General features: G+C 48.0%; 62 protein-coding genes (2 of these 62 only partly in view). 39 read left to right on the top strand and 23 right to left on the bottom strand.

The annotated features are described in order from the left end of the window. The 7 genes from KNP88_RS00620 to KNP88_RS00590 form a co-directional block, all read right to left on the bottom strand. A protein-coding gene (locus tag KNP88_RS00620; RefSeq protein WP_088837234.1) for a phosphoglycerate dehydrogenase crosses the window boundary here: on the bottom strand, positions 1-86 show its beginning. 1072 nt of this gene lie to the left of the window's left edge; the window shows 86 of its 1158 coding nt (coding positions 1-86); its start codon is at positions 84-86; the stop codon falls past the left edge of the window. Next, positions 87-1151, bottom strand: coding sequence for a 3-phosphoserine/phosphohydroxythreonine transaminase (serC, locus tag KNP88_RS00615; protein WP_214891900.1), 1065 nt, complete (start codon positions 1149-1151; stop codon positions 87-89). Between the two features lie 356 nt (positions 1152-1507). Then, on the bottom strand, positions 1508-1891 hold the full coding sequence (locus tag KNP88_RS00610) for a nuclear transport factor 2 family protein (RefSeq protein WP_088837232.1): 384 nt from the start codon (positions 1889-1891) through the stop codon (positions 1508-1510). Between the two features lie 88 nt (positions 1892-1979). Next, the gene (locus KNP88_RS00605) at positions 1980-2180 is read right to left on the bottom strand and encodes a cold-shock protein (RefSeq protein ID WP_012370557.1); all 201 of its coding nucleotides are present in this window, start codon (positions 2178-2180) and stop codon (positions 1980-1982) included. Between the two features lie 200 nt (positions 2181-2380). Beyond that, positions 2381-2581 (bottom strand): cold-shock protein, encoded by a 201-nt coding sequence (locus tag KNP88_RS00600; protein ID WP_029330387.1) that lies wholly within the window; start codon positions 2579-2581, stop codon positions 2381-2383. 200 nt (positions 2582-2781) lie between these two features. After that, a complete protein-coding gene (locus KNP88_RS00595) occupies positions 2782-2982 on the bottom strand; it encodes a cold-shock protein (protein ID WP_029330387.1) in 201 nt (66 codons plus the stop codon). A 261-nt stretch (positions 2983-3243) separates the two neighbouring features. Then, positions 3244-3498: an RNA polymerase sigma factor gene (locus KNP88_RS00590; RefSeq protein WP_214891898.1), complete on the bottom strand. Its 255-nt coding sequence runs from the start codon at positions 3496-3498 to the stop codon at positions 3244-3246. A 156-nt stretch (positions 3499-3654) separates the two neighbouring features. Here KNP88_RS00590 and KNP88_RS00585 point away from each other — a divergent pair, with 156 nt between their 5' ends. The 4 genes from KNP88_RS00585 (at position 3655) to egtD (ending at position 8342) form a co-directional block, all read left to right on the top strand. Next, positions 3655-4194, top strand: a complete 540-nt coding sequence (locus KNP88_RS00585; protein WP_214891896.1) for a GNAT family N-acetyltransferase — start codon at positions 3655-3657, stop codon at positions 4192-4194. An 801-nt stretch (positions 4195-4995) separates the two neighbouring features. Beyond that, the gene (guaC, locus tag KNP88_RS00580; protein ID WP_214891894.1) at positions 4996-5979 is read left to right on the top strand and encodes a GMP reductase; all 984 of its coding nucleotides are present in this window, start codon (positions 4996-4998) and stop codon (positions 5977-5979) included. 130 nt (positions 5980-6109) lie between these two features. After that, the gene (gene egtB / locus KNP88_RS00575) at positions 6110-7378 is read left to right on the top strand and encodes an ergothioneine biosynthesis protein EgtB (protein ID WP_214891892.1); all 1269 of its coding nucleotides are present in this window, start codon (positions 6110-6112) and stop codon (positions 7376-7378) included. A 1-nt stretch (position 7379) separates the two neighbouring features. Beyond that, positions 7380-8342: an L-histidine N(alpha)-methyltransferase gene (egtD, locus tag KNP88_RS00570; protein ID WP_088837227.1), complete on the top strand. Its 963-nt coding sequence runs from the start codon at positions 7380-7382 to the stop codon at positions 8340-8342. A gap of 182 nt (positions 8343-8524) precedes the next feature. On the opposite strand, the gene KNP88_RS00565 is transcribed toward egtD, so the two are convergent. Together KNP88_RS00565 and KNP88_RS00560 are read right to left on the bottom strand one after the other, a co-directional pair. Beyond that, complete coding sequence (locus tag KNP88_RS00565) at positions 8525-8863, bottom strand: hypothetical protein (protein ID WP_214891890.1); 339 nt, start codon at positions 8861-8863, stop codon at positions 8525-8527. Between the two features lie 25 nt (positions 8864-8888). Then, complete coding sequence (locus KNP88_RS00560; RefSeq protein ID WP_214891888.1) at positions 8889-9998, bottom strand: NAD(P)/FAD-dependent oxidoreductase; 1110 nt, start codon at positions 9996-9998, stop codon at positions 8889-8891. Between the two features lie 272 nt (positions 9999-10270). Here KNP88_RS00560 and KNP88_RS00555 point away from each other — a divergent pair, with 272 nt between their 5' ends. Beyond that, the gene (locus tag KNP88_RS00555; protein WP_214765048.1) at positions 10271-10819 is read left to right on the top strand and encodes a hypothetical protein; all 549 of its coding nucleotides are present in this window, start codon (positions 10271-10273) and stop codon (positions 10817-10819) included. A gap of 110 nt (positions 10820-10929) precedes the next feature. Then, positions 10930-11886: a magnesium/cobalt transporter CorA gene (gene corA, locus KNP88_RS00550; protein WP_214765045.1), complete on the top strand. Its 957-nt coding sequence runs from the start codon at positions 10930-10932 to the stop codon at positions 11884-11886. Between the two features lie 151 nt (positions 11887-12037). Here corA and KNP88_RS00545 read toward each other — a convergent pair whose 3' ends face one another. Beyond that, positions 12038-15631: a dynamin family protein gene (locus tag KNP88_RS00545; RefSeq protein ID WP_214891885.1), complete on the bottom strand. Its 3594-nt coding sequence runs from the start codon at positions 15629-15631 to the stop codon at positions 12038-12040. A gap of 130 nt (positions 15632-15761) precedes the next feature. After that, entirely contained in the window at positions 15762-17210 is a 1449-nt protein-coding gene (locus tag KNP88_RS00540) for an NAD(P)H-binding protein (protein WP_214891883.1), read from the bottom strand. Between the two features lie 185 nt (positions 17211-17395). On the opposite strand from KNP88_RS00540, the gene KNP88_RS00535 reads away from it, so the two are divergent. From KNP88_RS00535 to KNP88_RS00510, 6 genes are all read left to right on the top strand, one after another. After that, entirely contained in the window at positions 17396-17776 is a 381-nt protein-coding gene (locus KNP88_RS00535; protein ID WP_088837221.1) for a hypothetical protein, read from the top strand. A 237-nt stretch (positions 17777-18013) separates the two neighbouring features. Beyond that, the gene (locus KNP88_RS00530; protein ID WP_214891882.1) at positions 18014-19381 is read left to right on the top strand and encodes a phenylacetate--CoA ligase family protein; all 1368 of its coding nucleotides are present in this window, start codon (positions 18014-18016) and stop codon (positions 19379-19381) included. A gap of 146 nt (positions 19382-19527) precedes the next feature. Next, a complete protein-coding gene (locus KNP88_RS00525; RefSeq protein WP_214771133.1) occupies positions 19528-19992 on the top strand; it encodes an SDR family NAD(P)-dependent oxidoreductase in 465 nt (154 codons plus the stop codon). A gap of 431 nt (positions 19993-20423) precedes the next feature. Further along, positions 20424-20663 carry a YcxB family protein gene (locus KNP88_RS15780; protein WP_353048765.1) on the top strand — a complete coding sequence of 80 codons (240 nt, stop codon included), beginning with the start codon at positions 20424-20426 and terminating at the stop codon, positions 20661-20663. Positions 20664-21296: 633 nt separating this feature from the next. Then, positions 21297-22085, top strand: coding sequence for a DUF5694 domain-containing protein (locus tag KNP88_RS00515; protein ID WP_214891878.1), 789 nt, complete (start codon positions 21297-21299; stop codon positions 22083-22085). Then, on the top strand, positions 22051-22671 hold the full coding sequence (locus tag KNP88_RS00510) for a VOC family protein (protein ID WP_251137094.1): 621 nt from the start codon (positions 22051-22053) through the stop codon (positions 22669-22671). Before KNP88_RS00515 ends, KNP88_RS00510 begins: the two co-directional genes overlap by 35 nt. Here the strand turns inward: KNP88_RS00510 and KNP88_RS00505 are convergent. Beyond that, positions 22642-23442, bottom strand: a complete 801-nt coding sequence (locus KNP88_RS00505; RefSeq protein ID WP_251137093.1) for a zinc-dependent alcohol dehydrogenase — start codon at positions 23440-23442, stop codon at positions 22642-22644. The genes KNP88_RS00510 and KNP88_RS00505 overlap by 30 nt on opposite strands. A 303-nt stretch (positions 23443-23745) precedes the next feature. Here KNP88_RS00505 and KNP88_RS00500 point away from each other — a divergent pair, with 303 nt between their 5' ends. From KNP88_RS00500 to KNP88_RS00475, 6 genes are all read left to right on the top strand, one after another. Further along, complete coding sequence (locus KNP88_RS00500; protein ID WP_353048764.1) at positions 23746-24381, top strand: hypothetical protein; 636 nt, start codon at positions 23746-23748, stop codon at positions 24379-24381. 371 nt (positions 24382-24752) lie between these two features. Further along, positions 24753-25148 carry an RDD family protein gene (locus KNP88_RS00495; protein ID WP_088837214.1) on the top strand — a complete coding sequence of 132 codons (396 nt, stop codon included), beginning with the start codon at positions 24753-24755 and terminating at the stop codon, positions 25146-25148. Positions 25149-25278: 130 nt separating this feature from the next. Then, positions 25279-25740, top strand: a complete 462-nt coding sequence (locus KNP88_RS00490) for a GNAT family N-acetyltransferase (protein WP_214891875.1) — start codon at positions 25279-25281, stop codon at positions 25738-25740. Positions 25741-25863: 123 nt separating this feature from the next. Further along, positions 25864-26568: an ABC transporter ATP-binding protein gene (locus tag KNP88_RS00485; RefSeq protein WP_214811938.1), complete on the top strand. Its 705-nt coding sequence runs from the start codon at positions 25864-25866 to the stop codon at positions 26566-26568. Beyond that, positions 26565-27329 carry an ABC transporter permease gene (locus KNP88_RS00480; RefSeq protein ID WP_214891874.1) on the top strand — a complete coding sequence of 255 codons (765 nt, stop codon included), beginning with the start codon at positions 26565-26567 and terminating at the stop codon, positions 27327-27329. The genes KNP88_RS00485 and KNP88_RS00480 overlap by 4 nt, the downstream gene beginning before the upstream one ends. A gap of 135 nt (positions 27330-27464) precedes the next feature. After that, on the top strand, positions 27465-27791 hold the full coding sequence (locus tag KNP88_RS00475; RefSeq protein WP_157898485.1) for an SMI1/KNR4 family protein: 327 nt from the start codon (positions 27465-27467) through the stop codon (positions 27789-27791). 97 nt (positions 27792-27888) lie between these two features. Here KNP88_RS00475 and KNP88_RS00470 read toward each other — a convergent pair whose 3' ends face one another. Continuing rightward, entirely contained in the window at positions 27889-28641 is a 753-nt protein-coding gene (locus KNP88_RS00470; RefSeq protein ID WP_214891872.1) for an SDR family oxidoreductase, read from the bottom strand. 130 nt (positions 28642-28771) lie between these two features. Between KNP88_RS00470 and KNP88_RS00465 the strand changes: the two genes are divergently transcribed. Next, positions 28772-29476 carry a tubby C-terminal domain-like protein gene (locus KNP88_RS00465; RefSeq protein ID WP_214891870.1) on the top strand — a complete coding sequence of 235 codons (705 nt, stop codon included), beginning with the start codon at positions 28772-28774 and terminating at the stop codon, positions 29474-29476. A 246-nt stretch (positions 29477-29722) separates the two neighbouring features. Here the strand turns inward: KNP88_RS00465 and KNP88_RS00460 are convergent, their stop codons facing one another. Next, on the bottom strand, positions 29723-30469 hold the full coding sequence (locus KNP88_RS00460) for an SAM-dependent methyltransferase (RefSeq protein WP_214891868.1): 747 nt from the start codon (positions 30467-30469) through the stop codon (positions 29723-29725). A gap of 180 nt (positions 30470-30649) precedes the next feature. Then, positions 30650-31270, bottom strand: coding sequence for a serine/threonine protein kinase (locus KNP88_RS00455; RefSeq protein ID WP_214891866.1), 621 nt, complete (start codon positions 31268-31270; stop codon positions 30650-30652). 154 nt (positions 31271-31424) lie between these two features. Between KNP88_RS00455 and KNP88_RS00450 the strand changes: the two genes are divergently transcribed. The 5 genes from KNP88_RS00450 to KNP88_RS00430 all read left to right on the top strand — a co-directional run bounded on the left by KNP88_RS00450 (position 31425) and on the right by KNP88_RS00430 (position 35656). Then, positions 31425-32903 carry a carboxypeptidase M32 gene (locus KNP88_RS00450; RefSeq protein ID WP_214891864.1) on the top strand — a complete coding sequence of 493 codons (1479 nt, stop codon included), beginning with the start codon at positions 31425-31427 and terminating at the stop codon, positions 32901-32903. Next, a complete protein-coding gene (locus KNP88_RS00445; RefSeq protein ID WP_251137092.1) occupies positions 32903-33628 on the top strand; it encodes a glycerophosphodiester phosphodiesterase in 726 nt (241 codons plus the stop codon). Before KNP88_RS00450 ends, KNP88_RS00445 begins: the two co-directional genes overlap by 1 nt. 12 nt (positions 33629-33640) lie before the next feature. Then, the gene (locus KNP88_RS00440; protein WP_088837203.1) at positions 33641-34117 is read left to right on the top strand and encodes a hypothetical protein; all 477 of its coding nucleotides are present in this window, start codon (positions 33641-33643) and stop codon (positions 34115-34117) included. Further along, positions 34107-34673 (top strand): guanylate kinase, encoded by a 567-nt coding sequence (locus KNP88_RS00435; protein WP_088837202.1) that lies wholly within the window; start codon positions 34107-34109, stop codon positions 34671-34673. Before KNP88_RS00440 ends, KNP88_RS00435 begins: the two co-directional genes overlap by 11 nt. 77 nt (positions 34674-34750) lie before the next feature. Continuing rightward, positions 34751-35656, top strand: a complete 906-nt coding sequence (locus tag KNP88_RS00430; protein WP_214891860.1) for an aminoglycoside phosphotransferase family protein — start codon at positions 34751-34753, stop codon at positions 35654-35656. Between the two features lie 111 nt (positions 35657-35767). Here the strand turns inward: KNP88_RS00430 and KNP88_RS00425 are convergent, their stop codons facing one another. The 4 genes from KNP88_RS00425 to KNP88_RS00410 form a co-directional block, all read right to left on the bottom strand. Continuing rightward, positions 35768-36127 carry a ribonuclease FAU-1 family protein gene (locus KNP88_RS00425; protein ID WP_214891858.1) on the bottom strand — a complete coding sequence of 120 codons (360 nt, stop codon included), beginning with the start codon at positions 36125-36127 and terminating at the stop codon, positions 35768-35770. Positions 36128-36404: 277 nt separating this feature from the next. Next, complete coding sequence (locus KNP88_RS00420) at positions 36405-36896, bottom strand: tetratricopeptide repeat protein (protein WP_214891856.1); 492 nt, start codon at positions 36894-36896, stop codon at positions 36405-36407. Positions 36897-36964: 68 nt separating this feature from the next. Then, positions 36965-37408, bottom strand: coding sequence for a MarR family winged helix-turn-helix transcriptional regulator (locus tag KNP88_RS00415; protein WP_088837198.1), 444 nt, complete (start codon positions 37406-37408; stop codon positions 36965-36967). 67 nt (positions 37409-37475) lie between these two features. Then, the gene (locus KNP88_RS00410) at positions 37476-38564 is read right to left on the bottom strand and encodes a GTP pyrophosphokinase (protein ID WP_235195154.1); all 1089 of its coding nucleotides are present in this window, start codon (positions 38562-38564) and stop codon (positions 37476-37478) included. Between the two features lie 130 nt (positions 38565-38694). Between KNP88_RS00410 and KNP88_RS00405 the strand changes: the two genes are divergently transcribed. Next, on the top strand, positions 38695-39831 hold the full coding sequence (locus KNP88_RS00405; RefSeq protein ID WP_214891854.1) for a Six-bladed beta-propeller, TolB-like protein: 1137 nt from the start codon (positions 38695-38697) through the stop codon (positions 39829-39831). A 195-nt stretch (positions 39832-40026) separates the two neighbouring features. On the opposite strand, the gene KNP88_RS00400 is transcribed toward KNP88_RS00405, so the two are convergent. Next, on the bottom strand, positions 40027-40449 hold the full coding sequence (locus KNP88_RS00400; protein ID WP_029330285.1) for an organic hydroperoxide resistance protein: 423 nt from the start codon (positions 40447-40449) through the stop codon (positions 40027-40029). Positions 40450-40552: 103 nt separating this feature from the next. Between KNP88_RS00400 and KNP88_RS00395 the strand changes: the two genes are divergently transcribed. Next, the gene (locus KNP88_RS00395) at positions 40553-40990 is read left to right on the top strand and encodes a MarR family winged helix-turn-helix transcriptional regulator (RefSeq protein ID WP_353048600.1); all 438 of its coding nucleotides are present in this window, start codon (positions 40553-40555) and stop codon (positions 40988-40990) included. Between the two features lie 20 nt (positions 40991-41010). Here the strand turns inward: KNP88_RS00395 and KNP88_RS00390 are convergent, their stop codons facing one another. Continuing rightward, positions 41011-41466, bottom strand: a complete 456-nt coding sequence (locus tag KNP88_RS00390) for a hypothetical protein (RefSeq protein WP_029330281.1) — start codon at positions 41464-41466, stop codon at positions 41011-41013. 135 nt (positions 41467-41601) lie between these two features. Between KNP88_RS00390 and KNP88_RS00385 the strand changes: the two genes are divergently transcribed. The 4 genes from KNP88_RS00385 (at position 41602) to KNP88_RS00370 (ending at position 45447) form a co-directional block, all read left to right on the top strand. After that, positions 41602-42105: a PH domain-containing protein gene (locus KNP88_RS00385; RefSeq protein ID WP_088837195.1), complete on the top strand. Its 504-nt coding sequence runs from the start codon at positions 41602-41604 to the stop codon at positions 42103-42105. After that, a complete protein-coding gene (locus KNP88_RS00380) occupies positions 42102-43553 on the top strand; it encodes a PH domain-containing protein (protein ID WP_214891852.1) in 1452 nt (483 codons plus the stop codon). Before KNP88_RS00385 ends, KNP88_RS00380 begins: the two co-directional genes overlap by 4 nt. Before the next feature lie 33 nt (positions 43554-43586). After that, the gene (locus KNP88_RS00375; protein ID WP_214891850.1) at positions 43587-44528 is read left to right on the top strand and encodes an alpha/beta hydrolase; all 942 of its coding nucleotides are present in this window, start codon (positions 43587-43589) and stop codon (positions 44526-44528) included. A 133-nt stretch (positions 44529-44661) separates the two neighbouring features. Continuing rightward, complete coding sequence (locus KNP88_RS00370) at positions 44662-45447, top strand: PP2C family serine/threonine-protein phosphatase (RefSeq protein ID WP_214891847.1); 786 nt, start codon at positions 44662-44664, stop codon at positions 45445-45447. A gap of 286 nt (positions 45448-45733) precedes the next feature. Here KNP88_RS00370 and KNP88_RS00365 read toward each other — a convergent pair whose 3' ends face one another. Then, positions 45734-45877, bottom strand: coding sequence for a hypothetical protein (locus tag KNP88_RS00365; RefSeq protein WP_214766150.1), 144 nt, complete (start codon positions 45875-45877; stop codon positions 45734-45736). Positions 45878-46043: 166 nt separating this feature from the next. Between KNP88_RS00365 and KNP88_RS00360 the strand changes: the two genes are divergently transcribed. Continuing rightward, positions 46044-46637: a hypothetical protein gene (locus tag KNP88_RS00360; RefSeq protein ID WP_214766148.1), complete on the top strand. Its 594-nt coding sequence runs from the start codon at positions 46044-46046 to the stop codon at positions 46635-46637. 27 nt (positions 46638-46664) lie between these two features. Beyond that, entirely contained in the window at positions 46665-47858 is a 1194-nt protein-coding gene (locus KNP88_RS00355) for a hypothetical protein (RefSeq protein ID WP_214891845.1), read from the top strand. A 169-nt stretch (positions 47859-48027) separates the two neighbouring features. Here the strand turns inward: KNP88_RS00355 and KNP88_RS00350 are convergent, their stop codons facing one another. Then, positions 48028-49497 (bottom strand): potassium/proton antiporter, encoded by a 1470-nt coding sequence (locus tag KNP88_RS00350; protein WP_239456722.1) that lies wholly within the window; start codon positions 49495-49497, stop codon positions 48028-48030. A 176-nt stretch (positions 49498-49673) separates the two neighbouring features. Between KNP88_RS00350 and KNP88_RS00345 the strand changes: the two genes are divergently transcribed. The 7 genes from KNP88_RS00345 to efeB all read left to right on the top strand — a co-directional run. After that, on the top strand, positions 49674-50546 hold the full coding sequence (locus KNP88_RS00345) for an SDR family NAD(P)-dependent oxidoreductase (RefSeq protein WP_214891843.1): 873 nt from the start codon (positions 49674-49676) through the stop codon (positions 50544-50546). Between the two features lie 233 nt (positions 50547-50779). After that, positions 50780-51265 carry a GNAT family N-acetyltransferase gene (locus tag KNP88_RS00340; RefSeq protein WP_029330260.1) on the top strand — a complete coding sequence of 162 codons (486 nt, stop codon included), beginning with the start codon at positions 50780-50782 and terminating at the stop codon, positions 51263-51265. A gap of 73 nt (positions 51266-51338) precedes the next feature. Beyond that, positions 51339-52388, top strand: coding sequence for an oxidoreductase (locus KNP88_RS00335; protein WP_214891841.1), 1050 nt, complete (start codon positions 51339-51341; stop codon positions 52386-52388). A gap of 461 nt (positions 52389-52849) precedes the next feature. Then, complete coding sequence (locus tag KNP88_RS00330; protein WP_214891839.1) at positions 52850-53935, top strand: SH3 domain-containing protein; 1086 nt, start codon at positions 52850-52852, stop codon at positions 53933-53935. Between the two features lie 159 nt (positions 53936-54094). After that, a complete protein-coding gene (locus KNP88_RS00325; RefSeq protein WP_214891837.1) occupies positions 54095-55774 on the top strand; it encodes a DUF2339 domain-containing protein in 1680 nt (559 codons plus the stop codon). Positions 55775-55909: 135 nt separating this feature from the next. After that, entirely contained in the window at positions 55910-56743 is an 834-nt protein-coding gene (efeO, locus tag KNP88_RS00320; RefSeq protein ID WP_214891835.1) for an iron uptake system protein EfeO, read from the top strand. Positions 56744-56745: 2 nt separating this feature from the next. Further along, positions 56746-57671: the 5' portion of an iron uptake transporter deferrochelatase/peroxidase subunit gene (gene efeB, locus KNP88_RS00315; protein WP_088837182.1), read on the top strand. Its footprint extends 316 nt past the window's final position; 926 of the gene's 1242 nt are visible here — the first part of the coding sequence; it begins with the start codon at positions 56746-56748; the stop codon falls past the right edge of the window.

Genomic DNA, 57671 nt, shown 5'->3' with positions numbered 1-57671 from the left:
TCTACTTGGCGATGGACGTGGTAATCGTCCGTAAAGCGACTCAGTCCTTTTTCAGACAAATCATTCCACAACTGGATTTGGTACATTTAACGTTCCCCCTGTTCAAATTTACGTAAGACGGATAGTAAAGCTTCGACACCAGCGGTCGGCATCGCGTTATAAAGGCTAGCCCGCATACCGCCGACAGAACGATGTCCTTGTAGGTTCACTAAGCCGTGTCGTTCGGCGTATGCGATAAAGGCATCGTCTAAGGCTTGTTGTCCTGTCGAAAACGGGATGTTCATCAAACTTCGATCTGCGTGAGCGACTTGATTCGAAAACAGGTTGGAGTGGTCGAGCGCATCATAAAGCGAGGCGGCTTGAGCACGGTTGCGTGCCGTGATTGTCTGTAATCCGCCCTCTTGTTTTATCCATTCGAGAACGAGTTTCGTTAAATAAATACTATACGTAGGTGGTGTATTGTAGAGTGAATGGTGTTTCGCATGAACGTCATAACGTAAGTATGAACCGAGAGCAGAAGGTGTCTGCTCGACTAAACTTTTTTTGATGATGACAAGTGTCATACCGGCAGCACCGAGGTTTTTTTGGGCGCCTGCATAGATGACGTCGAACGCGCTGACATCAATCGGTTCTGATAAAATTGATGAAGAAAAATCAGCGACGAGCGGGACGTTGACACGTGGAGCTTCCTGAAAAGTCGTCCCTTCAAGCGTGTTGTTCCATGTCACGTGTAGATAATCGGCATCCGAAGTAAAAGGACCGGCCGGAATCGACCGATAGTGATCGTCTCGGGAAGAGGCGATGATGCGTGTCGATGCATAAGGAGCAGCATCGGCAATCGCCTTTTGCGACCAGCCGCCCGTATCGATGAAGTCGACACGATGAGTCGTCGCAAGGTTCAGTGGCAACATAGAGAATTGGAGCGTTGCGCCACCCTGTAAGAACAAGACATCATAGTCTGACGGCACTTCAAGCAGTTCGCGGACGAGCGACGTTGCATCGTCTAAGATTGCTTCGAATAGGGCGGAGCGATGACTGAGCTCGAGGACAGACTGATGGGACCCTCGATAATTCAATAATTCCGATTGTGCTTTACGTAAGACAGGTTCAGGTAAAACGGCTGGACCTGCGGAAAAGTTAAAAACAGTCATCCAATTCCTTCTTTCTCGTTAATTTTCAGAAAATACATGCAACTTCAGTGTAACGGAATGAAAACGGATTTTCAAATTGCTTTCAGATAGATTTCAAGTACCGAATTCGAATAAACAAAGAGGCTGACTCAAAAGTCGCTCCAAAACCAATTGTAGTGACGGACGGTTCCGGTTTCACACGGCTATACAGAATAAAACGGAAGAGCTCGCACCGTCAGATACAAATAGGCCCGTTTCCCTGTCCATAGTGAGCAGGGAAACGGGCTTTTGTCTCACCCGAGAAAAGTGAGAGAGCCATTCCTTGTTAAGGCCGTTGATCGTCATCGCAGTAAATGAGAGGAGTGAATCCATGTCATTTAATTTTGATCAAGCGACGTCGCTTGCGAAAAATGCCACTTCCAGCCTGTGTCCGTCAGTTGATAAAGGGAGACGATACGAAAACGTCCTACATAAGACGTCGTCCCGTATTGAAACTGGTCTTCTGTCAATGTTTGTACCAAGGCAGTCGTCTCAAAAAGCTCGACAGTCATCGATTCATCTATAGAAGAAACCCATTTTATCAAATCAACGTCAACATAGTGGTCTAAATAAGTTTCTGCGTCGAATTGTCGTCCAAGTCCATCGATGAACGAGAAACTAGGAGTTAAAAGTTCGTTCATCGCTTCTCGGTTTCCAGCCATCAAATGGTCGTGTCTTGCTTGTAAGACATGTTGCAGTTGTTCTTGTGTTGAGAGTTGCATGGAAGTTCTCCTTTCCTTTCTATACGTATGAAGTTTATCATGAATGAAATTAAAAAAAAGACCTTGCATCAGCAAGGTCTTAAAAAAATTAAAGTTTAGTAACGTTAGTTGCTTGTGGTCCGCGTTGGCCTTCTTCAACTTCGAAAGAAACCTCTTGACCTTCGTCAAGTGATTTGAAGCCATCAGTTTGGATAGCTGAGAAGTGAACGAAAACGTCGTCGCCGCTTTCACGTTCGATGAAGCCAAAACCTTTTTCTGCGTTAAACCATTTTACTTTACCTTGTTCCATGTGTGTTGCCTCCTGCGTGTGACTGAGTCACACTGATTATTACTACCGTGATCAATTTCATCGAGTTAAAAGTGTAACCTTCTTATCTCCACCGAACAACAATAATTACTTAATAATATACCATGGATCGATTGAAAAAGAAAGGGGAGATAAAAAAGAATTAAAAAAGAGGATTTGCATCAGCAAATCCTCTAAGGAAATTAAAGTTTAGTAACGTTAGTTGCTTGCGGTCCGCGTTGACCTTCTTCAACTTCGAAAGAAACCTCTTGACCTTCGTCAAGTGATTTGAAGCCATCAGTTTGGATAGCTGAGAAGTGAACGAAAACGTCGTCGCCGCTTTCACGTTCGATAAAGCCAAAACCTTTTTCTGCGTTAAACCATTTTACTGTACCTTGTTCCATGTGTGTTGCCTCCTGCGTGCGACTGAGTCACACTGATTATTACTACCGTGATCAATTTCATCGAGTTAAAGCGTAAACTTTGTATCTCCACCGAACAACAATAATTACTTAATAATATACCATGCTCATCGGAAGAAAGAAAGGGTAATTTCAAAAAAAATAAAAAAAGAGGATTTGCATCAGCAAATCCTCTAAGGAAATTAAAGTTTAGTAACGTTAGTTGCTTGCGGTCCGCGTTGGCCTTCTTCAACTTCGAAAGAAACCTCTTGACCTTCGTCAAGTGATTTGAAGCCATCAGTTTGGATAGCTGAGAAGTGAACGAAAACGTCGTCGCCGCTTTCGCGTTCGATGAAGCCAAAACCTTTTTCTGCGTTAAACCATTTTACTGTACCTTGTTCCATGTGTGTTGCCTCCTGCGTGCGACTGAGTCACACTGTTTATTACTACCGTGATCAATTTCATCGAGTTAAAGCGTAAACTTTGTATCTCCACCGAACAACAATAATTACTTAATAATATAGCATGCCTTCGAAAAAAAAGGAAGGAATAAACAGAAATATCATTAACTTTTGTTAAAAAACTTGAAATGACTTCAGATGTACTTAAATTTTAAAGGGTTCGGCGTCGACCTAACGAATAAAAGTGGCAAGGTCTGTTTGTAGTCAATGGACAGGCTGATGAGGGTGTCGGACGTGCTTAATTGCTGCCATGACATAACCGTGAATGGAAGCATGCCGGCGTGGCTCTGTCCAAACGGCTTTAAAAATATGTGTCAACGTCCGTTGAATCCGTGTTTCATCCGTTGTCACGCGTCTAAGTAGAAGGTAAAGAGAAGTTTCATACCGATCGTAAAGTAACTCGAGGGCATGACTATTTCTTAATTCGATTTGTTCGAATAGTTCTTGGTCTGTCTTCATGCTCTCCTCCTTAATGTCATGTAGTTAAATGATTGTCATTGAATTGTCATCTGTTCTGCTTAGGTTGTTTTCCCCAAGACATAATAATCAAACGTTTTAACTGTTTAATTTCAAGATATTTATAGGGCGTGTTACTTAAAAAGGAGCTGTTTAAGGATGAGTCGTGTTTTTATTAGACCTTATATAGAAGAAGATGCATTAGAATTGCTGGAACTGAACGTACGAAACCGGGGGCACTTTGAATTTTGGATGCCACTTAAGCCGAAAGAAGATCAATATTCACTTGGAGCCCACCAAGAACGGATTCGTCAAACATTACAAAAGATGCAAGATGATCGTTACTATGCGTTTGGTGTTTTCATGAAGGAGAACAATACATTAATCGGCGAAGTATCTGCTTCGTTCATTGAACGGTTTCCGGCTGAAACATGTATGATCGGCTATCAACTTGATCGAAATTACAATGGTCAAGGATTGATGGCTGAAGCGGTCAGTCAAGCAGTTGCACTGCTCTTTGACAAGTATGCATTTCATCGGTTACGAGCGGAAGTGATGCCTGAGAACATTGGATCGATCCGTGTTCTCGAAAAAGTAGGCTTTCGAAGAGAGGGACTTGCTAGGAAAAGTCTATATATAAATGGAAACTGGGAAGACTTCACGATGTTCGCACTATTAAAAGAAGAATTTTTAGAGTGAGCAGAAAATGATTGTTGTCGATGTCGACGTATTATAGTGCATGGTGCAAAAAACTAAAACGCCATTACTTTTTAGTCTTTTGTCGTCGCGATCATCCGCGGGTACAATCGAATAAAGTGAACCTTCTGTGTATGCAGTCATTCGCACATTATATGAAGAAACTGGATTATTCATTCGACTAACACGCCTGATTGGCTGTTTTAATGGTGAATCGCTTGAATGGACGTACTTTCATCTTGAAGAACGACTATCATTCGCCAGACTGTGGACAACGAGCAGGGTCTTGCCTGCCTCTGAACGTGCGTTAAAAACGCACTTTGCCCCGTAGGAGTCAACGAAACATGACGCTTTTCAGGTAATACCGTGACAGAAATCCAGTCATGCAGACAGTTTAGAGCGCAATCCGTCTCAAACCGCTTTAGACCGCGAAAAGCAATCGGTTGCCGCTTTGAAGACGAGGCGAGACAGGGAAGCGCGAACGGATTGCCTCTCGTTATAGCCTGTTCACGCTTCATAAGAGTTTGTCTACACGCTCATTCGCACTGCATGATCTAAAATCGATTTTCATCCGAAAGTCAAAATTAAGATATTTTGACTGTTGAAAAGACTGATTAGAGCAATTGAAGCATAAAAATGAGTGGAAAAACGAACGATAAATCATTTTTAAGATAAAAATATTTGTTTTTAGGTGATAAATTACTCTAAATCCTTTGACATGACATTCTGCATTCGATATAGTGTTCAAGTACGAACGATTATAAACAATAGTTTAAAAAATATTCGTTATTTGGAGTGTTGAAAATGGATGTAGTATTTGATTATGAAGATATTCAATTGATTCCCGCAAAGTCAATCGTTGGCAGTCGATCTGAGTGTGATACGACGGTCGAGTTTGGTGGAAGACGATTCAAACTACCGGTCGTCCCGGCGAACATGCAAACCATCATCGATGAATCGATTGCGACGTACTTAGCCGAAAATGGTTACTTCTATATTATGCATCGCTTTGAACCAGAAAAACGACGGATGTTCGTTGAGACGATGCAAGCGAAAAACTTAATCGCGTCGATTAGTGTCGGCGTCAAGATCGAAGAGTACGCGTTCATCGAAGAACTCGCACAGGCAGGGCTCGTACCGGAGTATATTACGATTGACATCGCGCATGGTCATTCAGACGCAGTCATTCAAATGATTCAGCACATTAAACGATTTTTACCGAACAGTTTCGTCATCGCTGGAAATGTCGGAACGCCGGAAGCTGTCCGTGAACTTGAGAATGCAGGTGCGGATGCGACGAAAGTCGGAATCGGACCCGGGAAAGTCTGCATCACGAAGATTAAAACAGGATTCGGCACAGGCGGTTGGCAACTGGCAGCACTTCGCTGGTGCGCTAAAGCTGCGAGCAAGCCGATCATCGCGGATGGAGGAATTCGGACACACGGTGATATTGCGAAATCCGTCCGTTTTGGTGCGACGATGGTCATGATCGGTTCATTGTTTGCCGGGCATGAAGAATCGCCTGGTGAGACGCATGAAGTCGATGGTGTCCGCGTCAAAGAATACTTTGGTTCGGCATCAGAGTTCCAAAAAGGTGAAAAAAAGAACGTTGAGGGGAAAAAGATGTTTGTTGAGCATAAAGGGAGCTTAGCCGATACATTGACGGAGATGGAGCAAGATTTGCAATCGTCGATCTCGTACGCCGGAGGAAATAAACTGCAAGCGATTCGGACGGTCGACTATGTCGTCGTCAAGAACTCAATCTTTAATGGGGATAAAGTATTTTAAGGCAATTAAAAGTAGAAAAAGCAGACGGTCTCGACGACGTCTGCTTTTTTTGCATACTTCCTATAAAACTAGGGTAATAGTTAAATGGTTATTTTTTCAGAAAATTCCATCAAAAGGGGTGTCATAGCATATGAACACAGAAACGACAACGTACTTAATCGAAAAGTTTACGCGAGTTCGTGATAAGACAATTGAATTGATTGATCTACTTGAACCGGAAGATTTCGTAATCCAAGCAAGTGCTGATGTAAGTCCGGCGAAATGGCATATCGCGCATACGACATGGTTTTTCGAACGGATGATTTTACAGGAATACGATGCAGCGTATCAAGTGTTTAATCCACAGTTCAATTATCTGTTCAATTCGTATTACAACTCAATCGGTCCGTATCAACCGCGCCATCAACGAGGTGTCTTGTCGCGGCCGACTGTAAGTGAAATCATCGCCTACCGCTCGTACGTCGATGCGGCAATCGATACATTCTTGAGACAAGATCGCGACGCGGCGAGTCAAAATAAAATTGAAGGTTTGATTGAGATGGGGTTACAACATGAACAGCAACATCAGGAACTTATTTTGATGGATATGAAATTTAACTTGTTCGTCAATCCCTTGTTACCGGCCTATCAAAATAAAGCGGTCGTGCCGACTGCTGAAACCAATGTCAGTCCTACTTACAAAACATTCGATGGAGGATTGATTGAAATCGGTCATGATGGGACCGGCTTTGCGTTTGACAACGAAAGTCCTGTCCATAAAGTATGGTTGAATCCATTTGAACTGGCAACTGCGCCCGTGACGAACGGGGAATACTTAGCTTTCATCGAAGCTGGAGGTTATGAGACGTCTGAATATTGGCTTTCTGACGGGTACCAAGTCATCAAGCAACTCGGCTGGAAAGCACCGCTCTACTGGATGAAAGATGAGTCGGGGGACTGGTCTGTCTTCACATTAAATGGTGTCGAACCACTCGCACTCGACGAACCGGTTTGTCACGTCAGTTTTTATGAGGCGGATGCTTATAGTCGCTGGAAAGGAAAACGTCTCCCGACGGAAGCGGAGTGGGAGCATGCGGCAAAAACGGTCGCAAGACAAGGGAACATGATGGGACGAGGAACGTATCATCCGGCATCGGTTGTACTGGCCGACCACGAATTGACAGGAATGTTTGGTGACGTTTGGGAATGGACGGCCAGTGCCTATTCATCATACCCGGGCAGTCGACCGCTTGAAGGAGCACTAGGTGAATACAATGCAAAGTTCATGTCTAACCAGATGGTGTTACGGGGTGGCGCGTGTGTGACGCCGGACGATCACATCCGTGAGACGTACCGTAATTTCTTCCCGCCGGATAAACGGTGGCAATTCAGTGGGTTCCGTTTGGCAGGTGACCTGTAAGATGAGTCAGCAGGTAAAAAGCTTTGATTTATATACGACGCAGCAAAATATGTTAGAAGAAGTCATAGCTGGTTTATCGAAACCGGCTAAAACGCTTCACGCCAAGTATTTTTACGATCAAACGGGGTCGGAACTGTTCGAGCAGATTACGCAACAACCGGAATATTATCCGACGCGCACTGAACTCGAGATTTTGACGACGCACCAAACGACGATTGCAGATAAAATTGGTCCTGTCCATACATTGATTGAGTATGGGAGTGGCAGTAGTCGGAAAATCAAAAGTCTGCTCAGTTCGCTGCACGGGTTGGAAGAATATGTCCCAATCGATATCTCGAAGGACTATTTACTACAGTCGGCGGCGGAGTTGTCAAAAGATTATCCGAATCTCTCGATTAAAGCAGTTTGTGGCGACTATTCGACACCGATCACACTACCGGTTGACCGCGCACTGAAAAAAGTTATCTTCTTCCCGGGATCGACGATTGGTAACTTTGATCCGGCGGAGGCGATGGAGTTCTTGCGCCATTCATCTCATTTACTCGAAGTGGGAGACGGCTTTTTAATCGGTGTCGATACAAAAAAAAATCCGGACATTCTTCATCGGGCGTATAACGACATGGCCGGCGTCACGGAAGCGTTCAACTTAAACATCCTGACCCACATCAATCGTGTATTAGATGGAACATTTGATCAAACAAGGTTTGAGCATGTAGCATTTTATAATGAGGCGCAAGGTCGAATCGAGATGCACATCCGCAGTCGGATTGACCAGATCGTACAAATCAACGGTCAGCCGTTTACGTTCCAGGAAGGTGAAACGATTCATACAGAAAATTCGTACAAATATAGCATCGAAGAATTTCAGCAGTTGGCAGGTAAAAGTGGCTTTCGGGCCGTCACTTACTGGACGGACGCCAATCATCACTTCAGCGTCCATTACCTTGAGAAGACGAACGGCTAACGCGATCATGACGATGGAAGAAGGGCTGACACACCGCTAACTGATGACAAAATAGAAGGGATTACCATCTTAAAGTTGATGGGCAATCCCTTCTATTTGCGTGTAGATAAAGTTGCATTGGATTTTCCGCTTGAAACTGTTTAACCGAAAAGACGCGGCATGCAGAACTATCAGGCGAAATCTCAGCTGACGCGACTTCCGTCCGGAATTGGATGTTCCGGACATACGAGGACGGGCATCAGTCGATCGAGCGGACCGAGTTCAAGGATACGACCTGTGAAACCGGCACGTACGCCCTCGACGTTCAGGATCGCGATGGCTTGTTTCCCTAAAATTTCTTCATAGTCGAACCGGGTTTCGACCCAGTCGAGTAAAAAAGAGTGATCGTGTCCATCGAAGTCGACCGTCACGTTGAGAAGGTGTGTTTCATTCTCGTCACGGATGAGAGAACGAATCGTCCCGACACGGATATCTAACGTGGTAAAGGTTTCGACGGGTACAAATGGTTTAATCGGATCCATGGGTCATCTCCTATCGTCAAACAAATTAGTTGTGATAAGTCGGAACGTAATCACTTAACGGAATCTCGAGCGGTTGATTTAACGCCAGTTCTGCGAGCTCGCGTCCGAGATAAGGGCCGATCGTCAATCCGGATGCACCGAGGCCGTTCGCGATGAAAACGTTCGGGTGAGCATCGAGTGAGGCGATGACCGGTAACGAATTACTCGTGTAGGGACGTAGACCAACCCGCATTTCATGGATGTTCGTTTCTTCGAGTCGTGGTGCGACAGGGAGGGCACGCGTTAAGAGCGCATGCATCCCTTTGACGGTCGGTTGTAAGTTGTAATCAAGTTGTTTTTCATGGGTCGAACCTAAAGCAAGGCGACCATCTTCCGTCGACACGAGATAGAGTCCACGTTGCCCCATGATGACGGGCCAATGTTTCGTTTTCATTTCCTCTAAATCAAGATGAAGGATTTGTCCTTTTTCCGTCCGGATATCGAGTTCGAGCTTGAGCGGACGTAACAATTCATTAATCCAGACCCCAGCCGTCAAAATCACGTGCTTCGCGTAATGCGGTTGTCCATCGATTGAAATACCTTTCACTTGTCCTGTTTCGATGAGTAATTCAGCATCCGCATCAATAACGGTCGCCCCGTAATGGATTGCCGCCCGCTCGAGTGCGCCACGCAAGGCACGACCATCGACGCGAGCCCCGCCGGAGACGAACAACGCGTCTTCGACAGTATCGATCAATGGAAATAGAGATTTGACCTGAGAAGCGTCGAGTCGTTCGATGCGTCCGATGCCTGGGGCTTCCGGGAATCGATTTTCAGCAATCGTATTCATCTTCTCGATTTTTGATGATTCATGTAGCGCGATCGTGCCCACTTTTCGGTACCCGGTCGCGGTTTCGCCAAGCGCTTCCAGTTCTTCGATTAACGTATCGTAATAGTGAGCGCCATTATTTGCTAAGCGGTACCAGGCTTTGTTGCGACGTTGTGTCATCCAGGGGCAGATGATGCCGGCTGCTGCATCGGTTGCGCGTCCGCTTTCTTTTCGGTCAATCAAAAGCACGGTCGCCCCTTGTTTTGATAGGTGATAGGCTGTCGATGCACCGAGAATACCGGCGCCGACGATGATGTGTGTGTACATGTCAATTCAACTCTTTTCTAATGACGGTCTTTCTTTAGTCTAAAGAAAAAAGAGCAAAGCGACAAATCTAAATTCAAATGTGTCATTGAAGTGTGGGGAATGATGGGAAATCGAATCTTTTTTTCGGAATATTTCGTATACTTTACATACGGACGCGTATAATTGCAAAATAGACGATTAGAAACCGTCCAATCAGGAAAGATACCCTTATAGGCATCATGTCCCGACATCAATGGCTTAGCACTCAGTCACTTTTGAAGGAGGGGAAGGCAATGAACATTAGTCAAACCATCGTACGCAAACGCTACACGGACCACACTTTGTTTTATTCCGCCATCCTGATCTGGAAGTTGCTCTTCTTCTTACCCTTATTGATGTTCATGAATAGTGGCTCCGACAATGTGTTCCAACTTTATTTCGTACCGTACTTGACCGTGATCGTTTTGTTTCGGGTCATGACATATTACGCGACGTATAAAGCTTCCTTCATGGAGATGACGGAGATGGGGCTGTCTGTTTTCCTCATCATCGCCGATCTTTATATCATCGCGCTCTTCCAAATCCCGCTTCCATTCGGAATGATCATCATGTTATTGTCGATTCTCCACTTTAGCGCCGCATTTAGCCGTTTTCGTTGGTTTCGGCGCCGTATGTGGTTGAACCGCCATCTTGAAATTCTCAATTACTTGACGGATCATGGTGAAACGCCGATCAAGATCGCTGTCGTCTCGGAAGATGAGATGCTCGTGACAACGAAAAGTGGGAAAGAATTCACATATCGCCAAGTCTATTGGAGTGGCTTTTATTTTGAACGCGGGTGAACGATTAAGGACTGTGTTGCTAATTGGCGCAAGTCCTTTTTTTGATGATGGCTATTTAAGATCGGTTTTGCCATACTAAAGTGAGAAAATAGCAAGGAAGGTGTTCATTGGTGATTCGTGCCCTCATTGTCACACAGGACAATCAAGTTTTTATCGATAGCAATCTCGAGCGACTGGACCGTTCGGACATTAAGTGGTATTTCGTTGATTTCGACCAACCGACAGAACAGGAGAAACAGTTACTCGTTTCCTCGTTTACCTTTCATCCGCTCGCAATAGAAGATTGTTTTCAATACTTACAGCGACCGAAACTCGAATATTATGACGGATACAGCTTTTTTGTATTGCATGCGGTTGAAGAACCTTCGTTAAAAGGGAAAGAAATCAATCTATTTGCGAGTGAACAATACGTCATTTCGTATCATGAGCAGGCGTCACGAGAAGTAGACTTCGTGTTTCGGGCATTTCAAAAATTGACAGGGCATGAAGAACATCTAACGGTCGAAGTTGTCCATAAAATCATGGATAAAATCGTCGACGGGTATTTCCCGATCGTTCATAATCTGGAAGACCGCATTTTTTCACTCGAAGGTCGATATGAACAAGCAGGCAATGACAAACAAATCATGGAAGATATCTTTGACATCCGCTCAGACTTACTTGAACTCGCACGGACGGTCTTACCGATGCGGGATTTACTGTACCGGGTCATCGAATCGAAACGACTGGCGATTCATCCGAACAAACAAGCATTTTTCCGTGACATCTACGACCATTTGCTGAAGTTAAACGACATGATTGAATACAATCGGGCGATGACGTCAGAATTCCGGGAAAACTTCATATCTTTGAACTCCTACCGCATGAATAACATCATGAAGACGTTGACGATCTTTACGACGATTTTCATGCCGTTGACGTTCATCGCCGGCATCTACGGGATGAACTTTCAATATATGCCCGAGCTGACGGTCCGCTATGGTTACTTCATTACGCTTGGCGTGATGGCGCTCGTCGCAATCGGGATGACGGTTTATTTTATCCGAAATCACTGGTTTGAAGAGTAGGCGTGGGAAATCGTCGTTCCTTTCCCACCGGTCACACAAAAAAAACGCCGATGTTTCCGTTTTACACACGGGGACAGCGGCGTTTTCCATTGTATAATCTTCTCATTCATGACGGATACCTGAACAAATCTTAAAGCGTCAGCCCACTGTTTTAGTGAACCGATTGCTCAAATACGTCATGCAGTTTCGCTTGGGCAGCCTTGAATGAGTCCAGTGGATGCGCATCCGTCAAAGTCGAACGTTCCGTCTCAATTTGGCTCAATAATGTCTCTGTCCATTCGGCATAGAGTGTCGCGAAGACCTCGTCGAGATGTTGCTCCGTTAGATGACGAAGGCGCGACTCTTCGCCTTCGAGATAACTAACGGCATCCGGTTTCGTCAACGCGACCAGCGCGTCTTTTAAGTGCTCCTTCTCGTTCCGTTCGAAGAAAGCCTTTGCGTTCCGGAAGTAGCTTTTGACGGAACGGTATTTCGTGTCATCTTGGAACGGACCGCTGAACGTCATCGGAGGTAGCGTTGGCGGATCGAGTGGTGATAGTTGGAACGACGGGTTCAGTTTCGCAGCATACATCGCCTCTTCGTCAAGACGCTTTGCGATGGCACGTTGGATCCAGCTATCGATCCGGAAATGGGTGACACGTAATTCTTGTTCAAAATCATACCGCAAAAATCCGAGTAATTCGATGAGTGCTTGTTGCAAAGCGACTGCTTTCGTCGCGTTCGCAAACCGGACCGGATGATAGGCTTCCTTGAAAAAGTCTGGGAAGCGGTAATAGATGCGTTGGTTGACGTGATGTAACAATTCATGAATCTCAGCAAATAGCTCATGGTGAACGAGTTCGACCCGACCGTTCGAGAAGTGTGCCGTGATTTCTTGTTCGAGCGCATCGAGTTCCGTCAATCGGGCATCTTTTCTGGCGATGTTCCGTTCTGTCTGATCAATCAATTGATTGAGGCGGTGGATTGTCTTGTCCGTCTCTTCCGTCAAGGATTGAAGCGCGAGCCCTTTCAAATCATGGTTCAAGAAGTGATGGAAGGCTTGTTCGAACGAATCGATGCCGGATTGTTCATCAATCCCTTGTTGTTTCTCGGCAAGGGCGTTGAGGCTCGAGACGCCGAACAGACGTGGTGCACGGATGCCGAACCGTTTTAGTTCCGTGCCGACATAGTGTAGGACATCTTGCTGTTCCGCTGTCGAAGTTGCGAGATCAATCGCATTGACGACGAAAAACATTTTGTCGAGCTCGAATGCATCCTTAACCCGGCCGAGTTGAATCAAAAATTCACGATCGGCTCGGGCGAAGGCGTGATTGTAGTAGGTGACGAACAGGATCGCATCCGCATTTTTAATGTATTCAAATGCGACGTCCGTATGCCGGGCATTGATGGAATCGGCACCCGGTGTATCGACGAGCGTGATTCCGAGACGTGTCAACGGGCTGTCGAAATACAGGTCGATTACATCGACGAAACAACTGAGGTGTTCCTGCGCGACATACTCCTCGAATGCCGATTGATCGACGGTCTGTTCTGTACCGATGAAAGGTTCGACCGTCGGATATCCTTTTAGGAACGCGCGTAAGAAAGAGGCATCTTTCAAGTCGCTTGTCGTCCGTTCGCGCAACCATGTGACGACGGCAGTGACTGACGGCATCGTTGCGTCAAACGTTTGCAGGGCTTCGTTCAAGTCGTTGAGAAGGTCAGTCTCCGATTTAAACCGGATCGTTGCGGTCCCGTGGACATGCGTCGCCGTGACCGGTTTAATCCGATTGATGGATGCCGTCGTCGGGTTCGGTGAGACCGGTAGGACACGCTGACCGAGCAAAGCATTACAAAACGAAGATTTGCCGGCGCTGAAAGCACCGAATAAGGCAATCGTAAAGTCGCTTGTCGTCACGCGCGCAAGCTTTTGTTGCAAATACTTCGTAGCGTCCTCGAACCCGCGAACACCGGAGAGAATGGTCTGGATTTGCTGCATCTCTTCTAATGTATAACGGGATGGGACAGCTTGAAGCGTTTCTTCATGCGTAGTCTCCATCTCTTGTGTCACGACTGGATTGATCCCTGTAAACGTCTCAATGTCGAGCGTCGCCTGCGTAAGCTGCGTACGCCACTGTTCTAGTTGCTCACGTGCCGCTGTCATATCGTCAGTGGTCGGTTCGTTCGCTCGTTCGAGGTAGCTTATTAACACCTGTTCCGCATTCTTGAACGTTGTCATCACGTCACATTTTTGTTCGAGCGTTTCAAATTCAGCTTGAAGCGTCGCTTTCGCAGGGATGTTTTCATGCGTCAACTCCTGGCGGACCGCTTCTCGCCAATGGTTCGTTTCCTTGACGTACCAAGCACTGACCGATGCAACGACCCGATTCGTGAATTGCAAGACCGATTCCCCGGTAATCGTGATGCTGTCTTGAAGTGCTTCCTCAATGACGGCTAACGGTGGATCAAGTGGGAGTTGATCGATTCGTAACGAGTGCTCGTCAGACAGCAAATCAATTTCCGCTAGCGATTGTTTCATAAGTTTTCGAAGGTGAAGCGCAATTTCAGAAGCAGTGACAGACTGGAGAGCGCGCAGGACATCGTCAGCGATGACTTGTTGCGCCGCCTGTGTTTTTTTAGCGCTCCGGAACAATCCGACCTTGAATGCAGGTTGCCGAGATTCGAGGAACGTTTTCATCTTTTCGCGCAATTCAAACGGCATCAGCGTCGCATTGCGAAGTAAACTTTCCCGGTGTGCCGAAAAACGGCTGCTCCATTGTTCAGGAGCAAACAGGGTCAATTGATGTTTGACTTGTGCATGCCGGTCAAACACACGCTCCGCTTCTGCGCGTTCGGTCGCCGAGACCGTATCCCGCATCGCGTCAGATGCTTCTTCAATCATGTCTTCTAAATAGTTGATGTGTTCCTGGTGTAAGACCTCGAGCGTCGTTTGAGCGGATTCGATCAATTTCGGCTGGGCGTCACGAATACTTTGGTCGACCAATCGCTTGACGGCAGAAAAGTCGTTCCCCGCGAATTCCGGCTCACGCAGGCTCGTGAAGAAAATGCCTTTCGGCTGAACACCATGCTCAGTAAACGATTTTTCGACGGATCGTTTAAAGGCATCGAATGACAGCTCGGATGTTTGGTGTTTGTCGATTTGATTGACGATTAAATAGAGTTCAGGAACAGAAGCGAGCAAGTCTTTTGTGACGCTGAAGTTCAGTTCAGATTGGACATGGTTATAGTCCATGACATAAAAGATTAAGTCGGCGACATGTAACGCCGATTCAGTCGAAATCCGGTGGGCGTCATCAACGGAGTCGACGCCTGGCGTATCCATCAGGACGAGACCAGGTGGTAAAGTGGATGTCGCATGGGTGATGTCGATTTGTTGGACGGTGCCGTCACGGCCGAAATGGCGTAAGTGTTGCAAATCATCTTCCGAGGCTAGACGGACTGCTTTTCGATCATGGAAGGAAACAATCGCTTCGTCGGTCTCGCCTTGACGAAGCGTGACGATATTTGCACTCGTCGGAATGGGACTCGTCGGGAGAATGGATTCGCCCGTCAAGGCATTGATCATACTGGATTTACCGGCAGAAAAATGACCGGCGAAGGCAATCGTATAGTCGCGTCGTAATAACTTCTTTGAAAATGTATCTAATTTATCGAGTCGGAGCTGATCGCGTGAAGGTTGAATCAGTGTCGCGAGAAGCGCCGTCGCTTCCAGGTGGTTCGTCAATCGTTCTTCAAATGAGCGCATGCAAATTGTAACCCCTTTCTTACAGTCAATTGTAAGTGTATCATGTTTATTTTGCTTTCGTCATCTTACGGTTGCACACGAAAAAAGAGGCGCTCACGAATCGTGAGAAGCCTCTAAAAACAGTGCTGATTCAGTTCGGTTCCGGAACGATCATGTCTGATTCGTCGGGCTGTTCTTCTGTCGTCTGCATCAAGCGTAGCAGGTGCAGTTTAAAGAGATACATGACGATGAGATGGACATTCGCCTGGGTCGTTTTATAGAGCAACCATGGTAATGCGGGAACATATTCATGAATCGCGATGATACACTCTTGCGAACCCGGGATTTGCCGGAACTCGATGCGTCCATTGCTATCTTCTTTAACTTGAGCAAACAAGCCGCCCGTAATTCGGTACGTTGCCTGTTGATCGTCTTCGAATGGTTCTTTCGTCAGTTCAAGCAACGGGGCGTCAAGCAACGGAACATGAATCCGAACGACTGTTTCTTCCGCTGTCTTCGATGTAAGAAAAGGTTTCGCGAACGTCGATAACCAATCGACATAATTGTCGGCAGCCCAGTTCGCGTTCCGGTCGTCTGGAAGACGGACACGTTGGACGGACCGGACATCAAGCGTTTGTGATTTCTGGTGCGATGAAGAGCTTCCTGATTTTTTTGATTTCGACTCTTCTTCTTCTTCGATCGCCATCCGTACGGATTGCTCGAATGAAATTTTTCCGTCACTGATGCCCTCGACCATCTTGTCGGGATCCGCCACCATCTCATGGACCATACTTTCGACGAGCGGATAAACGGTTTCTTTCGGTTCTCCAGAGATGAGTGTCACCCAAAGCCGCGACAATTTGACGGTCATCAACGGTAAGTCGAAGGTCGGTTGTTTTTTGTCCATTACTTCCGCCGTCTTCAAAATCATTTCCTTGTACGTCATCGCTTCCGGACCGCCGATATCGATGGCACGATCCTTGAGGTCCTCGCGGTCGACGCTAGATCCGAGCGCATGAATGACGTCCGGTAGCGCGACGGGGTGGGTTTTGTTACGCGTCCAGCGCGGGAGTAGCATGACGGGAAGTCGTTTGACGAGTTTTGACAGAATCGGGAACGAAGACCCTTTCGGACCGACGATGAGCGCAGCGCGGATCGTCGTGACCGGTGTACCGTATGCACCGAGGACGCGCTCGACCTCAAGGCGACTTTTAAGATGACGTGATAAATTTTCCGTCTCGTCCGGAATGATGCCACTTAAGTAAACAATCTGCTGGATGCCGTTTGCTTTTGCAGCGCGTGCGTAATTGTCGGCTAAAATCAAGTCCATGTCTTCAAATGAGCCTTGCGTCAACTTTGCTGACGGCATCATCGAATGGACGAGGTAGATGGCGATGTCTGCTCCTTTTAATCCGGCTGTCGTATCCGCTAACGAAAAAAGGTCACACGAACGCCATTCGACATTCGCTTCATCTTCCTTATCGTCACCATTGCGTGACAAGGCAATGACGTCGTACTTTTTCTTCAACTCATTTAGTAGGTTATGTCCGATATAGCCTGTCGCACCGGCAAGTGCCAGGCGTTTACGTGGTTGCGTCATGTCAATTCCTCCTCATTAACTGCTTACTACAAAGATTTACCCAAACGACCTGCGATTTAATCAAACGAATGTTATAGTTAAAAACAAATGCTTCATCTTTTTAAAACAGGGAAAACAAATAAAGAAGATTTGCGCACTGTTTTGGAGGGATGGACAGTATCATTTTTTAGGGGAGGGAGACGGATATGAATGCTGTCTGTTTTTTGGACGAACGTCATCATACACGTTACCAAATGATATTGAAGCGATTGAATGCACGAAACCGTAAAAAGTATTCTTTTCAATCAATCTTATTTTTAGCGACGGGTAATCTAGCACTTATGCAATTGTTCAGTGACTATTTTTTTCCGGAGACGGGTGAATTTTTTTACCAAGAATTATTAGCGGAACCTGTCGAAGATTTAACCGTCGATGTCGAACGTCAATTACTCGTTCAGTTGTATAACGGCAGGACGACGTTGACGATCATGGAGATCATCGATCAGTTAGAAGAAACGGAGTTAGAGCTCGTCCTCGGAGCCATCCAAATCCGGTCATTCGGAAATCAAAACATGCAAGTACACTAAAGAAGATAGCCGTTGTCAGATGGACTTCGGTTATCTTTTTTTGTCATTTCAAGGATCGTTAACTTACATTTGTGAACTGAAGTTATTAATGTAAAACAGCATCTAAATAAAAGCTAAGCTTATGCCTTAAGATTTGGTTGTCTAGCGGCAGGACTGGAAATAAGATGTAAGTAACAGGGAAGGTGTGGCGACTGCTGACAGGTCGCGCGTCGAATGATGAGGAAGGGGAGTGAACATATGCAACTCAAAGAATCGATTTATTTCCATTCACCGATTTTCATTCAGAATATCCTAACGACGCTTTACGGACGGGTCTTGTACCAGGAACGTTACGGGTCCGCCTACCGTAATCGGTTAGAAGAATTGAAGCGGAAAGAACGGCAATCGATTGATCCCGAGCAGGAGCAATTATCCCGCCTGAATCAGTTTTTACTGTTTTGTCAGGCCTATAGCCCGTACTACAAAGAGTTGTTCGATAAGAAGCGGATTGAGCTTCCGCTTGCGCAGTTGTCAGAGTTAAAACAAATTCCCTTGCTCGATAAGGAGACGCTACGGACAAGGAATGCCGACGTCCATGCGCGGATTCATGCGCCGATTCTTGGAAAGACGGGCGGGACGACCGGGAAATCGATCCAAGTGCATTATACGAGAGAGGACATGCAAATTCGGATGGCGCACCTCGATTATTTCAAATGGACGCATGGAATTGAACAGGGAATGCGCCGGGCGAGTTTTACGGGACAGACATTAGCGGCAGAACAACAAAAGTCACCCGTCTATTGGCGGATGAATATGGCGATCAATCAAATGCTTTTTTCAATTAAGAATATTAACCCGTTGACGATCCCCGCTTACATCGAACAATTGAACCGATTTAATCCAGTGTCGATTGATGGTTTACCGTCGGGAATGATTGAGGTTGCACGATACGCCAAAAAACATGCCGTCAACTGTACATTCCGTCCGAAGGCGATTTTTCCGACGGCTGAAATGTTGACACGGGACGAACGTGCTTTAATCGAGGAAGTATTCCATGCACCGATTTTTGATCAGTACGCCTCGTCGGAAGGGGCACCGATTGTCGCCGAATGCCGCTACGGTAAAAAACATCTCCATTATGAGATGGGTATCATCGAAGTCGAAGCAGACGGTCAAATTCTCGTGACGAGTTTTGATACACATGGTACGCCCCTTGTCCGTTACCGGATTGGTGACCGGATGACGCTTAGTCACGAGACGTGTCCATGTGGGCATGGTGGTCCGATCATCGCATCGATTGACGGACGCGGACGAAGTTATATCCAGTTGAAAAATGGGCATCGAATCTTTGAAGGGGAACTCGCTGGAATCGTGCGGCGGTTCCCGAATTGTATCGAACGAGTCCAGTACATCCAAGAAGAAGCGGATGAAGTTGTGATGTTGTACGTACCGGACGAACGTTGGTTTAAACAAGAGCATGAAAAGGAGTTATACTTCGTGTTAGAGCGTTTGTTCGGTGGACAAATGGATGTCCTCTTAAAAGCGGTCCCGGAAATTCCGAAAGAAATCAGTGGGAAGACGTTGTTGATTAAACAATTGATTCCAGAGAACGAACGAGCCAATTGATTGGACTAGCCGAAATCAGAGCTAGTCTTTTTTGTGACGAATTGTAATATTAAGTGCAACACCTAGGAGAAAACAAAAAAAGCTCATGACGACCTCGTGTAAAATCTAATGGTCGAATAGTGACTGTAGGGAGTATGGGGTACGATGTGGGGATTAAAACTATCAAATTTGATGACATGAATTGGGATAAGGGTTATCAAGGAAATAATGTGTATAGTCAAAGTAAACTGGCGCAAATTATGAGTATCTATGAATTGCAAGACCGCCTGAAAAAAGCAGGTAAAACCAATGTTAAGGCATATGCCTGTCATCCCGGTTCGTCTTCTACGTCATTAATAACAACAAGCGGCAGCTTAGGTTTGAGAATCGTATTTGGTTTAATGAAATTGTCACCTATGGTTCAATCAGCAGAAAAAGGTGCATACCCTGAACTCATGTGTGCAACAGAGGGCAATCTAGATGAGAGTGGATTTTATGGTCCTACAGGAAGAGCCAACTGGGTAGGTCCTGTTGGCAACTGTGGTATTAAAGATCACGCCTTAGATAAGAAAGTATCAAAAAGACTATGGGAAGTCTCGGAAAAGGAAACGGGAGTTAGTTGGAATTTATAATTCAAAAAATTACTTTACTAGAGTATGGATCAATACTAGAAAAATTTATATTCAGCAGGTTTTTTAGAAGAAGTTCAAGCGAGAGCTTCCAGACTGTAGAAAGGAGCGATGTAATTGATTATAAAGTATCAATTAACGTTCGAGGATTTAATGTCTTTACAGAAAGACCTGATTGAAAACACAAAGTATCATAAAAAAAGACACAAATTTTTGTTGATCTATACGGAGATTTTAGCATTCTTCTATGGATTTACATCGATCTTGTATTTTTTACCTAGAACGATCCCCTTTGCAATTTTCTGCTCCATTGCTGTAACAGTAGGGATTTTGTTCGCTATTCTACTGAGGCCTCTTTTGAAAAAAATGTATCTGGCAATCGCTATGAGACAAGGCAGGTACTTCTTGAAAAAAATAGTAGTTGGCCGAGAAATGTGACGTTGAATCTTCATGAAGCGGGTATTGATTGGAATTCTGACGATGGGAAATTGAATCGAACACTTAAACTTGCTTGGGAATCGATTGAAAAAGTAAATGAAGATGAAAATCATATTTATCTGTATTATCAAAAATCTGAAGCATTAATTATCTCAAAGAACATACGTGTATTAAGTTTGACAGAGAAAAATGAGTTCAAACAGCTCATACGAAATCACTTAAATATTTCTCTATAAGTAAGAGATAGATTTGTTCCAAACAAGAAGGATATAGAATCTAATATGGTTCAATTGTAATTCAATCTTAAAAAGAGAAGAAATCTTGCAAGTTCATGTGTGAGATTGAAAGTTGTATGGTGGCAAAGTTCTTATAGAACCGGTGTTTTTTTGTAAGGGTGATAACGAAAATTGCGATTAACTGTTGTGAGGTAGCTTTATATTTCTAATGCTTACGACGAAGGGTACGAAGCATACGAAGCGTGATAAAATCAGAAAAAGTCTAATACTTCAAATCTAAAATCTATAAAAAAATCGGGGGGGCTTTATGAAATTCAAGTCATAAAAGATGGATTCATTTTGAAAACTTTAAAAATATCAATAAGCTCCTGAGACTAACTGAATTTTGACGTACTTCCTTTTTTAATTCCTTTAAATTCACTGAGCTGACATGAATCGGTTCAGTTTTTCTACCGGATTTAATCTTTCGGCAAGTGTATGGATTCTGCATCGCAGTTCGTCTTCTCCTTCTACTTGGAGGGAAGTCAGGTCGAGTCGCCTCTGACAATCAGCGAGAGGTCTATTTTAACGAAACGGACTAGGATTAGCCTCCTGTTTACAGTAAAATGGAAATAGTAGAAGGGAGAGGTATCGATGGCACAACGCGCAACCGTATTACTCGTCGGGACCGTTCATCTGGACCGTCCTGACAACGGGGACTTGTTTCGTCCGCGCATCTTTGATGTATTTTCAGACGAACGGCAGCGGGAGATTCAACAGGTCGCCGAGGTCCTGCAAACATTTCGTCCGACAGAAGTCGCGCTAGAGACTTTGCCTGAGCAGGCGGGTGCACTGAATGCCGACTATGCCGCTTACCTCAAGCAAAGCTTTACGCTGACGGCGAATGAACGCCATCAACTCGGGTTTCGAGTAGCGCGCTCGGCAGGTCTGGCCGGTCTGCAGGCGGTGGACTGGAATCAGACGGTGGAAGGTGTCCCGAATCTTGCGGAACTCGAACAGCTCGACCCGGTCGCGTTTGACCGCTTGATGCGTGCCGAACAACAAAAATCCGAGTCACTCGAAGCGACATTGCTCGAGCAGACCTACCTCTCGTTCCTTGAACAACTAAATGACAAGCAGGCGGTCGAAGCAAGTCACCGGACATACCGGCAACTCGCCCGGCTAGATCCGGCGACGCACGTCGGGGCGAGGTGGGTCATCCAGTACTGGTACTACCGCAATCTGTTAATCGCGAACCAGATTCTTGATTTGGCGGAGCCGGGGGAACGGATTATCGTCCTCTACGGTGCCGCCCATTTGCCGCTATTAAAACAATTTTTAGACGACAGTCAGGACGTCGACGTGATGACGTTCCCTGAACTGATCGCGAAGGGGAGTAACGCCGATATTGTTTCATTATCATCTTTGGACGCCGAACGTTGAGGCGACGGAGCAGTTTTATGAAAAATTAGGCTTTGCGGTCACACAGCGGATCGGAAAGACCGACGGCGCGTTTACCGCGTTTGATCCGCCGTTGACATGGGATGACTTCCGGGACGACGGGATCCGCTTTCGAATCATCGAGATGAAACGCGGCGCCATCAACGTCACGTTCGGTCACGGGAAAGCCGTCCGCTTCGACCATCTCGGTTTTCTCGTGACACCCGAACAACGGACGCTGCTTCTCGAACGTGCACAACAGATGGACTGGACAGTCCAAGCGAACGAACGGCGGACATTCATCCAGACCCCGTACGCCTGTCGGATTGAACTGCAGACGCATCACGATGCGATTTTATCGGACGGTCCTCATCTGAAACGGCTTGAGCTCTCAACGAAGCAAGTCGGCTTCGAACAGGAGTTGAAGCGGTTGTTCGGCCATGCAATCGATGAAGTGACGACGGTGCCTGGTGATCATACCGTCTTACAGCAATTCGTCTTTACGGGGGAAGACAGGGAAGCCGTCGATCCGAACGGCGTGTCTGTCAGACAAACACAGTCACCGGTCGTAGCTGACAAACACTTTTAACGGTTTTGCACCTGCCTGTAAATCCTCGAAACATGGAATCAAGTCCGACCAATCGACCGACTGTTCAAACAGCTTGAGTAAGGCAGGTGTCTTTCGGGCGACCGGCAAAAACCAGTCCGCATGGGCGCGGTAATCGAGCCCGTCACTCGATCCGACGATCCGTAACTCTTTTGCATAGAAGCTCGGGCAGAGCGACAAGACGTCGTAATTGCCGTCAGAGAGAATACAGAGCTGACCGTTTGGAGCGAGTGCCTCCTGAAGATGCGCAAACGCGGTTTGCCGTCCCGAACATTCGAGGGCAGCGGCATAGGTATTCAGCTCGAGGTCGTTTCCGGACGTAACCGTCCGGGTTGCCCCGAGCTGTTTTGCGAGTTGGTGGCGTGTCTCGTCCGGGTCGACGGCGTCAATGCGCGAGAGACCGAAGTAGTGACGTAAGTAAAAGACGGTCAATAATCCGATCGTCCCGAGCCCGGTCACGGCGACGGCATCCGACGGACGGGGATTAAGTTTATGGACGCCTTTTGCGGCGTCACACGATAAGATCGTCAACAAGGCGAGTTGCGGCGGCAGGTCGCGCGGGACGGGAATGGCTTTTGCTGCGCGGACGATGGCGATGTCCTGATGACCGTAAAAAGCGACGACACGGTCGCCGACACGGATATTTGAGACATCCTCTCCGATCGCCAGCACTTCCCCGTAACTTTCATATCCGGTCTCTTTCGGATAGGTCGGGGCGAGCTCTGACCGGTCAGTCGCCATGACTTGCGGCAATTCAGCGCCGATGCTGATTGCTCAATGTAATGTCTGGATGAGTAGTTCATCTGCTTGCAAGGGCGCTAAGGGGTGCTCGACCCACTGGAGCGTCCGGGGGGCCGTCAATTGCAGTCTGTGTGGCATGCGTTCAGTTCCTCCGTTTTCTTAACATGAATATCCTGATAATGGAATTATAACATGAAGGTAAATCAGTATATGACAATTTTGTAAGGTTGAAAGAAACATCGATTGCCCGATTTTTAAAGTGTTTTCTGCTATGCTGAAAAGGTAGAGCGGAGCTCACGAGTATCTAAAAAGGAAGTGGCGAACATCGAGCAGATTGAGATGTCGATCCATCGTGGATTAGTGGAATTAAAAATGTTAGATAAACGGATTAAAAAAGGTCAGCTTGGTCACTTTATCGGATTGCATACGGGAGACAAACCGCCTGTCGGTTTTCCGAACGTCGAACAGTTCGCGACGGAAGCGGCGGCAAATCTCCAGTCGATTCGCACATTGATTGAGCGTCGAAATCAAATCAAAGCAGCGATTACCGCATCGAATGCCGTGACGCGTGTCCGAATCGCCGGGACCGAGATGACGGTCGCGGAAGCGATTGATCGTCGCGATACGGGTCTTGACTATGATCGCCAATTGTTACAAACGCTCAAAACACAACTGCATGAAGTGGAGCAGACGATTGAACAGGAACGTATCGAGATCGAGCGGCGTGCAGAAAATCATATCGAAGCGACATACGGTGCGCGTGAAAAAGGGGACGCGGAAGAAATTGAAAAAACGCGTCGTCTGTTCATCCAACGATTAGAACCGAAATTGATTGACCCATCCGGTCTTCGGCAAGTCATTCAACAGTTAGACGAGTCAATCGACGCATTTGATGCCGAAGTCGATTTCAGTCTATCTGAAAGTAATACACTTACGAAAATATTAATCTAAACCTACCATCCTGTTTGTCTGATGATTTCATAACCGAACACGCGTCGTCCGTGCGATAACGGACATCTTCTAATCGGTTGACCGATTAGCATCCAAGATGGTCCTTGCGACCGTCCGGTCAAAGCTGAATGTTCAACGATCAAAGGACAACGCTGACGCTTCAACACTCAGACAGATTACTGTTCAAACATCAACGGTCACCGTTCGATTAAATCCATGAGAAAACGGGAAAAGAGAGGGGATGTTCGTTGCCTCTGAAATCACCGCATGGCTGGGCAGACAGGACGTTTCATCGTTTTGCATGACGCCACTTCTTTCTTCAGAAAGAGAAGTGGCATTTTTTTAATTCAAATCGAGAAAGGATGATTTAAATGGAATCTCTCACAAAACGAAGAATCGGAGCGGCTGTCGTTAACTTGATGGTGAACGCTGTCATTGTAAATGTCCTTGAAGAAACAGTTCTCAAACGGGTCAAACGTCCCGTCATCCGTGGCATCGTCACCCAGTCCGTCGTCGATGTCGTCATGGAAACGGTTCAATTACGCTTGACGGATGGCCGAACGGTCGGCAGTCGTGTCATGGGACTCCGTGTCGTCAGTCAAGACGACCAACCGTTGAAAACGACACAAATCCTTAAACGGATTGCTTACCGTGAAGTATTCACAGCAGGGAAATTCTTTAAGGACCGTCAGCGTTATCTGGAGGATGCCTCCGTTTTACCGGAAGATGAGTTTGCGAAAACACGTGTCATTCGTGAAGGACGGTAAAATCGCTTGTTTCATTGATCCATGTACGCTATAACCCGTATCGCGCTTAGTCTGTTGAAGCGATGCGGGATTTGTTCGTGTCTTGAGCAAACTGTAGAGATCACAAGAACGCAGAGGAGGTGAATGGCCAATGAATCCTTTCATGACGATCGAAGACATTAATGACGCGAATCTGGCCGCGGTTCTCGGATTAAAAGTCGCAGCCGCGCAGCGCGCATATATCGAAACGAACGCGCAGTCGCTTCAGGAAGCGATGAACGATCACGACCACGACTGGCGTTGTTATGCCTTATGCGAAAACAGGCAGCCGGTCGGGTTCATGATGATTGGTGCGGAAAACCGGACGGACAAGTACATCTGGCTTGACCGGTTCATGATCGGTCAGCAGTATCAAGGACAAGGGCTAGGAACGCAGTTTTTAAAACGAGCAATCGGTTTCATCGAAGACCATTTCGAAGTCGATGAAATCGTGTTGAGCTTACACACAGAAAATACGTATGCAAAATTTTTTTACGTGCAAGCGGGCTTTACTGATATCAAACGGATCGATGAAACGAACGGCGAAGAAATTTGGGTCTATCGTCTGACGTGATATCCGCGATTCGTTCATCTGTATGGTGTAAGCCTTGGGCATCTGTCGAACCTTCTCGCTGTCCGCGCGGCAACCGTCCCTGCTACACTAGAAAAAACGACCAAAAAGGTGAGGTGGAGTGGTGTGGCAGTCATTGAATTTAAGGATGTCCAGTACAAATCGATACTCAAAGGGATCTCCGGGACGTTTCGGGAAGGAAAAATCACGACGCTCGTCGGACCGAGCGGTGCCGGGAAAACGACGTGTCTGAAACAAATCAACGGATTACTTTCCCCGGACGCCGGGACGATTTATTTTAAGGGGACCGATTTAAAAGACATCGATATGATGGAGCTTCGAAAAAAGATTGGCATGGCCTTTCAAAGTGCCCCGATGATTGCGGGGACTGTGTACGACAATTTGAATCTTCCGAAAGCGATCTTCAATCAGACATTGGAACAGGAAGAGGCCAAGCGTCTGTTGGAGCGGGTCGACTTGAAAGAGGTCCCGTTGACACAAAACGTCAAGGAACTGTCGGGTGGCGAAAAAAGCCGCATCGCGATCGCGCGGACACTCGTCAACCGACCGGATATCCTGCTGCTCGACGAGATCACGGCCAGTCTCGATTACCGGATGGTCAAGGAAATCGAGGCGCTCGTCCAAAAGGTTCAACGGGAATTCAACGTGACGGTGATCTGGATTACGCATGATCTCGAACAGGCGCGCCGTGTCAGTGATGACATGTGGTTCTTAAAAGACGGGCAATTGATTGAACAGGGAACGATTGAATTGATTGAGGGCTCGGATAATCCCGCCATCGAAGCGTTCGTCAAGGGGGTCGACCAATGAGTTACGTGCAACTCGCTTCCGCCTTAGTCTTCATCTTGATTCCGTTAGTGCTGACATATACGTTAAAGCTTGGACTTGGCAACGACATTTTGATAGCGACGGTCCGGTCGATCGTCCAGTTGCTGATTGTCGGTTATATCTTGACGTTCGTTTTCGAAAGTGACAGTAAAATTTACATCGGGTTGATGATTCTGTTGATGATTGTCGCGGCAACGCTCAACATCATCAAAAAAGGTGACGGAATTCCCGGGATTACGGGCATTATTTTACTGACGTTAGTCAGTGTCGAAGTCTTGACGATGGGCATCATGCTCGGTCTTCAAATCATTCCGTTCGAAGCGCAGGAAGTCATTCCGATCAGCGGGATGGTGATCGGCAACTGTATGATTTTGTCGCTCCTGTTCCTGAATAAGTTCAAGGATGAGGTCGAGCGGGGCGATGAGGTCATTGAGCTGATTTTAGCGCTCGGAGGTACTCCGAAAACAGCGATTGACCGAAGTTTGAAAAGCGCTATCCGGACGAGTATGATTCCGACGATCGAGGCCCAGAAAACGATGGGACTCGTCCAGCTTCCCGGCATGATGAGCGGTTTGATCATCGGTGGGGCCGATCCGATGGAAGCTGTCATGTACCAGTTATTAATCCTGTTCCTGATTTTGACGAATGCTGCCGTGTCATCCGTCATGGTCGGCTACCTGTCCTACCGGAAACTGTTTAATCAAAAAGCCCAGTTCCTTGGGTTGACCAATCGAAACGACTAAGCTACCCTAGAAAAATACGTAATGACGCTAACAGATTTCGGGAGTTTCCGAAGTCTGTTTTTGTTTACTAACATAAAGAAGCATCGAACTGAAGATGAAACAGCGACGTGCTCCTAAAAGGGATGTGAAGAAGAAGTGATGACGATTGAACAAGTAATGGCGATGTTACCGGTTGAGGAAGAAGAAATACGATTGACAGATGTCGATGGATTGCCACGTTATGCATGTGTTCATCCGGTTGATCTGTTTGAGGAATCACAAGCGATTTTTCGGAGTATCATTGAAGTCGAACACCATCAAGCGGATCGATTAAAATCATGGTACATCATCGGATACGAAGACATGGATGGGGACCTGTTATGTGTGGATCTCGTAACGAGTGAAGTGATGGTCGTCGGTCATGAAACACTGGAACGCGAAGAAGTCGTCGCTCCGTCCTTGACTCAATTTTTGCAAGGATGACGTCTGATTTGAATGAAACGCAAATAAAGTAAAAAGGTCACGGGACAATCGGATTGTCTCGTGACCTTTTTCGTTCTCTTGAAGAGAAATGGCTCGATTATTGACGGATGAAGCCACCTTCCGAATGCAGAATTTGCCCGGTGATCCAGGCACCTTCGTCACTGACGAGAAATGAAATCAGGCGGGCGACGTCGTTTGGTGCCCCGATGCGGCCAAAGGGAAATTTCGGTAGCAGGGCGGAGCGGATCTCATCCGTCATCCAAGTCGAGTCGGTCGGACCGGGGTTGACGGCGTTGACCGTCACGCCGAACGGTGCAACTTCCTGCGCGAACGTCTGCGTAAAAGCAGAAATCGCACCTTTCGTCGCGACATAAGCAAGTTCACCCGGCATCGGTCCGCGTTCCTGGCCGGATGTCATATTGATGATCCGTCCTGAAAGTAACGGTGACGCTTGCAGCTGGCGGGCGAACTCGACCGATAACAGTAACGTCGAGCGAATATTGACTGCATAATGAGTGTCGAGCGCTGCGGCGTCGAGCGACAAATAGTCAGTCTGCGTCGAGTGAGCGGCGTTGTTGATTAAAATCGACGGTTGGCCGAGCGTCTCAACGACGGTTTGATGGACAGTTGCCGCCGCCGCCGGATTGGCTAAGTCAATCCGGAATCCTCTTGCCCGGCCACCGAATGTTGCTAACTCCGCTTCAAATGATGAGACCCAGTCGGCTTCCGCTTGCCAGGCGGTGAAAAAAATCTCGATGCCTCGTGCGGCAAGCGTCCGACAGATCGCTGCCCCGATATCCCGTTCGTGACTGGCACCGGTCACGAGTGCGATTTGTCGTTGTTCAATCATGCTGCATCTCCTCCTCGAACTCCATCGTTTAACATATTTTAACTCATTTAGATAATCCTTACTATCGTAAACGTGCTAGTGTACACTAAAAATGAAGGAACCGAAATAGTGGAAGGAGGCAAGAAAGACGATGGGTGAAATGTTGTTCCTCTATGGATTATTCACGATTGGGATGGTCATCCGCTTCCTCTTAACCGGCATGTTCAGTTGGCTGGAATTTGGTTTGATTTCGTTGTTGCTGCTCGCAGCACTTGGTGGCGCGCTTCTCGATTACTGGCAAAGCAGGCGCGACATGCGGTACGGGGGACGTGCGAACACGTTAACGACACGTTGCGTCGAACGGACGACACGACGACCGAAATACGTGCTGGAAGGTGCACAGCAGATCGGGTCCTATCGACGGAGCTATCAAAAAGGATGGCAATTTTTATTCGTTCAGCTCTCGGCAAAACTGCGGGGGTGGTTCTTGAATCTGAACTTCAGTTTTTCGGACCGTACTGTTTCTTACGTCGAACAACGGAGTTCCCTCCTAGCGCGGAATCAAAAGTGGCTCGTCTATGAAAATGGTGAAGTGGTCGGAACGGTCCGGACCGACGCGTCACTGAAACGGATGAGTACATTCAAAGAAGTCATGCTCCTGTCCTATCAAGACGTCGAGTACGAAGTCACGTCCTCGACGTTATCTTCGAAAATAGAAGTGCGGCGGGGGGCTGAGGTGATTGCGACGAGTAAAGCGAACTTGCGGTCCGACGTAACGTTTCAAGTCAAGGAACAGCAAAATCGGTCCCTGATCTTGTCGGTGCTCGTATTGTTCCATTATCATTTTCAATCGTAAGTAAAGGCACAAAAAAGTGTTCATGAAGCACATGATCATTCATTGGTGTATGATTTAGGAACACTTCAGTGAAAGACGGGAGGCGCCAAGATGGATAAAACAGATGGCTGGATCATCGTCAGCGTATTGGTCGGATTGTATTTCGGTTTATTCGCTAAACCGAAACGCGTGAGCGGAAAAAAAGCAAAGTGACAAAAAACCATGGAGGTCGTCCTCCATGGTTTTTTGTCAGGTGCACATCAGGACTCACGTTGCTACGTTCTTTTTATATAGCAGAGGTCCATTATCGTGCTTTTTTTGAAATACTGCCGTCCACAGTCCAGTACGACCGAACGTCGTCGCGGATGCCGGCATGCTCACCATCGGTCTGATTTCAATCACGTCGAAGTCAGCAAAAATCAACCGTAACTTCTCTTCCGTGAATCCTAAGCCACCGTTTAAGCTGCGTGTCCGGTACACTTCCCAGTCGGAGATGTCGGATCCGCCGAGCTCACCGCCTTCGATAAAACAAGTCAGGGCGAAATGTCCGCCGTCCTTTAAGGAATCGGTGACGAGCGTAAGATAATCGCGTCGGCGGTGTGGGGCGATATGATGGAAGCAACCGGAATCGTATACGATGTCATACGCCTCTTTAACAAGGGGGAAATCAAAGATGTTCCGTTCGATGAAGTCGACGTCGAGCTGCTCCTCCTGCGCCCGTTCGCGTGCCCAGTCAAGCGACTCGCGCGACAAATCGACGGCGGTCACGGTACATCCCTGCCTTGCAAAATACAGCGCGTTGCGTCCCGGACCGCAACCGAGTTCCAAAACGTGACCCGGCGCGAAGAGGCCGCGCTCAAAATACCGGACGAGATTTTCGTCCGGTTTATTGACGAAAAAAGGAATCCGTTTGTCCCGGTCGGCGTAAAAGCCGTTCCAGAATGCTGTCGGTTCACGCAGTAAATCGTCAAGCATGTCAAGTAAATCATCGTGCGTTTGAATCATTTCTTTCATCTGTCGACCTACTTTCAAACAGGGTATGAATTGCTTTTCATCTATCTTAATTATACCAAAAAATGTATAACGAAAACGGATGGATTTTCCTGTTTCAGTAGTCGAGTTATGAAGTGAATCAGGAAAAACGCTACCGTATCTCATCGTTCATAAGATACGTTACCGCTTCATCTATCTGCGTCACCCGGTATTACGGTGTGACTCGAACATCCGTCGCTTATAAATATCCGCCACCGTATTCAAAAAGGACTCGGGCAGCTTTTTCGGAAAATACGATTTGCTATAAAAGTAATCGTATGCCCGTTTTAAGTCGTCCCACTGCGAACACGGTGCTGTCTGACGGAACCGTGCGACATCGATGATCCGTGTCCCGTCGTTCGTCAGCATGATGTTGCGCAAATGGATGTCGGACGGATTCAAGCCGACCGATCGTGCTTCCGCCAAGGCGTAATCGACAACACGGATGACGTCACGTGAAATCATTGTCCCGCTGAGGAGACAGTCGAACAACGTCTGTCCTTCGATGTATTCGATGACGAGATAATCCGTCCCGTAGGCGTATTGTTTGGCGTACGTCGGAAAGGGGGCCAACTGTTCATAAATCGACCCTTCGAGTGCAGCGAGATGACGATGGCTCGGGAAAAACTTTTTGATGACGCGGTCCGTTCCTTGAATCCGAAAGACGAACGCACTCCGTCCTGTGCCGATCCATTCTAATTCGTTTGGTTGATTAATAATCGTATACGTTTGTCCGTCCAATCCGATGTCGATAGCAGACGCCAGTTCTTGATCTGTTTTCACGTATGCCCCATCCTTTCTTTGATAGCTTGATTATACAATTTATACGTTCAAATGACCACAAAGGTTTCAAAGGGTATTCCTGTATGAATGTTTTGAACATTTTGTGATATGCTAAAAAACGTATACCACTACATACTTCAAGGGGGATTTTAGAATGAATACATTACAACAATGGCGCGACCACTTTGACGCACTCGGTGCCTATGAGGAAGCAGTCGCTTTACTCTACTGGGACATGCGGACATACATGCCGGAACAATCGGCAGCGAACCGTTCGAAATCACTCGGTTTCTTATCGACGGAAAGTTTCCGTCGCCGGACAGGCACACAGTATCAGTCGCTGTTAGAAGCGATGGGGCAAGAATCGTTGACGGGACTCGATGCAATCTCGTATGAGAAAGCGAAACAGGCATTTGATCGGGACTCAAAAATTCCGGAAGCGGAATATCAAGCCTTTGTGACATTGATTTCGGAAGCGGAAAGTGTTTGGGAAAAAGCGAAGGATGCGAATGACTGGGCGATATTCGAACCATTCTTAGAAAAAATCGTCGCGACAGAACGTAAATTCGTCGAGTACTGGGGATACGAAAATCACCCATACGATGCATTGCTCCATGACTATGAGCCAGGAATGACGGTCGCTCAGCTCGATCCATTGTTCGCGGAGCTCCGTCAAGCAATCATCACGTTGCTCGCCGATCTTGATGGAAAAACATTCCCGAAACTCGATTGGTCAGCAGACCGGGAGACACAAATTAAGCTCAATCACGAGTGGCTGAATGATATCGGTTATGATTTTACAGCAGGTCGCTTGGACGAGACGGTCCACCCGTTCCAAACGACAATCAACCGCAAAGATGCCCGTGTCACGACAAAATATGATGAAGCGGATTACCGGAACTCTGTTTTCGGGACGATGCACGAAGCCGGTCACGCGACGTACGAACAGGGTATCGATCCGGAACTCGACTCGCTTGGTCTTGGTGAAGGGGCGTCGATGGGGATTCATGAATCACAATCGTTATTCTTTGAGAACTTCATCGGACGCAACCGTAGTTTCCTCGAAGCACGTTATACAGGGTTGCAAGCTGCGATTCCTTCATTGACGGACGTTCCATTCGAAACATTTTATGCTGCCGTTAATGAAGTCAAACCATCGTTGATCCGGATCGAGGCGGACGAACTGACATACGCGATGCATATCATCATCCGCTACGAACTTGAAAAACGTCTCATCACAGGTGAACTCGAAGTCAAGGCACTGCCAGAGGAATGGAACCGCCTCTACAAAGAATACCTTGGAGTCGATGTCCCATCGAACGCACAAGGTGTCTTACAAGACGTTCACTGGTCAGGTGGTTCGTTCGGTTACTTCCCGAGCTATGCGCTCGGACTCGTCTACAGTGCCCAGTTGAACGAAGCGATGCGTCGGGATGTTAAAGACATCGACGAACTGATTGCAAGCGGTTCGTTTACACCGATCAAAAATTGGTTAAAGGAAAATATCCATCAACACGGAAAAGCGAAGACGCCGGCCGAATTGATTGAAGCAGCGACCGGACAATCGATTACGGTCCAACCGTTGATTGATTACTTGACGAAGAAATATACACGCGTCGTCGAAACGCTGTGATGCAATGGTTTGCCCACCGCGGCGCAAGTGACGCGTTTCCGGAAAATACGCTTGAGGCGTTCAAAGCAGCCTTATCGGACGTCGATGGCATCGAATTCGATGTCCATTTCTCAAAAGACGGCGTCGGAATCGTCATTCATGACGAGACCGTCGACCGGACGACGGACGGAACAGGGCGCGTCGTTGATCTTACGCTTGCAGAACTCAAACAATTGAATGCGGGAGCGCGCTTTAAAGGTACGGGACCGCAGCGTGCGATGATTCCGACACTTGACGAAGTCTTAGAGCTCGTGGCGCCAACGCAAATCGTCCTTAACATCGAACTGAAGACGGATACAATCCGTTATGAAGGTCTCGAGGCCTACGTCGTCGAACGGTGCCGTGCCCATCAGCTTGCACCAGATCGATTAATCTTCAGTTCCTTCAATCATTACTCGATTGATACGATTCGTCAGCTTGATCCGTCGCTCGAGACAGCACTGCTCTATCCGTATCCCTTGTTTCACCCGGAGCAACAAGCGAAGCAGCTCGGGGCGAAGGGCATTCATCCGGATTATCGTCGCGTGACGGCAGAAGACGTCGCACTGGCTCACGCAGCAGGAATTTCCGTCCGTGTCTATACTCCGAAATCGGCAGAGGATGTCAGATGGATGGAGGCAATCGGCATTGATGCCGTCATCGTCAATGATCCAAAAGGATTCAAAGCGCGCCTGTCGATCGACTAAGGAGGAAGCGTCATGCGGAAGGGGTATGTGTTGACAATCATAGCTTCACTGATTGCGCTTGGCATCGGTCTCGAGATTGGTTTTCAAAAAATACCACAACCGCAACCGAAACAAGTTGCACAGTCAGCGACACGACCGGATGACTTCCAAGCAGGACTTCAAGACGCAAAAACCGAATTAGAGACCGTACAACGTTTTTCTTTAAAGAGTACGATTGAACATGACCTGAAAAGCGAGACGTGGATTTATGCGACACCGACACCGGAACGTATTGCCGTCGACTGGTACTACGTCGCAAGCTATCCGGAACAACGTGTCCAGATGACCCGAAATGATGTCGCGCGCATCATTGAATACGATCGGTATCTCGTCGTCATCCGTTCGATTTACGGGGTCGTCGACGATAGCGAACTCGAACAATTCGCGCTGCGTGTTTCGGGGTATTTCATGACTAGGCAACAACAAAAGGAGGATGACGATGTCAGGTAAAATCATTCTATTGATTGGTGGATCGGGCAGCGGGAAGTCGTCCTTAATCAAACGATTACGACACGAGTATGAACATGTCCGGTTCATTCCCTCCGTGACGACACGACCGAAACGCCCGACCGAACAAGACGGGGAAAGTTATCATTTCGTCGACGTGAAAACGTTCCAACAATTGATTCAAGAGACGGGGTTCATCGAGTACGCCCATGTCCACCGGGCGTGGTACGGAACACCCCGACAAGCGTATGAGGACGTCCTGACGACGAACGGAATCGTCATCAAAGACATCGATCCGAAAGGTGCGGCAGCATTCAAGGAATTGTTCGAAGACCGTGTCATCACGATTTTCGTGTCCGTTCCACCTGATCTGATGAAAGAACGTCTGTTGATGCGCGGGGATACACCGGAGTTCGAAGCACGGCTCATCGATTACTCGGAAGCTTGGAAAGACCGGGACCACTATGACTATATGATTGAAAACATTGATTTTGAACAGGCCTACGCGGAGTTACTCGGGATCATCTCGGAGTATATCCCAGGACAGCCATCATCTTAAAAAAGCAGGGAGGCACGGGCTTCCCTGCTTTTTACTTTGTCTAATCTCAGGACTAGCCATGCAAGGGAGGAAACAGGATGGACCGGGAAGAGATCAAACAAAACATCGGCTGGTTAAGGAGTGCGACACGCATCGAGCCATTGACGATTGGTTATTCGTCTTACCCGAAATTCTACGTCATCAACGGGCAAAGGGAGTACGTGTTACAGTTCATGGATGGAACACGGTTCGCTTGGCAACGGGAGTTGGCGGAAAACGTCCAAACGATGAGTGCAGACGGACTGCCGGTCGTGCCTTTTGTTGAGGTGGGACGGCTCTCAGCACATTCAGCTTACAGCATCAGACCGTATTTTAGGGGAAACGATGCAAGGACGGAGCTCGCGACGGCAGACGAGGCGACAGCGTACAAGCTAGGTATCGAGGCGGGACGGGTACTGGCAGCGCTCCACGGATATGTTGCACCTGCTTCGGTCGCACCTTGGGCAGAGCGGTGCCAAGCAAAACATGAGCGGTACGTCACCGGCTACAGGAGCAGCGGAGTGGAGTTTGAACAGGCGGAACAAATCAATGCATGGGTCGAGCAACAGATACCGCGACTCGCCAATCGTCCGAACCGATTTCAACATGATGACTTTCATCCAGGCAACCTGATCGTCCGGGACGGATCACTTGTAGGTGTGATTGATTTTGATCAAGCGGATTATGGTGACCCGTGGCATGATTTCGTCAAGCTCGGGTTGTTTACTGTCGAGCAGAGCATTCCGTTCGCACGGGGGCAGCTCAGAGGCTATTTTGACGGCCCAGTCCCGGATGTGTTTTGGGATGTCTACGGTGTCTATATGGCGATGGCCCTGTTCTCAGCCCTCGTCTGGACGGTTCGGAATCATACGGAGGAAGTCGCTGAGATGACCAATCGCCTGACGCGTATTCTTGCGGCGCACGACAACTTCTCGCGACGGATTCCGGTATGGTATACGGGCTGAGCGGAGTGATAGTGAGGACAACAGTAGTTAAACCAAACAAAAAGCCGAGTGATGGATGTGACAAACAATCTACATCAGCGGCTTTTTGGATTGTTTAAAAAGATTGACGCTCTAGTCTAGATTCATCTGATGACTCTCTTCATACGGGGTACGGGAGACGGATTGTGACAGTCTGGTCACCTGTTGCGCAAGAAACCCGTCGAACGGAAACCGTCCCTCGGTCACGCGTTTAATCAAGTCCGTCAAGGCAGCTTCCGCTTGTTCAATCAGTCGGGCAGGATAGGCGAACGTCCGTTGATTGACGAGGAACTCGTCCCGGTCGACGACCTGCCAGGTACCTGCTTGATTGCGGACGTAATCGAGGTCGAGGTCGACGAAGGAAAGGGTATCCCCGTCGAGCCGTGGGGGCAGGCAGACGTTGCAGTGATAGGAGGTGTGCATCGAAGTCGATATTGACCGTAAACGGCGCATTCAGGGGATAATACTCAAGCGACTGTGTCGCGTAGGTAAAGGTCTGTCCCCGTGTGTGATGGACCAGTCTTCTGCCTGCTTGTCCATGGACGAGCACGTAGTCGTCTGTTTTTACGAGCATGTTGCCAGTCCACTCGTAATGGGGGCGGTCGGGATACTTATAGGCAATGATCGTCAGGACTGACGGTTGTGCCTCTGCTGGTCGTTTCATGAACAAGCTCCTTTCGCGCTAAAAGAGGAAGAGAAGGAATCATTGAACGGTTAAGCGGGCAGACGGTTATGTCTCGGACACGTCATGTAAATGGTCGCGGTAATAACGGAGGGCTTGTCTGTACGCATGGACGTCGGAGTCCGGCGTCATCGTCGTGATGACGTCAAGCAACTGTTGCATCGCTTCCTCATGCTGCTTGAGATTAAACAGCGTCAAGGCTAAAAACGTCTTCAATCCCGTGCTGTCGGGGAAACGTGCTAAGCCTTCCGTAAAGGTGTCATGCGCAGCAGCGTATTGTCCGAGCGCCCGGTATGTACTGCCGAGCCCGATGAAGGCGTCCGTCAAAAACCGTGTGTCGAGGCCGTTTGCGATCGCAAACTCATAATGTGGAACGGCAGCCTGCTCCTCGCCGAGGTTATCGAAGCACCAGGCCATCTGGAAATGGTAGTAAGGGTTCGTACGATCGGTTTCTAACAGCTCACGCATCATCTGTTTTGCTTGCTCGTACTGTTTCGACTGACGGAGCGCCGTCACCTGCTCTAAAGTAGCATGCGTCATCTCATCATCCTCCAATTCGGTTGCTGGTACAAAAAACCCTCCAGCTCAGTCAGCTAGAGGGGGAAATGTTAATCCTGTTGCTCGAGTTTCGTCAAGAGTGTCCGGAACGTATCAAGTTCTGCATCCGAAAACGCGGAGAAAACGTCCGACAGGTACTCCATCTTCATTGCTTCAAGTTTCCCGTACAGTTCAATCCCGTCCGGTGTTGCCCGGAGCTCGACGACACGACGGTCGAGTTCACTGCGTTCGCGTGAAATCAAGCCTTTTTTTGTCAATTCGTCAGCAAGTGCAGTAATCATACTTGCAGAGAACTGGAATTCATTCGACAGGGCGGATGCGATTTGTGGACTTTGCCCGCAAAGCGACTTCAAAATGAAGAATTCATTCCGTGTCAAATAGGTCGTGAACATGCTGCGAACATCTTTTTTGATGGCGCGGTAGTTCATGCGGAGTCCTTTTTCTGTATCGACGATCAATTGATCGCGTTGTGCTACTTCGATTGTCGTTGCCATGTTTAGCTTCACTCTTTCCATACGATAGTTTCGTTACCCGCCATTTAGTATAGTGAAAAATTTTAGTTTAATCAATATTTTTCTCTTGAATCATCTCATCATGCGACGGCTGAACTTTTGTAATGATTTCCGTGACGTTCCGAAGTTCCGGATAGAAACGACGGAAAAAGTAATCGATCCGGTGTGTGTCGTTCCCGGCAATCGTCACGGCCATGCAGATGTAGGCGATACCGATGCCTTGGCGCGGCAAAAAAGGATTCGGCATGACTTGAGCGCATTTTAAGGCGAGTGTGCTATGACTCGAGACGGCATCGATCAGTTCACCGTAATTGCGGATGTCGACGTAATGGAACATCCGGATCAACTCATTAATCAGTTGCTGGTCGGAATCGAGCATCATTTGTGACGTGACGAGTCGCTTGTCGAGCTCGCTGATGACAGGGGAGTGGTCAATGAAATAGTTTAAGTTATCGGACGTGATCCGGACTTTATACGGGTCCGATAAAATCTGTTGGACGGTCTCATCCTCGAATTGTTTGAGTTGCTTTTTGATGTTGACGAATTCTTGATCGGCAATCTCAAGCAGTCCGGCGACGCGGCTGAAACTGCGCCGGACTTCTGCCGGGACGCTGTTCGGATTTTTATACCCTAAGTCATGTTCAATCTCTGCCCAGGCGTGTTGCAAAATCGAACGGATTTGAATTTCTGCCGTATGCGACTTGAAACGGCCGTATTCACTTAAGGCCAGGCGTTGTTCACTCAGGGCGGCAACAAAGTGGACAGACAAGTAGCCGAACTCCGTCGTATCGAGCAACGTCGATTTATCGACCGATTGATCACGGTCGATCGAGAATTCATTTTCAATGATACGGGCAGCTTCCCGAACGTCGTCGTGGAAATAGGTGACGATCCGGATTCCCGTCAAATCATGGACGTCCTTGAGCGATCGGTATTTGTTCGGTTGCCGTAAGACTTTTTGGTAGAGGCTTTCCGAATCTTTCGTCCGTGAGACGATCGAATGGTATTTGATTCCGGCCGCGTCGAGCAGCTCGGATAATAGAATTTTTAGTTTATCTGCGAATGCGTCATAATCTTCCTTATCATTGACGTATTCGAGCATCATCGTATTCAAGTCTTGTGCGTGCAAGCGAATCACCTTCCTCATCGTGGTATTATCTAGCTGTATTGTATCATTCGTATTCCGTAGACGCACGAAATGACCTTGTTTCAAGCGGGACCAATCGTGGGAAAAGAACAGTAGAACATGCTTAGGAGGGGTGCACAAGATGGAAATACTAGACGCGCGTGCGTTACCAGCGGATCACTCGGACATACTTCATGTCACGCCATCTTCGATTTACTTCAGACGAAAAGTCAACGCCGAACAGTACCATATCAGCCGGTTTGACCTCGAAGATCAAGAACAAGTTGATTTGTCGCAAGACGTTTTGACGGATCACGGACCGACCCGTCCGTTCGTCAAACACCAGAAAGTCTATTGCTTGAACGAACACGACCGGGCGAACGGGGGAGCGACGGAGTTATTGACGATTGATCTCTTATCCGGGAAGACGGAACAGGTCGCGACGTTTAACGTCCCGGGTGATTTGTCACTGTACTGGGTCCTCGATGAACGCTACATGGTACTGCTCCACGTCGACCGTGTGACGTCTGCCTTTTTATATGACACGAAGACGAAGCAGCAACACTTGATCCATGATCAACGGCTGTACGGGATGACGGAAAATTACCGGGAACTGTACTTTTTCCTCGTCACACTCCAAGACGTCGATTATATCGTCTGCAACACGCGCCTCGACGAATTTTCCTTTTATGATGCCCTCGAAAGCGGCTTGATTTCTCCGGAAGATCCAATTGATCACTCGGAAGGGTTATTAATCGCTTCACTTGAGACGATCGTTTCGGAAATCGAACTAGGGACAGAAGTCCTGTCCTTCAAGACACTCTTACGCCTTGACGGGGAAGGGGATACGGTGCAGTACCTCGGGGAACAAGCCGGGTTTTTGATTTTCAGTGCCTATACGGACCGTTTGAACGAAGAAGTGTTTTATCAAATCCGTGACGAAACGGACGTGACGGAACTTGGACGGATCCGCTGGAGTGATTACGAAGCATTTGATTTTACGTATGATGACGTCGAATCGACGATCTTTATCGTCAACGACCGGTCGGAGCAACACCATGAAGTGATTAATTTACGAACGGGAGCCCGTTTTTTAGACCGGGATCCGTTCGAACGCGTCTTGCGTGATCGCTTTTATGTACATGAAACGATCGGAGAAGATGCCGAGCCGATGGTGACGATTTTTGACGCCGAGCGGTATGTTCGGCACCGGTTCGATGATGCCTATTACATGATTGTCTCCGGCGAGTTGGTCATTTTATCCGTCAACCAACTGTAAAGCGAACAAACGAAGAAAACACACTGTTAATAGAAGTGTGTTTTCTAAAATAACGGACTATTTATTTCATTTACCGTAATTACTTATTAAATTTTTGATACAAAAACCGACGATACCTCAAAATACGTCGCATTGACAATAAAAAAATACCCCTTTCTAGTAGATATCACTAGAAAAGGGCAGACAATGTTATGCTTATGCTGCGTCAGTCGTACGTGTGAAAACATCGACTTGGATGTTTCCAGCTGTCGCGCGTGAGTAAGGGCAAACTGTGTGTGCGATTTTTGCAAGTTCGGCAGCTTGTTCTTCCGATACACCACGGACGAGAACATCAAGTTCAACAGATAAAGCGAATCCGTCTGCTGCTTCGTTCAACGTAACGTGTGCCGTTACTTCGCTTCCATCATGTTTGATGCCTTGTTTACGTGCAACAAGATTTAATGCAGAATCAAAGCAAGCAGAGTATCCAGCGGCAAACAATTGCTCCGGATTTGTCGCTGATTTTTTAGATCCTGGGACTGGCATTGCGAGAGCGACGTCTAAAACGCCATCTTCTGAAACGACGCGTCCGTCGCGTCCTCCGACTGCTGTAGCTGATGATGTGAACATTGGTTTCATAATCAATAACTCCCTTTCGTTGATTCCTTGTTATTAAGTAGCTTACAATTAGATTGTATACAATTTAAAAAAGAAAGCAAGTACTTTGCTCCCGAGGAGGACTATCATGTCAAACCCATTATCGTTAGATGAACAACTTTGTTTTCCCTTTTATTCGATTTCGCGGGAAATCACGAGACGATATCGTCCGTTGCTCGAACCACTTGGACTGACGTATCCGCAATATTTAGTCATGCTCGTTTTATGGGAAGAAGATCAACAATCCTTGAAAGCCGTCGGTGAACGGTTGCATTTGGATTCGGGGACGCTAACCCCGTTATTGAAAAAGCTCGAAGCATCAGAGTTAATTCGACGCGTCCGCAATAAGAAAGATGAACGACATATTCAAATCACGTTGACAGACAAAGGGCATATGTTGCGCGAGCAAGCGGAACAAGTTCCGCTCGCCTTAAAAGAGACACTCGGCGTGTCGGAGGAGGATTTAGAACGTGTCAAACAAACGTTAAATCAATTGGTTATAAAAATGAACGGAACTGAATGATTCAGTTCCGTTCATGTTCGTTATTTACGGCGGAAACCTTCTTCTTCAAGATAGTTTGCCGCTTCTTTGTATGAATTGAAGGCACCATCAAGCAGGTCGCCTGCATAGACGAGCCATGTATCGAGGTCTTCATTCAAAAGTGTGAGTTCGAACTGGTTATCGTTGACCCACGTTTCTTCGAGCGTTTCGACCGTCTCGACCGTCGATAACGATTTGATTGCATCTTCAAGCAAAAGAATCAAGGCAGGAGCAGAAAACTCACGGATGTTGACGAGTCCTTTGTTATCGACTTCGTAGCCCGGTAATCCGGCGGCATAGACGAATCCGTTCCCGTTCGGATGAAGGTGATAGACGACGATTTTTTTCTCAAACTGACTTTCAGGAAAGTGGAAATTGACACGGTTCAGTGAAACATCTTTTCGGACGAGTTGTGGAAACGACTCAATGATGTTTAATTTTTCTTCAAATGTTAGCATGGTACCTCCTAGAATTACATTTCTACTCTTCTATATATGCGATGATTTCGGGTCAAATGTCAATGTTCGATTTAAGCCGAGTGAAACTTATTGACGATGGACTCCGTAGTTTTAAGAGAAAGGAAGTGGGAATAGATGCAATCTTCAACCTTAGAAAGTGGCTGGCAACGGTTATCACTCGACTCCGTCAAAGTCGAACGGCAATATGTGGCGATACGGTTTAGTTTGTATGCGCTTTTGATTGCCGTCATGACAACCGTCCAAATTGTGTGGCTCGACTTATCTCCGTGGTGGATGTGGATCGTGACAGGACTCGTGGCCGCGTTATTCATCTTAAAGTTTTATTACATACCGCGTCTGCGTTACGACTATTTCCGTTATCAGGTCGATGAAGAATTTTTAGGCGTCAAGTCAGGCGTCATCTTCCGTAAAATCGAAATCATACCACTCGTCAAAGTTCAGTTTATCGATACATCGACCGGTCCCTTGTTACGTCGCGCCGGCTTGATGAACATCAAAGTCAATACGGCATCCGGATTTGCGGAAATCCAGCGTCTCGAGGAACGACGCACACTCGAATTAAGACGCCATATCGAACGCTTCGCGAAACTCGAGGAGCAAGAGGAGGAATCCTTATGACACGTCGCGTCCACCCGTTATTCATCTTGATGTCGACGCTGACGCATCTCCGGTCGACGGTCATCCCGCTCGCTTTTTTATTGTTCAATGATTTAAAGAACGATGGATTCGGTTGGTATACAATCATCGGCTTTAGTGTTTTTTGTCTCGTTCTTCTCATTTCTGGAATCACTTCTTGGTATTTTTATACGTTTACGATTGATGACCAAGCGATTCGTGTTAACAAAGGCGTCTTCCGTAAAAGTGAACGGACGACACAACGGCGGCGGATTGAATCCGTCGGCATCAACCAAAACCTGCTCGAGCGTCTGCTCGGTTTAGCGACGCTGTCCGTCGAAACGTCTTCTGAAGGCGGTGAACCGGAAGTCGAATTAAAAGGTGTCCGGCTCGCGTTCGCTACTTCCTTGAAGTCGACGATTAAAGAAGAGGACGAACAGATAGAACAAACAGAGACGACGGACTCGTTTCGTGTCAGCTTGTCCGACCTGTTTTTTGCCGGCGCCTTGTCCGGTCGTCTCGGACTGGCGCTAGTCGGTTTCTTTGCAGGGTATCAACTGATTGATCAATATATCGAAAAGTATGTTGATCGTGTCTTTAATGAATTGGCGCATTTATCACTCATCCTCCTGATTGGAATCGGATTGCTTGTCTTGCTCCTCGCCTACATCGGATCGATTGTCGTCTACGTCGTTCGTTACGGTTCGTTCGAAGCGACACTTAAAGATGAACGGCTGACCATCCGTTACGGATTAGTGAACCGGACGGAAGTCATCTTTCACCAGGATAAGGTCCAAGCCTTATTGATCGAGGAAAACTGGATCAAACGACGGTTCAAGCGTGCCCACCTGTCACTCAACGTCATATCGGCGAACGGGAAGGAAGAGCAGATGTTGTTCCACCCCTTCATCCGGGAATCGGAAATCGACGCCTTCCTCGACCGGTTTCTGCCGCGCTTCAAACGTGTCAAACCGATGCATCATGCGACCGACCGCGGATTCTTCTATGTCATCCGTTGGCGGCTCGTCCGGTATATTGTCTTGTTTTCAGCAGTCAATGCCGGACTCGTCTATTTTTTGACGAGCCCGCTTAAATGGATCGGCATGCTGTTGTACCTGGTTTTACCGCTCTATTACGTTGTTGCCCGGACGGGGTACCGCAATACGTGTTACGGGTTCGAACAGGAGTTGTTCGTCTTACGTCGCCAACTCGTCAACCGGGAAACGATTTATGCACCGCGTTTAAAAATCGAGGCTTTGTCGGGGCACGTCTCCCGTTTTCTCGAACAAAAGGACTTGCTGAAGTTTGAAATCAATCTGCGTGGTAAAGGACATTTGAACGCAGGTTATTTTACACATAAGCAATTTGAGGACGTCCGGACCTGGTACCAACGCTCTTTTCTGAAAACAGACCGTGCAGAAGCAGGGGACATACGGTATGATAACGAATAACGCGTTATATAGGAAAAGAGAGGAGTTCATGTTGTGCGAAAAGGACTAGCAATCGTACTCGCGATACTACTCGTATTCATCGGATTAATCAGTTTTGATGGATACCGCATTCAAAAAACATTAGTCGGCGAGTCGGAAGCGTCACCGATTCTTGCGGGTAAACCGGCTGATGAATCAAGTGACGCCGTGACCAAGGCAACTGAATGGTCTGCTGCCCAACCGTTCGAACAGAAGACGTTCGAGACGGATGGACGCGTTCATCACGCAGACTATCTACCTGCAACAGAATCAACAAACAAATCGGTCATTCTCGTCCCGGACGAGGAACAAGCGACGCCGGACGGAGTTGCACCACTCGTGCAGCTGTATCATGAACAATTCGGCTACAATGTCTTAGTCGTCGAACGACGGGGGCAGCCTGAAAACGGTGGGAAAAAGAATTACGGCTGGCTCGATCGGCTTGATTTGATTGAATGGACGAAACGACTTCTCGAGGAAACAGGGGACGAGAGTCACATCGCCTATCACGGGCTTGGTGTCGGCGGGTCGACCGCATTACTCGCAGCTGGAGAAGAAATGTTACCGACACAAGTCAAAGTCGTCATCTCTGAAGGTGCCTACGCCCGATTTGATGACTGGCTCAATCATTTAGCGGATCTACAGATCAGTTATCCTGCAGGACCGTCACTCGCAATGGCGAGCACGTTCAATAAATTCGAACAGGACTTCTTTTACGGTGACGTGTCAGTGACACGACAAACGAGCAAAATCATGATTCCGACGCTGTTCATCCATGGGACGGACGATCAACTCATGCCATCGCGGATGGTTTATGAACTGTATCAAGCAAAACCTGGATTGAAGCAGTTGTATCCGGTCCGAGGAGCGGGTCATGGTCAAACGTATCTCGAAGATCAAGTCAACTATCAAAAACGCTTAAAATTATTCATCCAGCCATTCATGACAACGAATTAAGCCGCATCCCTCACGTCACTACAGCCGTAGTCGAAGTGAGGGACTTTTTTTTGGATTAATGAAAGGGAAAATGTTCCAAATGACAGCAGGTGTGGTATTCTCGATAGAACAGACAGAATAGGGGGAGTCAGGCATGTTTAGCTGGGTCGGAAGTGAAGAAGCGTATGTCGATCAAATCGACATACGGCAGGTGGGTCCGGTCGTTCTCGGACGGTTCGGTGGCTGCTCGACGGCGGGTCAAACAAAAAACGAAGATGGTTGTCTCGTCATGACGGGGAAGGACTGGGAGTTGACCGTCTTACTCGATGCCCATAATTCGGCAGAAAGTGCCGAACTCGTGGCGGAGCAATTTTTGACGTATCAAGAGCGGTTGCATCAGCAACTCGAACAAGCAGCCGAGTCAGTCCTTCCGACGTTCGAACACATCATCCTCGAACTGTTGACGGAAGACACATTTCGCGCACGATGCGAGACGTGTCGGGGGGAGACGGCTTGTTTAGTCGTCGTCCGAAAAGGAAACTATGTTTTTTGGTTGTCGGTTGGAGATTGCATCGCGCATCTGTTCCATCCGGAGCTTGCCGGGTTAGGTCAACACAGTCTCAATCAACGGCAATTCTTTGAATGGATCGGACAAGTCAATACGTTTGCGTTACCTGTCCCGTGTTATACCCGCGGCATCCGTGAACTGCGTCAGGGACACAACCGGCTCTTTTTGACGACGGACGGACTCGTCGAATGTCCCGGTGAACCGTTGAGCGATGCGACGGACATCGGTCGCGCGTTTCGTGGTACGGAGGCGCAGGATGCCGTTTTGACCTTGTTGACGACAATCAAGCACCATGCTGTCCGGGACAGTACGACGATCTTGACGTGGTCGATTGATGTTACAGGTGACGTGACACAACCGAGTAATGCTTAGGCATGAACAATTACGTTCGAAAGGAATGAATACAAATGGGTTTTTACATCATGTTGCTGTCATTCATACTAGGAATCTACTTGACGATTCTCAGCATTTCGCGCAGGAAACGGAAGCGTTCCTACATATTGTTTCTCGTCCCGGGGATCCTCCTGGTCATCTTTGCCGTGTATCTCGCAAGACCACATTAAAAAAAGGGAGATGGATTTCCGGGGCGAACACCGGAGAACCGTCTTCCTTGTTTTTTGTTAATCGAGAGACGTCCTTACGGTTAAGGCAGTCCCGTTTAGGGTGTTTGCTCATCAAGCGGTTCGATTTGTTCCGTTTCGACAGGTGGATCCAGTTCATCTGCTTCGTTCGTCAAAGGAAACGCGATCCCGGCACTGGTCAATAGCGTGATGAGTGCGGCATTCGTTAGTGTTTGGCGCATCGTTGCTCACTCCTTCTTTTGTTATCCTACGAAATTGAAAAAAGAAAAGTTACACTTTTTGATTATTCTGAACATTTAAGTGGGATTCGTCAAGTAATCGTCATCTTCACCTAAGTATTTTTCCCGATAAACCGTTATACTTAAACATGGAAAAGAGGGATGTCGCTTGAAATTAACGAAAGCTAACACACGCATTTTTGAATCATTGTTACCCCGTTTGAATGTTAACGCGGAAGAACCGGAGCGAACGGACATCGAACGTCAACTGCAGGCTGATTTGTATGAAGCGCAGCGGCAACAACGACCGTTCGAAGAAGTCCATGGGCAAACACCGGAAGCGCGACTCGACACGATGATCGCCGCGATTCCGGAACAGCGTCGTGCTGAGACACAAAAACGTTGGACACGAAACTATGTCTCAAGCATCTTGATGTATATTTTCATCGAGGGCATCGATGGCGTCTTTCAGTTCGCACTCGCCGACTATTTGTTGTTCTCAATCATCGCCTTGTTCTTGATTGACGCGATGTCGATCTTAATCACGTCACCGAAAATACGTGACGTCAAAGGACGTGTCTGGGGACAGTTCATCATCAGTTTCGTTTTATTTGCAACGTATAAAGCGGTCTTGATTACGTTCGTCCCGAATCCCGATGTCATCTTCCAAGTCAGCGGGACACCTTCTTACATCATCGGAGTCGGTGGTCTGATTGCGTTATACCTCTACTGGTCGAAGAACCCGCTACGAAAACGCGCCTAAACGAATCGAGAGAGGAGTGGACGGATCATGGAATTTACGCACTGGAAAAGACGCTTACAGGATCACTTCGAACGAATGGGCTTTAACTTACGGATTGAACGCCTTGCCATGCAAGACATCATTAAGCTCGAGGCGACCCACGGAGCCTTTTTGTTCTTCCCCGTGACGATCAACTTATATGAACGGATGGGCTGGAAAATGATTGCGATTGAATCGCACCATCCGGATACGGTCGAGGATGCGTTCGCCGAAGCACAAATCGAATCGTTGTTCCAACTGACGATGGTGACATTCGAAGAAGAAGAGCGTGAGTTTTTACTCGGCTTCTATAGCAATACCGGTCGTTATTTGACGGACCGTCAATCTCCGACGGGGCAGTTGCTCGCGGCAATCGAACGGGAGTGGTATGACGGAGAAACGATCCGGATTGAAACGTTCGAGGAATTTCCCGGACTGTTCGTGGCACCACCGTTCGCACACCAAGCGTACGCATTCGCTGCAGCGGAAGGCAAATGGCACATGTTCGTCGGGCGGACGGGACGCCCTGCGAACGATTACCGGTTCGATGGAGCAGTCCTGATGCCGCACCGGATTGCCGATAATGAACTGTTCACGATGACGCCGCTTGCGGTTGCGATTGATGATACGGCAGGATTGCGCGACCAATTGCGTGAGGAACGGTCAGAAATCAAACGATTCCACAGACAAGCGATGGAGACGATTCGTGACTACGATCCGTCGTTCGGCTTCGCTTGGCGCGGGACGGTCACATTCTTTCATGGCATTCCCGTCGACCCTTTTGCACAGCGGTTATGGCTGGAAGACGGAAAAAAACGTTTCCGGATCATGCAAAAAGCATCCCAACGGATTTTAGCACTCGGCGACACGTGTACCGAAGCGATTCATGCGCTTGACGAGGCCGTCAGCGCCGGTGAACCGGACGGGACACCCGTCAGTGCTGTCGGACAACTCATCCTCGGGATTTGGCAACAGTTTGAGTCCGATGAACGGACCTACTTGACAGAGGTCGTCTGTACCGGGATTTCACGGACACAGGCGGAGAACCGGATTCGGCATGGCTTAGCGCGCCAAGAGGCAGTCAATTGGATTGAACGTGCACAAAACGGACGTGACCAGTTCCAGTTCGCAGGACTATCCATTACATTACCGCACCGCCCACCGGGAACGATTGAGATTAGACGAGAAGAGGAACAACGATGAACGTCAGCTACACTCGCGAATCTGTCTGATACGACTTCACGCATCAGGCAGTTGACGGACCACTTCGATGTCCGGTACATTCGTCAGCAGGAACAAACGCTGGTAAAGAATCCATAATCAAAGGACGACATCCTCTTAAAAACAGGATGTCGTCCTTTTTCAATCGTTTTTAAAGACCAAGCGAGGCAATCAGCTTTCGAATCCGTTCTTCTGATTGTTTCGGCGTCAAAATCAGGAGTTGATCGCCACCAATCAATCGTGTCTGACCGCGGGGGGTAATGATGGCATCGTCACGAATGACGGCGACGACGAGCAGATCCTGCGGCATCTCAATCTCTTGCAATGTTTTCCCGTCAATCCGACAGAACGACGGGACACTGACCTCGACGATTTCAGCATTCGGATTTGCGACCGTCATGAATTGAATCAACGGCTCAATCCCGATCGTTGGTTTCACTTCGAGCTTCATGACACGGACAATCCACGGTAAGGCCGTTCCCTGCAGTAAAGCCGATGTCATGACAGTGAAGAAGACGATGTTGAACAAGAGATAGGAGTTCGCAAGTCCGCTCGAAAGCGGATAGGTCGCAAGGATGATTGGTACGGCGCCGCGTAGTCCGGCAGCCGTGATGACACTTTGCTCCCGGTAATTGTAGTGAAAGGGAAGAAGTGAGATGAAAACAGCGAGTGGTCGTGCGACGAGAATCAGCGTCACGACGATGATGCCTGAAATGAGCAGCATCTGCGGATCGAGCAGTTGGCGCGGGAAGACGAGCAGTCCGAGCATGATGAACATCCCGACTTCTGCCAGATGCGACAAGCTGCCGCTGAAACGAATCAAGATGTCGCGGTAAATCATGTCGTGGTTACTGATCCAAATGCCTGTCACGTAGACGGCGAGGAAGCCACTCGCATGGATACTCGTCGCGATCCCGTAAGACAGTAAGGCGCCGCTGATCAAGAGTGTCGGATACAGGGCCGATGCTTGAAGCTGAATCCGGTTCATCAATTGCGTCAAGAACCAGCCGATGCAGAGACCGACGAGTAAACCGATTCCCATTTCGTAGAATAAAGACAGGACGCCACTGATAATCGAGAAACTTTCCGGATCGAGCGCAAGTTCTGTAAAGAGAATCGTCAAAAAGACAGCCATCGGATCATTTGTTCCAGACTCCGCTTCCAGTGTATGTTTGACCTTCTCATCGACAGGACGTCCGCTCAGTAAGGAAAAGACAGCCGCTGCATCGGTCGAGCCGACGAGGGCGCCGACGAGTAACGCCATCGGCCAGCTGAAATCAAGAATGAAGTGGGCGACGAGTGCAATCAAGCCAGTCGTGATGACGACGCCGACCGTCGCAAGCGAAAGGGCAGCAGGGAGGACTTGCCTGAAATCGCCCCATTTCGTGTTGAGACCGCCATCGAACAAAATGATGACGAGGGCGATCGTTCCGAATAGACGCGCTTGTTCAAAGTCAGAAAAAGCAATCCATCCTGCGACATCCGTTCCTGCGAGAATGCCGACGAACACGAATAAAATCAAGGTCGGGACGTTGAGGCGAAAGGAGAACTTGGTCGTGATGATTGCGAGTAGTAACAAAATACCGGCAAGTAGTAAGACGGTTCCTTCATGCACATGCATACCTCCTCGAATCGGGGCAGGGTTCTCTTCTGTTACGTTTAGTATACGCTATTCACCTCTTTTGCAGGCGGAGAAGTCTTTTTTTGAAATGATGTGTATAAATCGACGGAAAAAGGAAAACACTCAATATATATGCATGTAAACGAAGAAAGCGTAACTAGAGGAGGAAAATGGAAATGAACATATGTATCGTGACAGGCGCAAACTCAGGGATGGGAATGGTGACAATCCAAGCTTTGCTTGAACGGGGGGACCGCGTCATTGCGACCGTCCGCTCAGAGAAGAAAGCAACACTGCTCGTCCAAATGTTACGTGAACATGGGGTTTCGCATACGAATCTTGAAATCGAAATCGTTCAACTTGACCAACTGGAATCCGTCCGCCGGTTTGCAGACCACTTGTTCGATAAGATTGGTCGCATCGATCGCCTGATTTTAAATGCCGGGGTCATGGTCCCGCCGTATCATTTGACGAAAGACGGCTTCGAATCCCAGTTCCAAGTCAACTACCTGAGTCACTTCTATTTGATTGAACGCTTGCTGCCGCTCCTTCAACACGGAAACGATCCACGGGTCATCTCGATTTCATCGCTCGCCGGGGAAGGTGGACTCGTCCGAACAGATATCGAACTGGAATCGATTGCCCATGTTAAAAAAGACAAATACAACCCGATGCGGTCGTACCGCGAATCGAAATTGCTACAGATGGTCCACATGCGTGAACTCGCGGACAAGTATGGGGACGATGTGACATTCGTCAGCGTCCATCCCGGCATCGTCAATACCGACTTGTTCTATCGTGGCAAGTACGGCAAAGCGATGAAGGTGCTTTTAAAGCCAATCGCTCAAATCGGTTACTGGACCGGGAAACTGTATACGCCGGAGTACGGGGCGAAAACCGCACTGTACCTCGCGACGACGAATGACCGGCTCGACAATGGCGGCTATTACGCCGATTCCGCACCACGTCTCAGTAACCCGGTCGTCGAGGATACGCGCTACCGTGAAGATGCGCGCCGTCTATCGAAAAATTGGGTCGGACTCGACTGAAGACAAAAAAAGGCCTACCGGCTCGTGGGAAGCCGGTAGATCCACGTTGTGAAGACTGGGGGTCTGATCACGTTTTTAGAATACGATATTTAAAAATAAAATTGTAGAATATGAAAAAAATCACAAAATGATGCGTTTTTATGATTTTTTTTTAGCGATGCGAGCAAAACGGTTTTCTTCTGGTGCAGTTTTCGTTAGGATAAAGAAGAATTTTTGCTTACAGGAGGTACAACATGATACGACTAGCTACATCACAAGACGTTCGAAACATCGCAACACTACTCGAGCACAAGGCGCTCGCACTCCAAGCGACGGGCAGCACACAGTGGTCTGCCTACCTTGAACAAGACATCGAAACACTCGTCCAAGAGGATCTTGATGCCGGAAGACTGTTTGTTTTTGAAGAAAACGATCAGTTGCTCGGTTCCGTTGCCCTGCTTCCTTCGATGGAATGGGATCGCTCGTTATGGGCAGATACAGAAGGTCTTTATATCCACCGGATTGTCGTCAGTGATTTGGCGAAAGGACGCCGCGTCGGAAAACAACTTCTTGATTATGTAATCGAGTTGACGGATTACGAAGGGGAAACACTTCGCCTCGACTGCGTGGCGTCAAATGCATTTTTAAACGACTATTATACGTCGGTCGGTTTTACGTACCAAGGAACATATGACGGATTTTCGACATATGAGTACGAACGAATCGAAGCGACGGCATAATCGGTCATTTGTTCAAGACAAGTCGTAGCCGCTTTGTTAAGGTAAAAGAAAAGTAATTGCGAGGAGTGATAGGATGCGACTTCAGATTGGCTTCATCGGCTTCGGTAAGAGCACGACCCGTTACCATCTGCCATACGTCATGATTGATCCCCATTTCGAGGTGACGTGGATTTATAATCGGACGGCAAAACCGGAGTTAGAGGAAAAATATACGGACAAGCTTCCCGCAGTCCAGTTCACGACGGACCTCGACAAGATGTTGTCGGACGAGAAGCTTCAAGTCGTCGTCATCAACACACCGCCTGCGACGCATTTTGCCTATGCCTTGAAGGCGTTGCAACAGCAGAAGCACGTCCTCGTCGAAAAACCTTTTACCGTGACAGAACAAGAAGCGGTGCAACTGTTTGAGGAAGCACGTAAGCAAGGCGTCAAGCTACTCGCCTATCAAAATCGGCGTTTCGATAGCGACTTTCAAGCCGTCGCCCAAGTCATTGCGTCCGGAAAGCTCGGTCGCATCGTCGAAGTCGTCTCGCATTTCGATTTGTATCGTCCGGATGCGAATGCGGCGAATACGGCGAACGAAAACGGTGCGCTCTATAGTCTCGGTGTCCACACGATTGATCAAATCATTGCCTTGTTCGGGAGACCGAACCAAGTCGCCTATGACATCCGAACCGTCCGGGGTACTGCGATTCCGGACGATACGTTTGCGCTTGATTTTTATTATGACGATTTCAAGGCGAGTGTCCGAACGAGTCATATCGCACTGGCACCCGCTCCGCGCTGGATGATTCATGGGACGAACGGGACATTCATCAAACAGCATGTCGATCGGCAAGAGCTTGACTTAAAAGCAGACTACTTCCCAGGGGAAGACGGATTTGGGGAAGATTCGGAAGATGATTTCGGTCGGTTACTCTATCATGATAACCACAATCATCTTCAAAATGTCCGGATTCCGAGTCCGATTGGTGACTACGGTAAATTATATCGGGCATTTTACCGGAGTATCGTTGAAGATGCCCCTCTTCCAGTGACGGAAGAAGAGACGACGTTCGTCGCCCATGTGCTCGAGCAGGCGTTCACTCAACCGTCACCGTTTATCGTCAATATTAAAAATTGAATTTCATTTAAAAAGCTAAAGGGTCGCGACCGATTACTTTTCGTGCTTTAAAAGCGATTCAAGACGGATTGCGCTTTAAAACGTCTCCATGCCCGGCTTTTTGGTCACGGTATTAGCTAAAAAGCGTCATGTTTCGTTGACTCCTACGGGAAAAAGTGCGTTTTTAACGCACGTTCAGAGGCAGGCAAGACCCTGCTCGTTGGCCGCTAGGATCCAAGGAGCAACGGCTTGCGCCTCGCCCGAGGAACGCAACGAACAAAGACGCTTGATCTCCCGATAGAACTTTGTCTACAGTCTGAATCTTCTTGTTGTGCATATACAACAGGAGGATTTTTTTGTTACAAAGAATGAAGATATTGCTATTTTTTTAGAATTTTCTTTTGAAATCATGATTATTATTTCAATAACTTGGGAAAAATGGTGTATATCATCGTATTGTCATTCTGTTAAGGGGGTCTATCATGAAGAAGTTTTTCTCAAGTGTCATCGTCGCTGGTGTTCTGTTTGGCGTATTCAGTCCGTCGCTCGTCGCACATGCCGCAACGAAGCTGACCATCACGACCGCAGTTTTACGTGTCCGTGAAAAGCCGACGACATCAAGCAAGATTCTCGGGAATGTCGTCAAAGGAAACGTCTATACGTCAAAAGGAACATCGGGAAGTTGGTACAAAATCACCTATAAATCACGGACGGGGTACATACACAAAGATTATGTGAAGACATCGACGACGTCCTCGAAATACACATCGACCGGCACGAAGTATACAACGGTCGGGACGTTAAACGTTAGAACGGGCCCGAGCACAAAATACAAATCCGTCACCCAGCTCAGTAAAGGGGTCAAAGTCGCAACGTATGGCACGTCAGGTAGCTTTACACGTATTTTGTATAGCGGGAGCTACCGCTATGTCTCGACACAGTACTTAACGAAAACGAAGCCAACAAGCAGTACGACTAAAAAATTAAATGTCCCGTACTACAATCAATACACGTTAGGTTATCCGTCAGGTTGCGAGTTCGTCTCGTTGAAGATGGCGCTCGCCTACAAGAAAAAGTCTGTTTCGGCTGCGTCGCTCTATAAACAACTACCGAAAAGCATCAGCAATGCGACCTACAAAAATGGAAAATACTACTGGGCCGATCCGGAAAAAATGTTTACGGGTGATCCGGCCGGGACGCTCTCTTACTACAAAAACTGGGGCATCTATCCAAAAGGCATCCTCCCACTCGCTAAAAAATACCGGAGTGGCGCCGTCGACATCTCCAAGCAAGGTGTCAGTAAAATTGAACGTGAAATCCGGAGCGGGAATCCTGTCATCGTCTGGGCGACCGTTGATTTCAAAAATCCATATGGCTACTTCTCTTGGATCAAGCCGGACGGCAAAACGTTCACCGGGTACCGGAACTATCACGTCATGCTCGTGACGGGTGTTTCAAGCAGTTCGTTCTACGTGTCTGATCCGTATCGTGGGAAATACGCCGTCAGTCGCGCACAGTTCACATCTGTTTATAACACGACGGGACAATATGCGTTATCCGTTCGTTAACCGGTCACCTGAACAAACGACTTTCACCTTTTCCAAAAGGGCGGAAGTCGTTTTTTTCGTTGAATCGTCACCTGACGTTTCCTTATTTTTGAAAAAATAAGAAAAACGCAGAAGAAACAGGTACACTAGTACCATCTAAAATAAAGAAAGGGTGGAATGATGGAAGAACAACGAATCACCCAACTGGAACAGGAACTCGAGGCGTTGAAGTTACGTGTCGCGCAACTCGAACAGCTGCATCCTGTTCCGCATCCAACGTCGACTCCGGAGCAAAGTACGGTCGCGACACCGAAAAAAAGACCCGCCTTCGTCAAAAAAGACGACACGTTTTCACCAAAAATCAAACAAAGCCGGACGCGCGATGAGTGGGAACACATGATTGCGACCATCTGGTTACCGCGCATCGCCGCAATTTTTGCCGCGATTGGGGCAATTTTCTTATTTTCTTACGCCTCGATCTCCGGCTGGGTCAATCCAGCGGTCCGAGTCGGCAGCGGAGTGCTCATCGGATTGCTCTTAATCGGAGTAGGCGAGTATCAGTATGAGAAAAAGCGACGGGAACTCGGCGTCGGGCTCGTCGCGACTGGGACAATCGTTTCTTTAGCCGCCTTGTTCGCCGGCATGGCGTTGTATCAATTCTATTCGCCGGGTCTGGCCTTCTCGCTCGAACTCGTCATTTTATTCATTACGTTCGGATTAATGTTATGGATGGCGTCACGTGTCCTCCTGATTCTCGTCTCAATCACCGGATTTTTACTCCCGTTTCTGCAACTGGCGGACGAAGCGAACGTTTCGTTGTTTTTACTGTATGAAGTGATATTGTTCGCCGCCTTATTCTATGCCGCGATTCGCTTAAAAACGATTCTCGGTTTCGTCGTCAGCTGGGGATTCCTGACAATCGCTCTCGTTACAGCGATGAGCATGGTCGGCTTTTCACCACCGTCCATGTCTGACGAAATCTCACTGCTTGCTGCGTCGCTCGTCAGCTACATCGGGACCGTCTTCACTGGGCAACGTCTCTGGATGAAGTGGAACTATCCGAGTTACGGGGCCGGTCTTATTGTGATTGCGAGTCTAGCCGTCATCGATTGGCAGTGGGGGACACTGATTGCCCTCGTGCTGGCAGGGCTTGCCTATAGCATCGCTAACTACTCAAAAGATGCCTGGCACAATGCAGTCGGTCACGCGACGGTGTTCTACGCGATCACGCAAATTCCCTATGACATACTCCGCCTGAGCGAGCAGTTCGAAACCCTGTTGTTCGCCTGCATCCTGATCGGCCTTTGGTTCGTCAAACGCCAGCACATGCCGTACCAACGGATGATTGCTCTCGCTTTGTATGTCTACTTCATCTTCGACCAGATTACGCAGTCGGGTATGTACGCGGCAATGAATGACTCGTTTCGTCTTTCAGTCGTCGCCTTAGTACTTGCGACAAGTGGTTTAATTTATTTACTCGTGCAACAACACCGCGCGATGGTCGAGGACGGGACGTTCCAGATCAGTCTAGTTGTCGCAGCCGTCGGCGTCCTGACGACGTATACGTTACTCGTCATGGAACTGCCGTTTTATGACGGACTCGACGAAACGAATCGCAGTACGACATTATCGGTTGCCTACATTTTACTTGCCTTGCTTCTCGTCACGATTGGTCGGATCCGTAATTTGTCCGTCTGGCGATTATCCGGTCTGTTGCTACTTAGCGTCAGTGCGATTAAGCTGTTAGTGTTTGATTTATCGTTCTTGACGCTCGTCCAAAAAGCGTTTGTCTTTATCGGGTTTGCAATCGTGGCGTTCATCATTTCACGGACGTATTTTAAAAAGCGAAAAAACAACTGAATGAGCAAACCCCCGTCCTGATGATTCGCGTCAGGACGGGTTTTTCATGTTAGTTCTAAATTTATATTGATAACGATTATCATTATCGTCTATACTAACAACTGAACTTACTTAACGATTTGGGGGAAATGAATCATGTCACATAAGAAAATCCTTACGGCGAGCGTCTTGTCACTCGCGACCTTGTTAGCTGCTTGCGGGGAACAAGAAACAACGACAAAAGCGACACCGAAAACAGCGGACGGCCAATTCGATCAGGTCGTCGCCGATTACCGCGATTATGCAATCAATGAACTCGATGCCTTCACGAATAAAACAGAAGCCTTTACGACGGCCGTCAAGGAAGGGGACCTTGAAAAGGCGAAAGCGCTCTATGCACCGGCGCGGATGCACTATGAACGGGCGGAACCGATCGCGGAAGTTTTCGGTGACCTCGATCCGAAAATCGATGCCCGTGCAGGTGACGTCAAGGAATCCGAGTGGGGCGGTTATCACCGGATCGAACAAGGCTTGTTCGAAAAGGGAACAACAAAAGGGTATGAGCAATACGCGGAGCAATTGATGCAGGACGTCCACCTCTTGCGTGCAAAAGTCGAAACAGTCGACGTGACACCGGAGCTTCTCGTGACGGGGGCGACGGATTTATTGAATGAAGTCTCGACTTCGAAAGTGACAGGCGAAGAAGACCGCTATTCACATACCGATCTTTATGATTTTGCAGCGAACGTCCAAGGGGCGGAAAAAATTTATCAGTTATTGAACCCGAGCCTGATGAAACGAGACGACGCGTTGTCAAAAGAGATCGCAGCGCGCTTTGAGGATGTCAATGCCTTATTAGAAGCGAAGAAAACGGAAAAGGGGTACGTCCTCTATACGGACTTATCAAAAACCGACGTTAAACAGTTGAGTCAAGCCATTAACGAACTGGCAGAACCGCTGTCGAAGATGGGCATCGTACTGGAGGGATAATCATGACACGACCAACATTAGAGGCTGGCATGACGCGACGTGATGTCTTAAAAGTCGCCGGCCTGACCGGTCTCGGTGCAGCTTTTTATGCAAGTGGTGTCGAACGCTTCTTACCGCGCGCCTTGACGGCTAAGGCGTCCGATCAAGTCCCGTTTTACGGCACCTATCAAGCGGGCATCATGACGCCGGCCCAAAATCATGTCCAACTCGTCGCTTTTGACGTCAAGACGGATCGCCGGGACGAGCTGATTGATTTATTGAAGCGCTGGACGCGGGCTTGCGCACGCTTATCAGCAGGACTATCGCTCGGCGAAACAGATAGTGCCTACATCCCACCGGACGACACCGGTGAAGCAGAGGGGTTATCTGCAAGTCACTTGACGTTCACGTTCGGTTGCGGAATTAGTTTATTTGAAGGGGATCGTTTCGGCATCGGCCATAAACGCCCGGCACTCTTACGAGATTTACCGACATTTGATTTGGACCAGCTCGATGAGAAATGGTCCGGCGGTGACTTGATTGTCCAAATTTGTGCGGACGACCAGCAAGTCGTCTTCCACGCGTTACGCAACTTGACCCGAATCGGACGGGGTGTCGTCAAGATTCGCTGGACGCAAGCCGGTTTCCAGCGGTCGAAAGTGGCAGATGCGACAGGCGGGACACCGCGGAACTTGTTCGGATTCAAAGATGGGACAGGCAATCCTGACGTGACGAAAGCAGCGACGCGGGAGAATACGCTGTTTTATCAATGGCGTGATGGTTCACCTTGGCTGACGAACGGGACGTTTCTCGTCGTTCGCCGGATTCAGATGCACCTTGAAGTCTGGGACCGGACGATTTTGAAGGAGCAGGAGCGGACATTCGGGCGTGAACGGGCGTCCGGGGCACCACTCGGTTCAAAAGATGAGTTCGCGTCCGTTACACCGAC

This window comes from Exiguobacterium sp. H66, from assembly GCF_018618705.1.
Classification (GTDB): Bacteria; Bacillota; Bacilli; order Exiguobacteriales; family Exiguobacteriaceae; genus Exiguobacterium_A; species Exiguobacterium_A oxidotolerans.
This window is presented reverse-complemented; position numbering and strand designations above follow the sequence as displayed.

Coding starts and splice junctions, on each gene's coding strand:
- guaC (WP_214891894.1), top strand. CDS start 4,996: ATGGATGTAGTATTTGATTATGAAGATATTCAATTGATTCCCGCAAAG.
- KNP88_RS00610 (WP_088837232.1), bottom strand. CDS start 1,891: ATGCAACTCTCAACACAAGAACAACTGCAACATGTCTTACAAGCAAGA.
- KNP88_RS00540 (WP_214891883.1), bottom strand. CDS start 17,210: ATGACGCAACCACGTAAACGCCTGGCACTTGCCGGTGCGACAGGCTAT.
- KNP88_RS00495 (WP_088837214.1), top strand. CDS start 24,753: ATGGAATCTCTCACAAAACGAAGAATCGGAGCGGCTGTCGTTAACTTG.
- KNP88_RS00390 (WP_029330281.1), bottom strand. CDS start 41,466: ATGCTAACATTTGAAGAAAAATTAAACATCATTGAGTCGTTTCCACAA.
- KNP88_RS00460 (WP_214891868.1), bottom strand. CDS start 30,469: ATGAAAGAAATGATTCAAACGCACGATGATTTACTTGACATGCTTGAC.
- KNP88_RS00480 (WP_214891874.1), top strand. CDS start 26,565: ATGAGTTACGTGCAACTCGCTTCCGCCTTAGTCTTCATCTTGATTCCG.
- KNP88_RS00430 (WP_214891860.1), top strand. CDS start 34,751: ATGGACCGGGAAGAGATCAAACAAAACATCGGCTGGTTAAGGAGTGCG.
- KNP88_RS00440 (WP_088837203.1), top strand. CDS start 33,641: ATGCGGAAGGGGTATGTGTTGACAATCATAGCTTCACTGATTGCGCTT.
- serC (WP_214891900.1), bottom strand. CDS start 1,151: ATGACTGTTTTTAACTTTTCCGCAGGTCCAGCCGTTTTACCTGAACCT.
- KNP88_RS00385 (WP_088837195.1), top strand. CDS start 41,602: ATGCAATCTTCAACCTTAGAAAGTGGCTGGCAACGGTTATCACTCGAC.
- KNP88_RS00535 (WP_088837221.1), top strand. CDS start 17,396: ATGAATGCTGTCTGTTTTTTGGACGAACGTCATCATACACGTTACCAA.
- KNP88_RS00425 (WP_214891858.1), bottom strand. CDS start 36,127: ATGCGCCGTTTACGGTCAATATCGACTTCGATGCACACCTCCTATCAC.
- KNP88_RS00355 (WP_214891845.1), top strand. CDS start 46,665: ATGGAATTTACGCACTGGAAAAGACGCTTACAGGATCACTTCGAACGA.
- KNP88_RS00590 (WP_214891898.1), bottom strand. CDS start 3,498: ATGAAGACAGACCAAGAACTATTCGAACAAATCGAATTAAGAAATAGT.
- KNP88_RS00565 (WP_214891890.1), bottom strand. CDS start 8,863: ATGGATCCGATTAAACCATTTGTACCCGTCGAAACCTTTACCACGTTA.
- KNP88_RS00335 (WP_214891841.1), top strand. CDS start 51,339: ATGCGACTTCAGATTGGCTTCATCGGCTTCGGTAAGAGCACGACCCGT.
- KNP88_RS00605 (WP_012370557.1), bottom strand. CDS start 2,180: ATGGAACAAGGTAAAGTAAAATGGTTTAACGCAGAAAAAGGTTTTGGC.
- KNP88_RS00450 (WP_214891864.1), top strand. CDS start 31,425: ATGAATACATTACAACAATGGCGCGACCACTTTGACGCACTCGGTGCC.
- KNP88_RS00490 (WP_214891875.1), top strand. CDS start 25,279: ATGAATCCTTTCATGACGATCGAAGACATTAATGACGCGAATCTGGCC.
- KNP88_RS00370 (WP_214891847.1), top strand. CDS start 44,662: ATGTTTAGCTGGGTCGGAAGTGAAGAAGCGTATGTCGATCAAATCGAC.
- egtB (WP_214891892.1), top strand. CDS start 6,110: ATGAACACAGAAACGACAACGTACTTAATCGAAAAGTTTACGCGAGTT.
- KNP88_RS00325 (WP_214891837.1), top strand. CDS start 54,095: ATGGAAGAACAACGAATCACCCAACTGGAACAGGAACTCGAGGCGTTG.
- KNP88_RS00555 (WP_214765048.1), top strand. CDS start 10,271: ATGAACATTAGTCAAACCATCGTACGCAAACGCTACACGGACCACACT.
- KNP88_RS00560 (WP_214891888.1), bottom strand. CDS start 9,998: ATGTACACACACATCATCGTCGGCGCCGGTATTCTCGGTGCATCGACA.
- efeO (WP_214891835.1), top strand. CDS start 55,910: ATGTCACATAAGAAAATCCTTACGGCGAGCGTCTTGTCACTCGCGACC.
- KNP88_RS00345 (WP_214891843.1), top strand. CDS start 49,674: ATGAACATATGTATCGTGACAGGCGCAAACTCAGGGATGGGAATGGTG.
- KNP88_RS00585 (WP_214891896.1), top strand. CDS start 3,655: ATGAGTCGTGTTTTTATTAGACCTTATATAGAAGAAGATGCATTAGAA.
- KNP88_RS00415 (WP_088837198.1), bottom strand. CDS start 37,408: ATGGCAACGACAATCGAAGTAGCACAACGCGATCAATTGATCGTCGAT.
- KNP88_RS00350 (WP_239456722.1), bottom strand. CDS start 49,497: ATGCATGTGCATGAAGGAACCGTCTTACTACTTGCCGGTATTTTGTTA.
- egtD (WP_088837227.1), top strand. CDS start 7,380: ATGAGTCAGCAGGTAAAAAGCTTTGATTTATATACGACGCAGCAAAAT.
- KNP88_RS00530 (WP_214891882.1), top strand. CDS start 18,014: ATGCAACTCAAAGAATCGATTTATTTCCATTCACCGATTTTCATTCAG.
- KNP88_RS00470 (WP_214891872.1), bottom strand. CDS start 28,641: ATGATTGAACAACGACAAATCGCACTCGTGACCGGTGCCAGTCACGAA.
- KNP88_RS00405 (WP_214891854.1), top strand. CDS start 38,695: ATGGAAATACTAGACGCGCGTGCGTTACCAGCGGATCACTCGGACATA.
- KNP88_RS00380 (WP_214891852.1), top strand. CDS start 42,102: ATGACACGTCGCGTCCACCCGTTATTCATCTTGATGTCGACGCTGACG.
- KNP88_RS00435 (WP_088837202.1), top strand. CDS start 34,107: ATGTCAGGTAAAATCATTCTATTGATTGGTGGATCGGGCAGCGGGAAG.
- KNP88_RS00420 (WP_214891856.1), bottom strand. CDS start 36,896: ATGACGCATGCTACTTTAGAGCAGGTGACGGCGCTCCGTCAGTCGAAA.
- KNP88_RS00330 (WP_214891839.1), top strand. CDS start 52,850: ATGAAGAAGTTTTTCTCAAGTGTCATCGTCGCTGGTGTTCTGTTTGGC.
- KNP88_RS00545 (WP_214891885.1), bottom strand. CDS start 15,631: ATGCGCTCATTTGAAGAACGATTGACGAACCACCTGGAAGCGACGGCG.
- KNP88_RS00340 (WP_029330260.1), top strand. CDS start 50,780: ATGATACGACTAGCTACATCACAAGACGTTCGAAACATCGCAACACTA.
- KNP88_RS00400 (WP_029330285.1), bottom strand. CDS start 40,449: ATGAAACCAATGTTCACATCATCAGCTACAGCAGTCGGAGGACGCGAC.
- KNP88_RS00600 (WP_029330387.1), bottom strand. CDS start 2,581: ATGGAACAAGGTACAGTAAAATGGTTTAACGCAGAAAAAGGTTTTGGC.
- KNP88_RS00445 (WP_251137092.1), top strand. CDS start 32,903: ATGCAATGGTTTGCCCACCGCGGCGCAAGTGACGCGTTTCCGGAAAAT.
- KNP88_RS00595 (WP_029330387.1), bottom strand. CDS start 2,982: ATGGAACAAGGTACAGTAAAATGGTTTAACGCAGAAAAAGGTTTTGGC.
- KNP88_RS00365 (WP_214766150.1), bottom strand. CDS start 45,877: ATGCGCCAAACACTAACGAATGCCGCACTCATCACGCTATTGACCAGT.
- KNP88_RS00515 (WP_214891878.1), top strand. CDS start 21,297: ATGGCACAACGCGCAACCGTATTACTCGTCGGGACCGTTCATCTGGAC.
- KNP88_RS00465 (WP_214891870.1), top strand. CDS start 28,772: ATGGGTGAAATGTTGTTCCTCTATGGATTATTCACGATTGGGATGGTC.